56 protein-coding genes and 1 riboswitch are annotated in these 57552 nt (G+C 70.9%); of the genes, 42 read left to right on the top strand and 14 right to left on the bottom strand.

What is annotated here, in order from left to right; genetic code table 11:
* Positions 1 to 10: 10 nt before the first annotated feature.
* The 5 genes from VFL28_02520 to VFL28_02500 all read right to left on the bottom strand — a co-directional run bounded on the left by VFL28_02520 (position 11) and on the right by VFL28_02500 (position 5735).
* Entirely contained in the window at positions 11 to 568 is a 558-nt protein-coding gene (locus VFL28_02520) for a DUF305 domain-containing protein (GenBank protein HET7263516.1), read from the bottom strand.
* Positions 569 to 703: 135 nt separating this feature from the next.
* Complete coding sequence (locus tag VFL28_02515) at positions 704 to 1255, bottom strand: FumA C-terminus/TtdB family hydratase beta subunit (protein HET7263515.1); 552 nt, start codon at positions 1253 to 1255, stop codon at positions 704 to 706.
* A gap of 11 nt (positions 1256 to 1266) precedes the next feature.
* On the bottom strand, positions 1267 to 2109 hold the full coding sequence (locus VFL28_02510; GenBank protein ID HET7263514.1) for a fumarate hydratase: 843 nt from the start codon (positions 2107 to 2109) through the stop codon (positions 1267 to 1269).
* A 5-nt stretch (positions 2110 to 2114) separates the two neighbouring features.
* Entirely contained in the window at positions 2115 to 3332 is a 1218-nt protein-coding gene (locus tag VFL28_02505) for a CoA transferase (protein ID HET7263513.1), read from the bottom strand.
* Positions 3333 to 3404: 72 nt separating this feature from the next.
* A complete protein-coding gene (locus VFL28_02500; protein ID HET7263512.1) occupies positions 3405 to 5735 on the bottom strand; it encodes a DEAD/DEAH box helicase in 2331 nt (776 codons plus the stop codon).
* A 114-nt stretch (positions 5736 to 5849) separates the two neighbouring features.
* On the opposite strand from VFL28_02500, the gene VFL28_02495 reads away from it, so the two are divergent.
* Positions 5850 to 6284 carry a hypothetical protein gene (locus VFL28_02495; protein ID HET7263511.1) on the top strand — a complete coding sequence of 145 codons (435 nt, stop codon included), beginning with the start codon at positions 5850 to 5852 and terminating at the stop codon, positions 6282 to 6284.
* Between the two features lie 41 nt (positions 6285 to 6325).
* A complete protein-coding gene (locus VFL28_02490) occupies positions 6326 to 7387 on the top strand; it encodes a GntG family PLP-dependent aldolase (protein ID HET7263510.1) in 1062 nt (353 codons plus the stop codon).
* Positions 7388 to 7441: 54 nt separating this feature from the next.
* On the opposite strand, the gene VFL28_02485 is transcribed toward VFL28_02490, so the two are convergent.
* Positions 7442 to 8110: a TetR/AcrR family transcriptional regulator gene (locus tag VFL28_02485; GenBank protein ID HET7263509.1), complete on the bottom strand. Its 669-nt coding sequence runs from the start codon at positions 8108 to 8110 to the stop codon at positions 7442 to 7444.
* 115 nt (positions 8111 to 8225) lie between these two features.
* On the opposite strand from VFL28_02485, the gene VFL28_02480 reads away from it, so the two are divergent.
* A complete protein-coding gene (locus VFL28_02480; GenBank protein ID HET7263508.1) occupies positions 8226 to 9233 on the top strand; it encodes a plastocyanin/azurin family copper-binding protein in 1008 nt (335 codons plus the stop codon).
* 79 nt (positions 9234 to 9312) lie between these two features.
* Here VFL28_02480 and VFL28_02475 read toward each other — a convergent pair whose 3' ends face one another.
* Positions 9313 to 9606: a ferredoxin family protein gene (locus tag VFL28_02475; protein HET7263507.1), complete on the bottom strand. Its 294-nt coding sequence runs from the start codon at positions 9604 to 9606 to the stop codon at positions 9313 to 9315.
* Between the two features lie 235 nt (positions 9607 to 9841).
* On the opposite strand from VFL28_02475, the gene thyX reads away from it, so the two are divergent.
* From thyX to VFL28_02370, 21 genes are all read left to right on the top strand, one after another.
* Positions 9842 to 11287 carry an FAD-dependent thymidylate synthase gene (gene thyX, locus VFL28_02470; GenBank protein ID HET7263506.1) on the top strand — a complete coding sequence of 482 codons (1446 nt, stop codon included), beginning with the start codon at positions 9842 to 9844 and terminating at the stop codon, positions 11285 to 11287.
* 107 nt (positions 11288 to 11394) lie between these two features.
* On the top strand, positions 11395 to 12045 hold the full coding sequence (locus tag VFL28_02465) for a CoA pyrophosphatase (GenBank protein ID HET7263505.1): 651 nt from the start codon (positions 11395 to 11397) through the stop codon (positions 12043 to 12045).
* A 6-nt stretch (positions 12046 to 12051) separates the two neighbouring features.
* A complete protein-coding gene (locus tag VFL28_02460) occupies positions 12052 to 12747 on the top strand; it encodes a metallophosphoesterase family protein (GenBank protein HET7263504.1) in 696 nt (231 codons plus the stop codon).
* A 4-nt stretch (positions 12748 to 12751) separates the two neighbouring features.
* Positions 12752 to 13609 (top strand): histidinol-phosphatase HisJ family protein, encoded by an 858-nt coding sequence (locus tag VFL28_02455; GenBank protein HET7263503.1) that lies wholly within the window; start codon positions 12752 to 12754, stop codon positions 13607 to 13609.
* Positions 13606 to 14430 carry a methyltransferase domain-containing protein gene (locus VFL28_02450; GenBank protein HET7263502.1) on the top strand — a complete coding sequence of 275 codons (825 nt, stop codon included), beginning with the start codon at positions 13606 to 13608 and terminating at the stop codon, positions 14428 to 14430. The genes VFL28_02455 and VFL28_02450 overlap by 4 nt, the downstream gene beginning before the upstream one ends.
* A gap of 475 nt (positions 14431 to 14905) precedes the next feature.
* Complete coding sequence (locus tag VFL28_02445; GenBank protein ID HET7263501.1) at positions 14906 to 16042, top strand: cysteine desulfurase family protein; 1137 nt, start codon at positions 14906 to 14908, stop codon at positions 16040 to 16042.
* Positions 16043 to 16148: 106 nt separating this feature from the next.
* Positions 16149 to 16502: an NADH-quinone oxidoreductase subunit A gene (locus tag VFL28_02440; protein HET7263500.1), complete on the top strand. Its 354-nt coding sequence runs from the start codon at positions 16149 to 16151 to the stop codon at positions 16500 to 16502.
* Complete coding sequence (locus VFL28_02435) at positions 16502 to 16984, top strand: NADH-quinone oxidoreductase subunit B family protein (GenBank protein ID HET7263499.1); 483 nt, start codon at positions 16502 to 16504, stop codon at positions 16982 to 16984. Before VFL28_02440 ends, VFL28_02435 begins: the two co-directional genes overlap by 1 nt.
* 7 nt (positions 16985 to 16991) lie before the next feature.
* Positions 16992 to 17558 carry an NADH-quinone oxidoreductase subunit C gene (locus tag VFL28_02430; protein HET7263498.1) on the top strand — a complete coding sequence of 189 codons (567 nt, stop codon included), beginning with the start codon at positions 16992 to 16994 and terminating at the stop codon, positions 17556 to 17558.
* Complete coding sequence (locus tag VFL28_02425; GenBank protein HET7263497.1) at positions 17558 to 18727, top strand: NADH-quinone oxidoreductase subunit D; 1170 nt, start codon at positions 17558 to 17560, stop codon at positions 18725 to 18727. Before VFL28_02430 ends, VFL28_02425 begins: the two co-directional genes overlap by 1 nt.
* The gene (nuoE, locus tag VFL28_02420; GenBank protein ID HET7263496.1) at positions 18727 to 19209 is read left to right on the top strand and encodes an NADH-quinone oxidoreductase subunit NuoE; all 483 of its coding nucleotides are present in this window, start codon (positions 18727 to 18729) and stop codon (positions 19207 to 19209) included. Before VFL28_02425 ends, nuoE begins: the two co-directional genes overlap by 1 nt.
* A complete protein-coding gene (gene nuoF, locus VFL28_02415; protein ID HET7263495.1) occupies positions 19202 to 20542 on the top strand; it encodes an NADH-quinone oxidoreductase subunit NuoF in 1341 nt (446 codons plus the stop codon). Before nuoE ends, nuoF begins: the two co-directional genes overlap by 8 nt.
* Positions 20543 to 20559: 17 nt before the next feature.
* Positions 20560 to 23166: an NADH-quinone oxidoreductase subunit NuoG gene (nuoG, locus tag VFL28_02410; protein ID HET7263494.1), complete on the top strand. Its 2607-nt coding sequence runs from the start codon at positions 20560 to 20562 to the stop codon at positions 23164 to 23166.
* A gap of 5 nt (positions 23167 to 23171) precedes the next feature.
* Positions 23172 to 24161: an NADH-quinone oxidoreductase subunit NuoH gene (gene nuoH, locus VFL28_02405; GenBank protein ID HET7263493.1), complete on the top strand. Its 990-nt coding sequence runs from the start codon at positions 23172 to 23174 to the stop codon at positions 24159 to 24161.
* On the top strand, positions 24158 to 24673 hold the full coding sequence (nuoI, locus tag VFL28_02400) for an NADH-quinone oxidoreductase subunit NuoI (GenBank protein ID HET7263492.1): 516 nt from the start codon (positions 24158 to 24160) through the stop codon (positions 24671 to 24673). The genes nuoH and nuoI overlap by 4 nt, the downstream gene beginning before the upstream one ends.
* Positions 24674 to 24679: 6 nt before the next feature.
* A complete protein-coding gene (locus tag VFL28_02395; protein HET7263491.1) occupies positions 24680 to 25204 on the top strand; it encodes an NADH-quinone oxidoreductase subunit J in 525 nt (174 codons plus the stop codon).
* 2 nt (positions 25205 to 25206) lie between these two features.
* Positions 25207 to 25506 (top strand): NADH-quinone oxidoreductase subunit NuoK, encoded by a 300-nt coding sequence (gene nuoK, locus VFL28_02390; protein HET7263490.1) that lies wholly within the window; start codon positions 25207 to 25209, stop codon positions 25504 to 25506.
* Positions 25503 to 27404 (top strand): NADH-quinone oxidoreductase subunit L, encoded by a 1902-nt coding sequence (gene nuoL, locus VFL28_02385; protein HET7263489.1) that lies wholly within the window; start codon positions 25503 to 25505, stop codon positions 27402 to 27404. Before nuoK ends, nuoL begins: the two co-directional genes overlap by 4 nt.
* Positions 27401 to 28969 (top strand): NADH-quinone oxidoreductase subunit M, encoded by a 1569-nt coding sequence (locus VFL28_02380; protein HET7263488.1) that lies wholly within the window; start codon positions 27401 to 27403, stop codon positions 28967 to 28969. The genes nuoL and VFL28_02380 overlap by 4 nt, the downstream gene beginning before the upstream one ends.
* Positions 28966 to 30405, top strand: coding sequence for an NADH-quinone oxidoreductase subunit N (locus tag VFL28_02375; GenBank protein HET7263487.1), 1440 nt, complete (start codon positions 28966 to 28968; stop codon positions 30403 to 30405). Before VFL28_02380 ends, VFL28_02375 begins: the two co-directional genes overlap by 4 nt.
* Positions 30406 to 30420: 15 nt before the next feature.
* On the top strand, positions 30421 to 32379 hold the full coding sequence (locus VFL28_02370; protein ID HET7263486.1) for a (Fe-S)-binding protein: 1959 nt from the start codon (positions 30421 to 30423) through the stop codon (positions 32377 to 32379).
* 167 nt (positions 32380 to 32546) lie between these two features.
* On the opposite strand, the gene VFL28_02365 is transcribed toward VFL28_02370, so the two are convergent.
* On the bottom strand, positions 32547 to 32789 hold the full coding sequence (locus tag VFL28_02365) for a hypothetical protein (GenBank protein ID HET7263485.1): 243 nt from the start codon (positions 32787 to 32789) through the stop codon (positions 32547 to 32549).
* A gap of 205 nt (positions 32790 to 32994) precedes the next feature.
* Between VFL28_02365 and VFL28_02360 the strand changes: the two genes are divergently transcribed.
* Entirely contained in the window at positions 32995 to 33675 is a 681-nt protein-coding gene (locus VFL28_02360) for a Crp/Fnr family transcriptional regulator (GenBank protein HET7263484.1), read from the top strand.
* Here VFL28_02360 and VFL28_02355 read toward each other — a convergent pair.
* Positions 33672 to 33881, bottom strand: coding sequence for a hypothetical protein (locus VFL28_02355; protein ID HET7263483.1), 210 nt, complete (start codon positions 33879 to 33881; stop codon positions 33672 to 33674). The two genes, VFL28_02360 and VFL28_02355, sit on opposite strands and share 4 nt — an antisense overlap.
* Before the next feature lie 138 nt (positions 33882 to 34019).
* On the opposite strand from VFL28_02355, the gene VFL28_02350 reads away from it, so the two are divergent.
* A complete protein-coding gene (locus tag VFL28_02350) occupies positions 34020 to 34358 on the top strand; it encodes a hypothetical protein (GenBank protein HET7263482.1) in 339 nt (112 codons plus the stop codon).
* On the opposite strand, the gene VFL28_02345 is transcribed toward VFL28_02350, so the two are convergent.
* The 4 genes from VFL28_02345 to VFL28_02330 are packed head-to-tail and all read right to left on the bottom strand — an operon-like array spanning position 34359 to position 38704.
* Positions 34359 to 35936, bottom strand: a complete 1578-nt coding sequence (locus VFL28_02345; GenBank protein HET7263481.1) for a GMC family oxidoreductase — start codon at positions 35934 to 35936, stop codon at positions 34359 to 34361. It abuts the gene before it with no gap.
* A complete protein-coding gene (locus VFL28_02340; protein ID HET7263480.1) occupies positions 35923 to 36507 on the bottom strand; it encodes a hypothetical protein in 585 nt (194 codons plus the stop codon). The genes VFL28_02345 and VFL28_02340 overlap by 14 nt, the downstream gene beginning before the upstream one ends.
* Positions 36507 to 37919: an amidase family protein gene (locus tag VFL28_02335; GenBank protein HET7263479.1), complete on the bottom strand. Its 1413-nt coding sequence runs from the start codon at positions 37917 to 37919 to the stop codon at positions 36507 to 36509. The genes VFL28_02340 and VFL28_02335 overlap by 1 nt, the downstream gene beginning before the upstream one ends.
* Positions 37916 to 38704: a prolipoprotein diacylglyceryl transferase gene (locus VFL28_02330; GenBank protein HET7263478.1), complete on the bottom strand. Its 789-nt coding sequence runs from the start codon at positions 38702 to 38704 to the stop codon at positions 37916 to 37918. Before VFL28_02330 ends, VFL28_02335 begins: the two co-directional genes overlap by 4 nt.
* 114 nt (positions 38705 to 38818) lie before the next feature.
* Positions 38819 to 38930, top strand: a riboswitch (SAM riboswitch).
* A gap of 60 nt (positions 38931 to 38990) precedes the next feature.
* On the opposite strand from VFL28_02330, the gene thrC reads away from it, so the two are divergent.
* The 12 genes from thrC (at position 38991) to rsmA (ending at position 52472) form a co-directional block, all read left to right on the top strand.
* Positions 38991 to 40223 carry a threonine synthase gene (thrC, locus tag VFL28_02325; GenBank protein ID HET7263477.1) on the top strand — a complete coding sequence of 411 codons (1233 nt, stop codon included), beginning with the start codon at positions 38991 to 38993 and terminating at the stop codon, positions 40221 to 40223.
* 19 nt (positions 40224 to 40242) lie between these two features.
* On the top strand, positions 40243 to 40518 hold the full coding sequence (locus tag VFL28_02320) for a MoaD/ThiS family protein (protein HET7263476.1): 276 nt from the start codon (positions 40243 to 40245) through the stop codon (positions 40516 to 40518).
* A 36-nt stretch (positions 40519 to 40554) separates the two neighbouring features.
* Positions 40555 to 42606 (top strand): NAD-dependent DNA ligase LigA, encoded by a 2052-nt coding sequence (gene ligA, locus VFL28_02315; protein ID HET7263475.1) that lies wholly within the window; start codon positions 40555 to 40557, stop codon positions 42604 to 42606.
* Entirely contained in the window at positions 42603 to 43208 is a 606-nt protein-coding gene (locus VFL28_02310) for a GerMN domain-containing protein (protein HET7263474.1), read from the top strand. Before ligA ends, VFL28_02310 begins: the two co-directional genes overlap by 4 nt.
* Before the next feature lie 47 nt (positions 43209 to 43255).
* Positions 43256 to 44599 carry a hypothetical protein gene (locus VFL28_02305; GenBank protein HET7263473.1) on the top strand — a complete coding sequence of 448 codons (1344 nt, stop codon included), beginning with the start codon at positions 43256 to 43258 and terminating at the stop codon, positions 44597 to 44599.
* A 12-nt stretch (positions 44600 to 44611) separates the two neighbouring features.
* The gene (locus tag VFL28_02300) at positions 44612 to 46168 is read left to right on the top strand and encodes a carboxyl transferase domain-containing protein (GenBank protein ID HET7263472.1); all 1557 of its coding nucleotides are present in this window, start codon (positions 44612 to 44614) and stop codon (positions 46166 to 46168) included.
* 89 nt (positions 46169 to 46257) lie between these two features.
* Positions 46258 to 47739 (top strand): biotin carboxylase N-terminal domain-containing protein, encoded by a 1482-nt coding sequence (locus VFL28_02295; protein HET7263471.1) that lies wholly within the window; start codon positions 46258 to 46260, stop codon positions 47737 to 47739.
* On the top strand, positions 47736 to 48293 hold the full coding sequence (locus VFL28_02290) for a biotin/lipoyl-containing protein (GenBank protein HET7263470.1): 558 nt from the start codon (positions 47736 to 47738) through the stop codon (positions 48291 to 48293). Before VFL28_02295 ends, VFL28_02290 begins: the two co-directional genes overlap by 4 nt.
* 7 nt (positions 48294 to 48300) lie before the next feature.
* Positions 48301 to 49896 carry a methylmalonyl-CoA mutase family protein gene (locus VFL28_02285; protein HET7263469.1) on the top strand — a complete coding sequence of 532 codons (1596 nt, stop codon included), beginning with the start codon at positions 48301 to 48303 and terminating at the stop codon, positions 49894 to 49896.
* Entirely contained in the window at positions 49893 to 50309 is a 417-nt protein-coding gene (locus VFL28_02280) for a VOC family protein (protein ID HET7263468.1), read from the top strand. The genes VFL28_02285 and VFL28_02280 overlap by 4 nt, the downstream gene beginning before the upstream one ends.
* Positions 50310 to 50623: 314 nt before the next feature.
* A complete protein-coding gene (locus tag VFL28_02275; GenBank protein ID HET7263467.1) occupies positions 50624 to 51583 on the top strand; it encodes a 3D domain-containing protein in 960 nt (319 codons plus the stop codon).
* Positions 51573 to 52472 carry a 16S rRNA (adenine(1518)-N(6)/adenine(1519)-N(6))-dimethyltransferase RsmA gene (gene rsmA, locus VFL28_02270; GenBank protein ID HET7263466.1) on the top strand — a complete coding sequence of 300 codons (900 nt, stop codon included), beginning with the start codon at positions 51573 to 51575 and terminating at the stop codon, positions 52470 to 52472. Before VFL28_02275 ends, rsmA begins: the two co-directional genes overlap by 11 nt.
* On the opposite strand, the gene VFL28_02265 is transcribed toward rsmA, so the two are convergent.
* Positions 52462 to 53700, bottom strand: coding sequence for an LCP family protein (locus VFL28_02265; protein ID HET7263465.1), 1239 nt, complete (start codon positions 53698 to 53700; stop codon positions 52462 to 52464). The genes rsmA and VFL28_02265 overlap by 11 nt on opposite strands.
* Positions 53701 to 54069: 369 nt before the next feature.
* Between VFL28_02265 and ispE the strand changes: the two genes are divergently transcribed.
* From ispE to VFL28_02245, 4 genes are read left to right on the top strand one after another with little or no spacing between them, the layout of a single operon-like run.
* Positions 54070 to 54936, top strand: a complete 867-nt coding sequence (gene ispE / locus VFL28_02260; protein ID HET7263464.1) for a 4-(cytidine 5'-diphospho)-2-C-methyl-D-erythritol kinase — start codon at positions 54070 to 54072, stop codon at positions 54934 to 54936.
* Between the two features lie 3 nt (positions 54937 to 54939).
* Positions 54940 to 55833, top strand: a complete 894-nt coding sequence (locus tag VFL28_02255; protein ID HET7263463.1) for an NTP transferase domain-containing protein — start codon at positions 54940 to 54942, stop codon at positions 55831 to 55833.
* Positions 55830 to 56702, top strand: a complete 873-nt coding sequence (gene purR / locus VFL28_02250) for a pur operon repressor (GenBank protein HET7263462.1) — start codon at positions 55830 to 55832, stop codon at positions 56700 to 56702. The genes VFL28_02255 and purR overlap by 4 nt, the downstream gene beginning before the upstream one ends.
* 23 nt (positions 56703 to 56725) lie before the next feature.
* Complete coding sequence (locus VFL28_02245; GenBank protein ID HET7263461.1) at positions 56726 to 57508, top strand: GNAT family N-acetyltransferase; 783 nt, start codon at positions 56726 to 56728, stop codon at positions 57506 to 57508.
* The last annotated feature ends 44 nt before the right edge of the window (positions 57509 to 57552 follow it).

Raw genomic sequence — 57552 nt, 5'->3', positions numbered from 1 at the left:
CGCGGCGCCTCTAGCGATACCAAGCGGTCATCCAACTCCGCAGCGTCGCGGCATCCTTGGCGTCCGCGGCCGCCGCGCCTGCGGCGAACGCGCGCAACTCCGGGCGGTCCGCCCGCTGCGCGGCGAGCTTGGACAGCGCGACCGCGCGGTCGAGATGCTGGGTCATGAGCTTGATGTACGTCCGCTCAAGCGCGGCGCCGCGGAGAGACCGCAGCTGCTTGACCGGGGCCGTCGCGACACCCTCGTTCCGCTGTCCCGGCTGCGCGCCCATGTCGCCGAGCAGGGTCACCATCTTCTGGATCTGGCCGTGCTCGCGTTCGGTGAAGTTTTGGTTCCAGTGGAGCAGATCCGGATGGTCCGCGTAGAGCGTCGCGGTCATCGCCATCTCGACCGATTCGTCGTCCACAGGAATCACGGCCTGCAGGTACGATACGTCGAACGCGTGCCCGTGGAGCGCGGACAGGTTCGCGACCGCGGGATCGGCCGGCGCGGCGGACGTCGCGAACGCCGCCGCCGCGGGCACCATCATTGCCGCCAGGACGAGCGCGAGTACGTGTGTGCTGCGCATCGGTCACCTCTCGGTGAAAGTCTGCTCGCGGCCGGCTTGAACACGGCGCGGCCATCGCGATTATACCCACGGCCCTCCGGCGACAGACGGCGGAGCGCGGACGCGAAGGAGTAAGGTCCCGGCGCGCGGAGCCCGCTACCGCCGGTATCTTGCGCGGCCGTCCTCGTATGCGTCGCCGCCGTGGCAATCGTTCGCGACCACGACGGGAAATCGCTCGACGACCAGCCGGTAAATCGCCTCCGGGCCGAGATCGGGAAAGGCCACGATCTCGGCGCTGCGCACGCAGCGCCCGAGGAGCGCGGCGGTCCCCTCGACCGCGGCGAAGTACGCGGCGCCGCAGCGCTTGATCGCCTCCTTGACCGCGGCCGAGCGCCGGCCTTTGCCGATCATCCCGAGGACGCCGTGCTCGAGAAGCGCCGGTGTGTACGGGTCCATGCGCGACGCGGTCGTCGGGCCCGCCGACCCGATGGGCCGGCCCGGCCGCGCGGGCGTGGGGCCGCAGTAGTAGATGATCTCGCCGGCGAGGTCGACCGGCAGCGGCTCGCCCGCCGCGATCATTCGGGCGAGGCGCTCGTGGGCCGCGTCCCGCGCCGTGTAGATCGCGCCCGACAGCAGCACCTCGTCGCCCGCGCGCAACCGCTCGAGCTGGGCCCGCGCCGGCGGGGTCGCGAGGACCGCGGGCGCCACGGAAGGGCGGTTCAGAGCACCACCGTGCCGGCGCGGTGCGAATGGCAATCGAGGTTTACGGCCACCGGCAGGCTTGCGATGTGCGTCGGGTGCTCCTCGACGTGCACGGCGAGCGCGGTCACGCGGCCGCCGAACCCGCCGGGGCCGATGCCGAGGTCGTTGATCCGCCGGAGCAGTTCCGCCTCCAGGCCCGCGGCGCCGGGATCGGGGGAGGGCTCGCCGACGCGGCGGAGCAGGGCGCGCTTGGCGAGGAGCGCCGCCAACTCGAACGTCCCGCCGAGCCCGACGCCGACGATCAGCGGCGGACTGGGATTGGGCCCGGCCTCGGCGACGGTACGCGCCACGAATTCGACGACCGCTTCGCGCCCGTCGGCCGGCGTGAGCATCGTGAGGCGGCTCATGTTGTCGCACCCCGCCCCCTTCGCGAGGAGCGAGAGGGCGATCTGCTCGCCCGGCACGATGCGGGTGTAGACGACGGCCGGCGTGTTGTCGCCGGTGTTTCGACGGTCGAGGGGACCCCGCACGACCGAAGCCCGCAGGTAGCCCTCGCGGTAGCCGCGGCGGACGCCCTCGTCGATCGCGGCCTGGAGATCGCCGCCGGTCACGTGGACGTCCTGTCCCAGATCGAGAAACACGACCGCGGTCCCGGTGTCCTGGCAGATCGGGAACCACTCCTCGCGGGCGACCCGCGCATTTTCCAAGAGCCGCGCAAGCACCGTCCGGCCGATCTCGGATTCTTCCGCGGTCTCCGCGCGCTCGAGCGCGGCGAGCATGTCCGGGCCCATGCGGTGGTTGACCGTGACGCAGAGATCGCGCAGCGCCGCGGTGATCTCCTCGGCGGAAACGGTCCGCATCGGGCTCACACGATCCCGTCCGCGCGAAGCCGTTCGAGCTCCGCCGTGTCCAAGCCGAGCAGGTCGCCGTAGACTTCTCCGTTGTGCGCGCCGAGCGCGGGCCCCGCGTGGCGCAGCGCGCCGGGCGTCGCGGAGAATTTCGGCACGATCCCCGGCATCCGCAGATCGCCCACGTCCGGATCGTGGACGGTGGCGATGTCGCCCCGCGCGGCGTAGTGCGGATCGTTCACAATGCGCGGTACGTCGTACACCGGACCGGCGACCGCGCCGGACTCCTCCAGCCGGGCCAGCGCCTCGGCCTCGCCGTGCCGGCCGAACCACTCCGCGAGGATCGCGTCGAGCTCCTCGTTGTGGTGCACGCGCGACGGGTTGTCGCGGAACCGCGGGTCCTCGACGAGGCCGGGCTGTCCGATCGCGGCGGCGAGACGTTCGAAGATCCGCTGGCTCGTGGCGGAGATCGCGACCCAGCTGCCGTCACCGGTGCGATACAGGTTCCGGGGCGCCGCGTCCGGGAAGTGGTTGCCGGTCCGCCGGGCGATGATGCCGAGCGCGGTGTACTGCGTGATGTGCGGAATCAGAAGCCGGAAGAGCGGTTCGTACAGGCTCACGTCGATAACCTGGCCACCCGCCGCCCCCGCTTCGGATGTGTGGGGGTCGCGTGCGTGGAGCGCGGCCAGGATCGCAAACGCCCCCATGAGGCCCGCCACCTCGTCGGCCAGGGGCATCGGCGGCGCGAGCGGCGGCGAGTCCGGAAACCCGCTGACCGCCACGACGCCGCTCATGGCCTCGGCCACCGTGCCGAAGCCCGGGCGGTGACGGTACGGGCCGGTCTGTCCGAAGCCGGAGACGCGCAGCACGATCAGCTTCGAATTGGCGTCGCGCAGGCGATCCGGCCCGAGGTTCCACCGTTCGAGCGTGCCGGGGCGGAAGTTCTCGACCAGAACGTCGGCGCGCGCGGCGAGCGCGAGAAGGATTTCCTGGCCGCGCGGACGGCTGAGGTCGAGCGTCACGGACTTCTTGTTGCGGCCCATGATCTTCCACCACACGGACTGGCCGCCGACGAAGGGGCCCCACGTCCGCAGCGGATCGCCGCCCCGCGGATGCTCGATCTTGACGACGTCGGCCCCGAAGTCCGCCAGCATCGACGTGACCGTCCCGCCGGACACGATGGTGGAGAGGTCGAGCACACTGAGCCCGGCGAGCGGGCCGCTGGTCTGGCTCATCGTGGAGTGAGATTCCGCGCGCGCGCGCGCGGCTCCCTGCCGCACCGCGGCGCGGGTGTTGCGGGCGAAGAGCTACTCGACCGGCGTGCGGAGGATCGCGTCCCTGGCGGCGCGCGCGGCGCCGGCAAGCGGCGAGTCCGACACGTCTTCGATCTGGATCAAGATCTCTGCCGCCTGCCACGCCAGCCGCTGCAGGTCGCCTTCGAGAATTTCGAACGCGCGCGTCACGTCCCCCCACGCGCGGCCCGCCGCCCACGCGGCGACGACCGCGGCGCGCCAGAGCGCCGCCGGCGCTCCGTGCGCTTCGCCGGCGAATTCGGCCTCGAGCGGATCGAGCGGCAGTCCGGCTTCTTTGCGGTCCTCGTTGAGGCGCGCAACGATCCGGCGCAGCGCGAACAGCGCGGCGCGCGCGGACGGGGGCACCTGGGCCGCGGGGCCGCGGTGGCCGATGTGGAGCGTGCCGGCGCGGTCGTAACGGCGGTAGCCTGTGCGGCCGTAGGCGCCGGGACCGCGGCTGGGTCCCGGGCGGACGGGCGCGGGACGTTCGGTGCCGAGCGCGCCCCCGACCGCGGCCAGAGCGGCCGGATCGTCGGGCAGCGCGGCCGCGCGCAGCGCTTCGGCGAGGACGAGCATGCGGGGGTGCCTGATGCGGGCGGCGACGCGGCCCCACGCAGTCGGCCGCCATTCCGCGTCGAGGTAGCCGCGCGCGCGCAGCAACTCTGCGCGCCGGCGAAACGGCTCGACCTCGCGATTCTCGAGCGCAGCGAGCTCGCGCTCGAGCGTCTGTCGTTCCCGTTCGACCTCTCGCAGATCCGACAGGGTGGCCAGGCACCGCTCCGTCACGCGGCAGCCGGTGCACGGCAGCCCGACCAGCTCTTCACCGAGGCGCGCGGGCTCCGCGGCGGCGTCGGGCCCGTGCCGCGCCCGCCGGAGCCGCCGCAGCAGATCGTCGAACCGCTGCCGGGTGGCGAGCCGGTCCCCGCACGGCCGCTCGGTCAGCGGGTCGCGCGGCAGGGCGGCCAGTTCGCGGCGGATCGCGTCCCGCTCGGGCGCCCGCGTGTAGGCCGCCAACGACCGCCGGACGAGTTCCTCCGCCTGCGGCAGCGTCGTGCGCGACAGCAGGTTGAGGACCTGCGCGTCGCTCGCCGCGAAGGCGGAGCGGATCGGCTCCGGCGCGGCGTCCGACAGCGCCAACCCTTCCTCGGCCTCGTCGCGGACCGGCGCGACGATCACCGTAATGCCGAGAGTATCCCGGCCGCGCCGGCCCGCGCGCCCCGTCATCTGATGAAACTCGGTCGCCGTGAGCGACTCTGGCCCGGCCGGACCGTGGCGGTGGAGCGTCGAGAGCACGACCGTCCGCGCCGGCACGTCGAGCCCCGCCGCGAGCGTGGTGGTCGCGCAGACGAAGCGCACGAGGCCCGCTTCCAGCAGCTCTTCCACGCACATCCGCCACGCCGTGAGATGGCCCGCGTGGTGGGCGGCGACGCCGCTCTGCCGCAGCCCCGACAGCAGGGGATGGCCCATCAGCTGCGGGACGCGCCTGAGCCAATCGTCGATGACGCGCGTGCGCTCGTCCCGGCCGGGCGCGTGGTGCGCGCCCAGCCGGCGCGCGGATTCGTCGCACTCGCGGCGGCTCGGGAAGAACAGGATCGCCGGGGCGAGCCGGTGGCGCAGCAGTTCCTCCGTAATCGCCGGCAACCATTGCGGATGGCGGCGCCGCGTGCGGATCTGCGCCGGGTCGGGCGGGTGGAGCCGGCCGTCGCCGTCGGCGAGGAGGTACTCGAGGGGCACGGGCCGCGTCTCGAGCGTAATCACCTCGGGCCGCGCGCCCCGCACCGTTGCCATCCAGTCCGCCAGTTGCGCGGTGTTCGGGATGGTCGCGGACAGCAGCAGGAGACGTGTCGACCGCGAGGCGAGCAGCAGAATTTCTTCCCACGCCGTGCCTCGTTCCGGATCGGCGAGATAATGCGCCTCGTCGAGTACGACGACGTCGGGGGCGCCGCGGTCCTCGCCGTACAGGGCGTTGCGGAGAATCTCCGTCGTCGCGACGACCACCGGCGCGTGCACGTTCAGGCGGCGCTCGCCGGTCAGCAGTCCGACGCGGTTTTCCCCGTACATCCCTTGGAACCGCCGGAACTTCTGATTGGAGAGCGCTTTGAGCGGCGTCGTGTACCAGACGCGCGGCGTGGCGGCCGGGGCGGGCAGGAGGCCGCCCGAGGCTGGGTCGAGCAGGCGCGCGATTTCCTGTTCGGCGATCCACGTCTTGCCGCTTCCCGTCGGCGCGGAGACCAAGACGTCCCCGCGTCCGAGCGCGTCGAGCGCAGCCTGCTGAAACGGCGCCGGCGCAAAGGGCGATGCCGGCGGCTCGCCGAGTCCGCGGAGAATTTGGGCGATGCCCTTCATAATCAAGCGTTTGGTACAGGAGGCCGATTTTTCCTCGTCGAAGCGCAGGCCTGCACGCAGATCCAGTCCGCGCCTCCGGTTCCGGTGGGGCGCGGTCGACTCCGAGAGGATACGGTGGCCCGACAGACCGGCTTCTCCGCCGACGAAAAGCGGTTCCTCGCGAGCCTGATCCGCCAGGTGTGGCGCGCCTGCCAGGGCTTTGTGGCGGTGGTGGTCGAGCGCGGTCCGGGGGAAGCGGTGTACGTGCTCGACAACCTCGTCGATTGGTCCGGCGCGCAGACCGCCAGGTTGCGGGCCGCCTCGGGAGGCTCCAAAGTCATCGGGCCGGAGACCCGGCACGTCGCCGTGGAGCTGCTCCGCGACGTCCGCGCCTTCTGCAGCGGTATCGGCGACCACCTCGGCAACGTCCACCAGACTCTCGACCCCGACGAGATCGAAGACGAAGCGCTGATGATGATCGAAGGGTTTCTTTCCTGGACGACGCTGATGGCGGGCCAGCTCGGCATTTCCCGCAATCTGCGACCGCAGACGCTCTGGCGCGAGCGCTAACGGTCCTCAGGACCGTCCCAAATTTCGAGGGGGTACCGGTTTTGGCCACGTTCATCGATCTCTCGAGCGACACCGCGACGAAGCCGTCCCAGGGGATGCGCGAATTCATGATGCGCGCGCCGGTCGCCGACGAGCAGAAACTCGAGGATCCCAGCGTCAACGCGCTACAAGAGCGCGTGGCGGCGCTGCTCGGCAAGGAGCAGGCGTGGTATCTGCCGTCCGCCACGATGGCCAACGAGATCGCGGTCAAGGTGCACACGAGGCCGGGCGACGAGGTGATCATCGACCGGACCGCGCACATCGTCAACGCGGAGGCCGGGGGGCCGGCGCTGCTCTCGGGCGTCATGCTCTACACCGTCGGCGGCGAGCGCGGCGTCTTCACCGGAGCCGACGTCGACGGCGCGATCCGCAAGGACGATCCGCACTGTCAACGCACGCGGCTCGTGTCGGTCGAGCAGACGTCCAACGGCGGCGGCGGAACGGTGTGGCCGCTCGCGCGGCTGCGCGAGGTTGCCGACGCGGCGCGCCGGCACAACCTGCGCTCCCATATCGACGGCGCGCGGCTGATGAACGCCGTCGTCGCGTCCGGCGTGTCCGCCCACGAGCAGGCAAAGGGCTACGACTCGGTGACGTTCTGCCTCACGAAAGGCCTCGGCTGTCCTGTCGGCGCGCTGGTGGCGGGCGACCGGGAGTTCTCGAAGGAGGCCCGCCGCTACAAGCATCTCTTCGGCGGCGCGATGCGGCAGGCGGGCATCATCGCCGCGGCCGGACTCTACGCGCTCGATCACAACGTCGAGCGGCTGGCGGAGGATCACGCCAATGCGAAGATCCTCGCCCGCGGACTGGCGGAGATTCCCGGGGTCCGCATCAGCGTCGAGCACACCGAGACCAACCTCGTGTTCTTCGACACGACCGGGCTCGGCATGACCGCGCCGGACGCGGTGAAGCGCCTCGCGGACGCCGGCGTCCGGATGGGCGCGGCGTCGAAGACGCGGGTGCGCGCCGTGACGCACCTTGATGTCTCGCGCGCGGACGTGGAGCGGGCGGTGGAGATCGCGCAGGCGACGCTCGGCAAGGTGAAGGCGGGCACGCCGGGCGACTAGAGCCGAACCGGACTCGTGGAGGAACGTGCGCCGGCGGGAAACCCGCCGGCGGCGTCATTCCCGGGGCGAAGGACTTGGACGCGGATCGCGGTCGGGACTCCGTAGCGCCTGCGCCTTGACCGCGAGGGCCACCATAAGATCGACCGCCTGCCCGGTCCGCAGTCCATGGTCACGCACCAGCGAGCGCCATGTGGTGAACTCGAGCGCGTGACCGAGCGCCGCGAGAAAGAGCGGCTTCCGGTTGTCGTCGACCGGCCAGCCCGCCGAGAGCGCCTTCCGCATTCGCAAGAGCAACCTCGTGTAGGGTACGCCTACGAGCCCGGGGGCCAGCTCCGCGTCGCGGGTGACATTCCCCAGCATCTGTTCGGTCCGGCCGTAAAATACGTAAAGCTTCCCCAGCGCTTTCCGCAGGCGCACCCGCGGGTCCGGCATCGCGCGCCAGCGTTCCGGGTCCGGCGGCGGGTTGCGCGTGAAGAACAAGGATGAACACGCCGCGAAGAGGCCGGGCAACGCGGGAAAGTGCGCCCGCACCGTGAGCCGCTGCACCCCCGCGCGCTTCGCGATGTCGCTGAAGCTGGTCCGAAGCGGCCCGATTTCTTCGTGAAGCGCCACCGTGGCCTCGACGATTCGCCGCCGCGTCGCCTGCTGACGCTCGGCGCGCCGCTTCATTTCGTACTTGCGTTTTCTTGAGGTCCGGCGGCGACCGACCGCCTGTTCAGCCATTGACACGGTCCTCTCGGGTCTGCTAGATTTCACTATACACACTTGACGGACGAAAAGCCATACCGAACGTCGCTCGCATCTGCGAAAAGTCGATACGCCGCGAAGGGGGAACGCCATGACGCGGGGGCTCGCAGTGGTGTTGATCGCCGGTGTTATGTCGCTGGTGGCCGGTCCGGCCCGCACAAGCGCGGCCACCACCTGGGTCGTGCAGGCCGGGGCTTCGGCCAACGACCAAGCCGACCAGGCGCTGCAGTTTCTCCCTAAGCGCATCACGATCAACGAAGGCGATTCGGTCCGGTGGAAACTGACGGCCGCGGAGCACACGATCTACTTTCCCGCCGGGGGCAAGCCGCCGGATCTGATCATTCCCGGTACGGCGAAGGGCGAGTTGGTCTGGAACCCGGGGATCTTTTTCGCCACGCCGAAGCCCGCGTACGACGGTAGCGGCCCGTTCAGCGGCGGCGCGCTGCTCGCGGATCCCAACGCCCCGAAATCCTTCCACGTGACGTTCACCAAGGCGGGGACCTACCGGTACCAGTGCATGTTCCACCCGGGGATGGAAGGTCAGATCGTGGTCCAGCCGGCCGGCAGCAGGTATCCGATGACTCAGGCGGAGTACGATAAAGAGGCCGCCCTGCAGGGACAGACGGCGCTCGCCGCGGCGAAGGCGCTGCGCGCCGTCGGGGCACCGGTCGTCGCCGCGGCCGGCGGGCATCAGACCTACACGCTGAACATGACCGGCTCGACGAAGGACGGCGCCACCTTCTACCGGTTCCCCGTGCAGGCGCTGACGATCAAACGGGGCGACTCGGTGACGTGGGTGATGAAAGACCCGACCGAACTTCACACGGTGTCGTTCGGCGTCGGCAAGCGCTACTTTGACATCGCGACGATGCGGCCGCAGAAGCAGGGACCGCCGACGCTGCTGGTGACGCCCCACGTCATGGCGCCGTCGGGCGGCAGCGTGCATCGCGGCGAAGGGTTTTACAACTCCGGGTTCATGCTGACGGAGGGGCCGGGAGTCCGGAGTTACTCGCTGACGTTCACGAAGGCCGGGACCTTCGAGTACCTTTGCGCGGTCCACGATGATTTCGGGATGAGGGCCAAGGTGATCGTGCGGTAGGGCGGCGCCTTTTTCGAGATGAACGACCGGGCCCGGCGGCTGTGGCCGCCGGGCCCGGTCGTTCAGGCGCCGGAGAAACTCAGGGGTTGCGGCCGTGTTTGGCCGCGAACTCTTCCTTGCTCATCTTGAAATAGTCCGCGTTGATTTCGTTGAAGTTCTTCCATTGATCCGGCACGTCGGCCTCGGCGAAGATCGCCGTTACCGGACACACCGATTCGCACGCTCCGCAGTCGATGCACTCGTCCGGATGGATGTAGAGCATCACCTCGCCCTGGTCCTCGTCCGCCTTCGGATGGATGCAGTCCACCGGGCAGACCTCGACGCACGAACGGTCCTTGACGTTGATGCAGGGCTCGGTGATCGTATAGGTCATCCTGCGTGCCTCCTTCTCTCCTTCGGGACTTCCCGTCGCCGACCCCCATTATACCGCGAGGTTTCCGCAATGTCCTCTACGAATATCCGTGTCTATCACAGCAGCGCCCGCGGCAGGAGGCAGTACCCGCATGAGCCGCCGCCCTTCGGACCTCGACCCGGAGCTTCGCGACGCATCGAAACCCGTCCCCGAACCGCCCGACGGCGAGACGCCGGAGGCGCGGCCGGCCGCCGAGCTGCTCACGCGCACGCATGTCGCCGCGCTCGACGCGATCCTCGGCCAACCGTTCAAAGTCCTCGACGACGGTTTCGTGCGCGTGCTCGATTACATGGGTGATGACGGTGCCATCGTGCAGGCGGCGCGCATTTCCTACGGGGCGGGCACCAAGAAGATCCATGAAGATCGCGGACTCATTCGCTACTTGATGCGTCACAGGCACAGCACACCTTACGAAATGTGCGACATCAAGTTTCACGTGCGCGTGCCGATGGATACGTGGCGGCAGTGGGTGCGGCACCGCACCGCGTGCCTCGCCGCCGCCGCGGAGCTTTTTGTCGAAGCGAATTACGCCCCCCACGCTCGCGGAGCGTTACGCCGTGTGAGCATCGAAGAACTGTATGAAACATCGGTAAGCTCGGCAGCGCGGCGCCGCCGGGTGCACGTGCGGCAGATGAACGAGGACACGGGAGCGCTTCAGCCCGTGCGCGTCGCCGGCGTGTTCAAGAACGGAACCAAACCGGTGTTCCGAATGACGCTATCCGACGGCAAGGCGATCGAATGCACCGCCGACCATCGCTTCAAATTCGCGGGCGGCTGGCAGACCCTCGAGGCGGCAACGGGACTGGGGACGCGCAACGGCCGTGCGGTTTGGACCGACGGCGACTACCACCTGTATGTGAACGGCGCGGTCCCGGCGCGGCAACCGTCCGGAACCTCCGACATCGTCGCGGCTAGACTCGAGCGCGTCGAGCGATTCGAGTACATCGGCGAAAAGGAAACTTACGACGTCGAAGTCGAGGGGCCGTACCATAACTTCATCGCCAACGGCATCGTGACCCACAACTCAGTCAACGAGTACAGCACGCGGTATTCCGTCGCCATCGACGCGACACAGCAGACGCCGCCCGGTCGGTGGCGCGCCCAGTCCGCGGCGAACCGGCAGGGGAGCGGCGGCACGCTGCCGGTCGAGGTCGGCGAGACGCTCTCCGCCGCCGAGCGCGCGCTCCAAGACGAAGCGCGGCGCGTGTACGACGAACGGCTTGCCGCGGGCGTCGCGCGCGAGCAGGCCCGCAAGGATCTTCCGCTCTCCACGTATACCGAGGCGTACTGGAAGATCAATCTGCACAACCTGCTGCACTTCCTCGACCTGCGCATGGACGACCACGCACAGGAAGAGATCCGCTCGTACGCGCGGGTGATCGGCGGGGAGATCGTGGCGAAGTGGGTGCCGGTCGTCTGGGAGGCATTCCTCGACTACCGGCGCCGCGCGATGCACCTGTCCGCGATCGAGGCCGAGTTGATCCGGCTCATCAACCTCGGCGACCGTGCCGGCGCGATCGCCGCCGCGGAGCGGCACGGGCTCCTTACGCGGCGGAAAGACGGCGGTCTCGCCCGGAACCGCGAGCGCGCAGAACTCGAGGGCAAGCTCGCCGCGCTCGGCGTGGCGGTGCCCTGGGCCTGAGCCGCGCTCGACCGCCGGCACGCTCAAACGCGGGCACCCGCAGGCGTGCTTTCTCGGTTCCGGCACCGCGTGGTATCATGACGGCGTCCGGCGTGAAGGAGGCACTGGTGAATTCGAATGAATCACGCGCTCGGCCGGACCAGGCCGCGCTGCTCTCGGACCCCGACGCGCTGTTCACGCATATCCGCACGGTGCTCGATCGTCCCCGCCGGATCGCGCCGCTCGGCGCGGGCCTCCGCCGGGCGGCGGTGCTGTTGCCGCTCGTCGTGACGGAGGGCGGCCCGGCGCTTATCTTTACGCGGCGCACCGATCACGTGGAGCACCACAAGGGCCAGATCTCGTTTCCCGGCGGCGCGCTCGACGCCGGCGAGGATCCGGCCGCCGGTGCGCTGCGCGAGACGCATGAGGAGATCGGCGTCCCGCCGTCGGACGTCACGCTGCTGGGCGGTCTCGACGACGAGGAGGCGGCGATCTCGGGGTTCATGGTCTCGCCGTTCGCCGGCACGCTGCCGTATCCGGCGCGCCTGCGCGTCAGCGCCGATGAAGTCCGCGCGGTGCTCGTCGTGCCGCTGCGCACGCTCCTCGATCCGCACAACGTCCGCACGGAACTCTACCGCCGGCCTCGGGGCGACAGCGTGGTGATGTACTACTATCAGGCGGGCTCCGACGTGATCTGGGGAGCGACCGGCCGGATCGTCGCCCGCTTCCTCGAGGCGGTGTTCGGCGTGCCGCTCGTCAGAGCGGGCGCCGCCCGCTAGGGGACCGTGCGAGTCGCCATCTTCTCCGACGTCCACGGCAACGTCGCCGCGCTGGAGGCGGTGCTCGCCGACATCCGCGCGCGCGGGCCCTTCGACCGAATCCTCAATGGCGGCGATTTCGCGTTCGGCGGACCGCGTCCGCGCGAAGCCGTCGAGCGCCTCATCGAGGGCGGCTACCCGGCTGTGGTCGGGAACACGGACGAGATGGTCGCCGCCTCCCCCGAGGGCGCGGCCGGCGCCGTCGCCGCGTGGGCGCGGACCCGGCTCACGCCGGAGCAGGTGGACTGGCTGCGCGCGCTGCCGCGGTCGCGGCGCGTCGACGCCCCCGGTGGGCCGCCGCTCGTGCTGGTGCACGCGACGCCGTGGTCGACGACCGATTTGATCGAGCCGTCGTCTCCCGCCGCGACCGTCGCCCGCGCGTTCGAACAGGCGGAGGCCCGCACGCTCGTCTACGGACACATCCATCGGGCCTACATCCGTGAAGTCGCGGGCGGCCTGATCGTCAACGCGGGCAGCGTGGGCTTCCCATTCGACGGCATTCCGCGTCCGGCGTGGGCGATTCTGACGCTCGAGCGCGGCGCGTGGCGCGCGGAGATCGTTCGGATCGAGTACGACCGCGAGGCGGTGATTCAGGACTTGCTGACGAGCGACCATCCGGACGCGCAGAGCTTCGTCCGGCGGATCCGGAGCGGGCGGCTGTGACCGTATGACCGCCGCGACGATGCGCGCCGACTACCACCTACACCTCGAGCGCGGACCCTGGACGCTCGAATGGCTCGGGCGGTTCGTCGAGACGGCGAACGCGCGCGGCCTGACGGAGATCGGCTTCAGCGAGCATCCACACCGGTTTCGCGAATGCCGCGCGATGTATCCACCGCGCGATGCCGTGTCCGGCTGGATCGACGAGCAGAATACCGAGTCGCTGGACGACTACCTGCAGCTCATCGAGGCGGCGCGCAAGGCCGGGCTGCCCGTCATGGTCGCGCTCGAGTGGGACTATCTGCCGGGCTACGAGCGGGAGCTCGAGCGACTGATGGATCTCTATCCGTGGGACTACACGATCGGCTCGGTGCACTGGATCCCGCCGGAGGACCGGGGGGGCGTCTGGTGGGGCTTCGACGACCTGTCGAAGACCGAGGAATGGGAGCGTCGCGACGTGCTCGACGCCTACCGGCGATACTTTTCGCTGATCGCCGCGGCCGCCGGCACCGGATTCTTCGACTTCATCGGACACCCGGACGTGATCAAGGTGTGCGGGTACCGTCCGGCCGTCGATATCCTCGACCAGTACGAGGCGGCAGCCGAGGCGTTCGCCCGCGCCGGGGTCTGCGCCGAGATCAACACCGCCGGTCTGCGCAAGCCCGTCGGGGAGCTCTATCCCGCTCCCGCGTTTCTGGCCGCCTGCCGCCGGGCCGGCGTGCCGACCCTCATCAATTCGGACGCGCACACGCCCGAGGACGTCGCGCGAGACTTTGACCGCGGCGCCGCGCTGGCCCGAGGCGCCGGATACGCGGAGGTCGCGACGTTCGCGGGACGGCGCCGCACCATGGTGGCGCTCGCATGACGAATCGGGAGGGCCGGGACGGAGCGGGCCGCGGCGGCCCCGCCGACGCCCGGCGCGTCAACGAGGCGCGCTTCACCGCGACGGCGCAATCTTACGCGCACAGCCGTGTCACAGTGCGCCGCGAGGAGAACGAAGCGCTGCTGCGGCTCGCGGCGCCTGCGTTTGTGGACCGCCTCCTCGACGTCGCCTGCGGCCCCGGGACGCTGCTCCTGACGTTGTCCCCCTTGGTCCGGCACGCGGTGGGTCTCGACCTGACGGCCGCCATGCTGCAGCAGGCCCGGCGGCGCATTCGCGAGGCGTCGTCGTCGTCGCCGGCCGGGATCGTCTCTCTGGTGCGCGGCGCCGCGGAGCGGATGCCGTTCTGCGACGGCGCCTTTTCCCTCGTCGCGAACACGTACGCGCTGCATCACTTCGGTGAGCCTCGCGCCGTGCTCCGGGAAATCGTGAGGGTGACGGAGTCGGGCGGGCGGGTTGTGGTGAGTGACCTCGTCGGCTCGGAGGATGAGCGCGCGCGGGCGCTTCAAAATGAGATCGAGAACCTCCGGGATCCGTCCCACATGGGCATGGAAAGCGCGCGCGGGATCGCGGCGCTGCTCGAGGGCGAAGGACTGACGGTCACGGGCCGCGCGGAGGGATCGCAGAATCGCGAATTAGACGAGTGGCTGCGCCTGGCGCACACGCCGGCCGACCGCGCGGCGGTCGTGCGGACGCGCCTGCTCGAATCGGCGCCGGGCGATCGCGCCGGGATGGCCGTCTCCGTCGAGGGCGAGACCGTCCGGTTTGTGCACCGTTGGGCGATCGTGGCCGCCAGCAAACCCTGACAGCGAAACGTGAGATATCTTGACAATCGACCTGCGGCGGCCCGCCGGCCGTTCCTGGTATACTAGTCACATCGCTCATCTGGGAGCGTGTTTGCCATGGGCCATTTCACCGCACCGCTTTTGCAGCCGCGTCTTGTCGCCGAATTGACCGGGCTATCGCCCGCCTCGCTGCGCCGCTGGGATAGGGCTCTGCTACCCCGGGCGGCCCGCCGTCCGCGCCGGTATTCGTGGGCCGAAGTGGAGATTCTGCAGCGCGCCGTCTACCTGGCATCCGGCCGCGGCGGCACCCCGGCGGCCTTCCAAGGTCTCCGTGTCGTCGAGCCCCGCACGCGGCGCAAGGCCGCGCCCGGCCGCGCCCGGCGTGCGCCGTCGACGCGGCGGAGCCGCGCCCGCCGGGGCGTCGTGGCCATCGGGTTGCCCCGCAGCGCCCGCCGGCGCGAACGCGCGATCCGGCATTAGGCCGGCCTCGATCGCGTTGACCGAGGGGGTGTATCTCGACTACGCGGCGACCACGCCGGTGGACCCGCGCGTCCTCGCGGCGATGCTGCCGTATTTCACCGACCGCCCCGGCAACGCGAGCAGCATGCACGCGTTCGGGCAGGAAGCCCGGGCGGCGGTGGACCGCGCGCGGGTCGAAGTCGCGTCGCTGCTGGGGGCGCGTCCCGGGGAGATCATCTTCACCAGCGGCGCCACCGAGGCGGACAACCTCGCCGTCATCGGCGTCGCGTTCGCGCGCGGCGGCCACGTCGTCACCTCCACCATCGAGCATCACGCAATTCACGAAGCCTGCCACTTCCTTCAGGAGCGCGGCCACGAGATTACGATGGTGCCCGTCGGCGCCGCCGGCATCGTTGACCCGGACGACGTGCGGCGGGCGCTGCGGCCCGACACCTCCCTGATTTCGATCATGGCCGCCAACAACGAGATCGGCACGCTGCAGCCGGTCTCGGAGATCGGCGCGATCGCGCGAGAGCGCGGCGTGTCGTTCCACACCGATGCCACCCAGTGGGCGGGCGCGCTTCCGGCGCGGGTCGACGACCTCCAGGTCGATTTGCTATCGCTGTCGGGCCACAAGCGGTACGGACCGAAAGGCGTCGGGGCGCTGTACGTACGCACGGGAACGCCGCTCGTGCCGCTGCAGCGCGGCGGCGGCCACGAGCGCGGGCGCCGCGGCGGCACGGAGAACGTGCCGGGCATCGTGGGACTTGGGGAGGCGCTCCGGATCGCCGGCCGCGAGATGGACGACGAAACCGAGCGCGTCACCGCGCTGCGCGACCGGCTGATCGCGGGGGCGCTTGCGATTCCCGGCGTCGCGCTGAACGGGGATCCCGGGCGGCGGCTCGCCAATAACGTGAACGTGTCCGTGGACGGCACCGACAGCCAGTCGCTCGTCATCGCCCTGGACCTGCGCGGCGTCGCAGTCAGCGCGGGCTCGGCCTGCTCCTCGGGCACGCTGGAGGCGTCCCACGTGCTGACGGCACTCGGCGTCCCGCCGGCGCGGGCGGCGTCGGCGGTGCGCTTGACCCTGGGACGCCCCACCACGGCCGTGGAGGTCGACATCGCGCTCGACGTGCTGCGCGCGGTCGTCCCTCAACTGCGCCGCGCCGCCTAGGACGGCCGGACTGCGCCACGCGGCGGGCGCGCTTCCCCGCGCCCCGGGCTCGAGCCGCGTGACGCGCCGCGTTGACACACCCTAACGCTTCTGCAATCATAAATTCGTGTCGGGCTACGTCCCCGTTCTCGTGCACTTCACGCTTGCGCTTCTCCTGGCCGGCACGCTGATGGGTCTCCACATGGCGGTCGGCGGCCGGCGCGCGACGCTGCAGAAGGGCCTGCCGTACGAGGCGGGGGTGTGGCCGTCGGGCGGCGCGTGGCGGCGCGTCCCCATCCGCTACTACCTGATCGCGATGCTCTTCATTTTGTTCGACGTCGAGATCGTCTTCGTCTATCCGTGGGCCGTCCTGGTCCGCGAGTTGGGGCCGGCCGGCATCGTGGAGATGTTCACGTTCCTCGGCCTGCTCGCCGTGGGCTATCTCTACGTCCTGAAGCGGGGAGCCCTCGAGTGGGAGTGATCGGTTCCCAGCGGGACGTCGAACGGAACGTCCTGACCACGACCGTGGACCGGCTCCTCAACTGGGCGCGGGCGAGTTCCGTCTGGCCGGTGCAGTTCGGGCTCGCCTGCTGCGCGATCGAGATGATCTCCAGCGCCGCGTCGCGGTTCGACATCGCGCGGTACGGATCGGAGCTGTTCCGTGCCTCGCCCCGCCAGGCCGACCTCATGATCGTGGCAGGCCGCGTGAGTCAGAAGATGGCGCCGGTCGTCCGGCACATCTACGACCAGATGCTCGAGCCCAAGTGGGTCATCGCGATGGGCGATTGCGCGAGCACCGGCGGTCTCTACAACAACTACGCGGTCGTGCAGGGGGTGGACAAAGTCGTGCCCGTGGACGTGTACATCGCCGGATGCCCGCCGCGCCCGGAAGCCCTCCTGCACGGCCTCGGCCTTCTACAAGACCTGATCGCCCGCGGCCGCACCGTCGGACAGCAACGCTGAGTCCGGGATGGATCACGAGGCCGTGAATCAGGAGTCGCTCCTCGACCGGCTGCGTCCCCACGTGCCGTGGGGTCTCGCGACGCCGCGGGAGGAGCGCGGCCGCGCGATCATCGTCGTGACCGTGGGAGCGCTGCTGGACGTCCTGCGCGCCGCGCGGGACCGTCTCGGCCTCGACATGCTCGTCGATCTTACGGCGTGGGACCGCCTGCCCGCGGAGCCCCGTTTCGAGGCGGTATACCTCTTGGGCCGCGCCGGCTCCGCCGACCGCCTGACGGTGAAGGTCCAGACCGGCGGCGACCCGCCGCGCCTGCCGACCGCGACCGGCCTTTACCGCGCCGCCGCGTTTCCCGAGCGGGAGGTCTTCGACATGTTCGGAATCCTCTTCGACGGACATCTCGGCCTGCGCCGCATCCTGATGCCCGACGATTGGGAGGGCCATCCGCTGCGGCGCGACTTCTCGCTCTCCGAGGAGCCGGTGGAGTTCCGCGGCCACACCCCCAAGGTACCGAGTGCGATCATCCCGTACTTTCCGCCCGGCAGCGGGTCGGGATCGGGCGGGGCGCGCGGTTCGTGATGCGCGAGGAGATCCTGACGCTCAACGTCGGGCCGCAGCACCCCGGGACGCACGGGGTATTGCGCGTCGTGGTCGACTTGGAAGGCGAGATCATCCGCCGCGCGCGGCCCGAGATCGGTTACCTCCACACCGGCATCGAGAAAGAGATGGAGGCGCGCACGTACCTCCAGAACGTCACGCTCGTGGACCGGATCGAGTACCTTGCGAGCTACAACGAGGAGATGGCGTTCTATCAGGCGGTCGAGCGCCTGCTCGGCATCGACCCCCCGCCGCGCGCCGGTGCCATCCGAATCCTGATGTGCGAGCTCAACCGCATCGCGAGCCACCTCATGTTCCTCGCCGCGGGCACGCTCGATGTGAACCTGACGAGCGTGTTCATGTACGCGATGACGGACCGGGAGCGGTACCTCGACCTTTCCGAGATGCTGTCCGGCCAGCGCATGATGCCCGGCTACTTCCGGCCCGGCGGCGTCGCGCAGGACCTTCCGGACGGGTTCGGCGCCGCGGCGCGCGCGTTTCTGAACGATCTGCCCGCGCGGATCGACGAGTATGAGCGGCTGCTCAGCGACAACCTGATCTGGCGGGGGCGCCTCGAGGGCGTCGCGCCGCTGTCGCGCGGCGACGCGATCGCGCTCGGCGCCACGGGCCCGGTGCTGCGTGGCTCCGGGGTCGCGCACGACTGCCGGAAGGTCCTGCCGTACGGCGGCTACGACGAGTACGAGTTCGACGTCGCGGTGCGGGAAGAAGGCGACGCGTACGCGCGCTATCTCGTGCGCATGGAGGAGATGCGGCAGAGCCGGCGGATCGCGCTGCAGGCCCTCGACCGGCTGCCGGACGGCCCCGTCCTCGTGGACGACCGCAAGATCTCGCTGCCGCCGCGCGCGGAGCTGGCGCGGAGCATGGAGGCCGTGATCCACCAGTTCAAGCTGGTGAGCGAAGGCATCCATCCTCCGGCGGGCGACAGTTACGTCGCCACCGAGTCGCCCCGGGGGGAGAAAGGCTACTTCATCGTGAGCGACGGCGGCAACCGGCCGGTGCGGGCGCACGTCCGCGCGCCGTCCTTCTACAATCTCCAGGCCCTGCCGGCCATGGTCGAGGGGTATCCGCTGTCCGACCTCGTCGTCGCGATTGCGAGCCTGGACATCGTGCTCGGAGACATCGACCGCTGATGGCCCGAACGCTCTCCGCGGAGACGCTGGAGGTGATCGCGAAGGCGCGCGCGCGCTATCCCCGCGCGCAGTCGGCGCTTCTGCCCGCGCTGCACGCCGCGCAGGCGCAGGTCGGCTACCTGCCGGAGCCGGCTCTCGCGGACGTCGCCGACGCGCTCGGCGTGCCGGTCACGGAAGTCGCCGCGGTCGCGTCCTTCTACTCGATGTTCCACACGGCGCCGGTGGGACGGCACATCGTGCGTGTTTGCACCAACCTGTCCTGTTATCTGAACGGCGCCGACCGCGTCGTGGCGCGCCTGTGCGACCGGCTCGGCATCCGGCCCGGGCAGACGACGCCGGACGGCCGCGTGTCCCTCGAGATCGCGGAGTGCCTGGCCGCCTGCGAGGAGGCGCCGGTGCTGCTCGCCGACGCCGACCGCGTCGCGCGGGTCACGCCCGACGCCGTGGACGATCTGGTGCGGAGACTTCGGACCGATGCCTGAGCCGATCCTGACGAAGCACCTCGGGCCCGAGCGCGCGTCGATCGACGCGTATCTCTCGACGGGCGGCTACCGGGCCGCGGCGCGGGCGCTCAAGGAGCTGACGCCCGATCAAATCATCGGCATGGTCGAACAGGGAGGTCTGCGCGGCCGCGGCGGCGCAGGGTTCCCGGCCGCGCGCAAGTGGAAGCTAACCCCGAAGCGCGAAGGGGAGATGCGGTACCTCGTCGTCAACGCGGACGAGGGGGAGCCGGGCACGTTCAAGGACCGGACCCTGATCGAGGGCGACCCGCACGCGATCCTGGAAGGCAGCCTGATCACGGCGTACGCGAACGGCGTGCACCACGCCTACATTTACCTGCGCGGGGAGTTCTTTCTCGGGTACGAGCGCCTCCGCCGCGCGCTCGCCGAGGCGTACGCGCGCGGCTACTTCGGGTCGAACATCCTCGGCACCGGCTTCGATCTCGAGCTGACGATTCACCGCGGTGCCGGCGCCTATATCTGCGGCGAGGAGACCGCGCTGTTGGAGAGCCTGGAGGGCCGCCGCGCCTTTCCGCGACCGAAGCCGCCGTACTATCCCGCGGTGCGCGGGCTCTACGACCGGCCGACCGTGCTCAACAACGCCGAGACGATGGCCCACGTCCCACACATCATCGCGATGGGCCCGGAGGCGTACAAAGCCGCGGGGCCGCCGATTCTGTACTCCGTGTCCGGACACGTGGTGCGGCCCGGCGTCAAGGAGCTGCCGATCGGGACCTCGCTGCGCGAGATCATCTTCGAGCACGCGGGCGGGCTGCGGCCGGGGCGGACGCTCAAGGCGGTCTACCCGGGCGGCTCGTCGTCGGCGATCCTCCTGCCGGAACACCTCGACACGCCCGCCGACTTCGACTCGCTCGCGAAGATCGGGACGATGCTCGGTTCGAGCGCGATCATCGTGATGGACGACACCACGAGCATCCCCGCGGTCATCGCGCGCGCGGTGGAGTTCTACCGCGACGAGTCGTGCGGCAAGTGCACGCCGTGCCGCGAGGGGACGGTCTGGCTGAGCCAGATCTTCGAGCGGCTCCTCGGCGGACACGGCCGGATGGAGGATCTCGACCTGCTGGACGGCATCAGCCGGAACATGACCGGCACGTGCTTCTGTCTGCTCGGCGAGAGCGTTCCGCCGAGCCTGCGCGCGTCGCTCAAGTATTTCCGAGACGAGTACGTCCGGCTGATCGAGGCCGGCTCGCGCGGCGGCGCGGCGGCGCCGGCTTCAACGACATCGGTGCCCGCGAGTCCGCCGGCAGGCGGTCCCTCGGCACTGTCCGCGCACGGGGCGGGGACACGGTCGTGAGCCCGGAGGAGCGCGGCGTGGAGGTGGAATCCGCCGAGCGGACCGCGGCGCGCCGTCCCGGTCCGACGACCGGCCAGGGTACCGAGGCGACCCGCAGGCCGGAGCCGCCCGCGGCGACGCCGGGTCCCGACGCCGAGTCCGCGGCCGCCGGCGGCAGGTCCACGTCGCCCATGGTCCACCTCACGATCGACGGCCAGCCGGTGGCCGTCCCGAAAGGCACGACGGTCTGGCACGCCGCGCGGCAGCTCGGGATCGAGATCCCCGTCTTCTGCTACCACGACCACATGCCGCCGATCGGCGCCTGCCGGATGTGCTTCGTCGAGGTCGATAAAATGCCGAAGCTCGCCACGTCCTGCACCCTCGAGGCGGGCGAAGACATGGTCGTCCACACGAACACCGAGCGGGTGAAACAGGGGCAACGGGGCATCCTCGAGTTCCTGCTGGTCAACCACCCGCTCGACTGCCCGATCTGCGACAAGGGCGGCGAGTGCCCGCTCCAGGACAATACCGTCAAGTTCGGGCCGGGCGCGAGCCGCTTCGTCGAGACGAAGCGCGCGTTCGGCAAGCACGTGCGCATGGGCCCGGCGCTCGTGCTCGACCGCGAGCGCTGCGTGCTCTGCTGGCGGTGCGTGCGGTTCGGCGAGATCATCGCGGGCGACGACGCGCTGAAGGGCTTCGAGCGCGGCTACCACAGCCAGATCGCGACGCCGGACATGGAGCCGGTGACGAGCAAGTTCATCGGCAACACGATCGCGATCTGTCCCGTCGGCGCCCTCACCAGCGCCACCTACCGGTTCCGGTCGCGCCCCTGGGACAACCGACGCCGGCAGAGCGTCTGCCCGCACTGCGGCTGCGGCTGCGCGACGACGCTGGACATTCGGGACAACGACGTCACGCGGACGCGCGCGCGCGAGCATCCCGACGTCAACGACGTCTGGCTGTGCGACAAGGGGTTCTTCGGGTACGAGTTTACGGCGAGCGGCGACCGCCTGACGGTGCCGCTCGTGCGCGACGGCGGCGCGCTGCGCGAGGCCGGGTGGGACGAGGCGCTCGATCGGATCGCCGCGGCGCTGCGCCGGACGCCGGCCGGTGAGATCGGCGTCATCGGCGGCGCGTCCGGAACGAACGAGGACGCGTACGTGATGACGCGGTTCTTTCGAGGCGTCGTCGGCACGAACTCCATCGACTTCCGCGACGATACCGCGTTTCCGCAGTCCGCCGCCGAGGCGCCCTGGGGGCTGCCGGTGGCGATCGGCGACGTCGAGCGCGCCGACGTGATCGTGCTCCTGGGGTGCGATCTGACCGAGGAGTACCCGATCGTGTGGCTCCGCGTGAAGAAGGCGGTCGACCGGGGCGCGCGCCTCGTGATCGCGAACCCGTGGACGCTGGAGATCGAGCGGTGGGCGCGCCGCGCGCTCACCTACCGGCGGGGCGGTGAGGTCGCCGTGCTGGACGCGCTGGCCGGCCGGAGACCGGTGGACGGCGCCGCGGACCAGTCCGGCGCCGGCGTCGAGGCGCTGCGCGAGGCGGCGTCGCTGCTCGCCGCGGCCGAGCGGCCGTTTGTGCTCGCCGGCCGGACGGCGCTCGAGCAACCCGAGGGCCGGGCCGTCGTGGCGGCGCTCGGCGCGCTGCGCGAGGTGCGGCCCGCGGCGACCGTAGGACTTCTCCGGGGACGCGGCAACGCTGGGGGGGCCCAGGCGGTCGGCGTCCTTCCGGACATGCTGCCCGGCTACCGCCGCCTCGACGATCCGGACGCGCGGCGCGCGGTGGAGGCGGAGTGGGGGCGGCCGCTGCCCGCCGCCGCCGGCCGGACGGTCAGGGAGATGCTGGCCGCCGCGCGCGGCGGCGCCCTCCGCCTGCTGTACGTGGCGGGGGCGGATCCCGCCGTAGCGTACCCCGACGCCCGCGCCTGGCGCACGGCCAGGGAGCGGCTCGACCTGCTCGTCGTGCAAGACGTCTTTCTCACGCAGACGGCGGCATCCGCCGACGTGGTGCTTCCACTGCTGACCTACGCGGAGCGGTCGGGCACAGTCGGCAACCTCGAGGGCCGCGTGCAGCGCCAGGACCAGGCGGTCCTGGGCCCGGGAGAGGCCCGGCCGGAGTCGGCCGTGTGGGTCGCGCTGGCGGCGCGGCTCGGCGATCCCTTTGCGTACTCGTCGTGGGAAGATGTTTCCGCTGAGATCGCGCGGCTCGTGCCGGGCTGGGCGGAGGACGCCCGGATCGCGCCGCCGCCGATTACGCCCAACGCGGTCCAGGGGTCGCTCCCCGCGGGGCCGGCGTCATCCGAGACGGCGGACGGCGCGCTGATGCTGGTGACGGGTACCAGGTTGTTCGACCGCGCGCCGGCGGCGGTGCGGTGTCCCGGTATTCGCGCGCAGGCCGGCGCACCGTTCGTGGCCCTACACCCGAGCGATGCGGAGCGGCTCGGTATCGGCGCCGGCAGCCTTTGCGAGGTGCGCTCGGCCAAGGGCGCCTTGCGGCTCGCGGCCCGGGTGTGGGCCGGGCTCCATCCGGGACACGCCTACGTGCCGTGGGGATTCGACGCGGCGCCGGTCGCGTCGCTGCTCGATGAAGCCGGCCCGGCGCCGGTGGCGGTGCGGGCGCTCGTGGCGGCAGGCCGGTAGGGGCGGTGGCGACGACGGTGCTCGTGGACGCGATCAAGAGCGCCGTGGTGCTCGTCGGCGTCCTGACGGCTTTTGCGTATACCACCCTGCTCGAACGCCGCCTGCTGGCCCGGTTTCAACTCCGCGTCGGGCCGAACCGGGTGGGTCCGTGGGGCCTCCTGCAGCCGCTGGCCGACGGCATCAAACTCATCTTTAAGGAAGATTTTCGTCCGGCCGGGGCGGACGCGGTCGTCTATCTCGCCGCGCCCCTCGTCTCGGTGATCGCAGCGCTGTTCGTGTACGCCGTGATCCCGATCGGGCCGCCGGTCCACCTCCTCGGTCGGGAAGTGACGCTGTACATCGCCGACGTGAACGTCGGCATTCTGCTGGTGCTCGCGGCGAGCAGCGTCGGCGTGTACGGGGTGATCCTCGGCGGCTGGTCGTCGGACAGCAAGTACTCGCGGCTCGGCGGGCTGCGCTCGAGCGCCCAGGTGCTGTCGTACGAGCTCGCGCTCGGCCTCGCGGTGCTCGGCGTGATCATGGCGGCCGGGTCGCTCAGCCTCGTCGACATCGTGGCCGCGCAGGCGCGCGGCTGGTTCATCCTGCGCCAGCCGCTCGCGTTTGTGCTCTTCCTCATCGCGGCGTTCGCCGAAACCAACCGCGCGCCGTTCGACCTGCCGGAGTCGGAGCAAGAGCTGACCGGCGGCTTTCAGACCGAGTACGGCGGCTTCAAGTTCGCGATGTTCTACGTGGGCGAGTACATCGGCGTGATCACGATGAGCGCCCTCGTGACGACGCTCTTCCTCGGCGGATGGCAGGGGCTGTTCCTGCCGCCCGCGCTGTGGTTTCTGCTGAAAGTTTTCGCCGTCGTCTGCTTCTTCATCTGGGTGCGGGCAACGCTGCCGCGCGTGCGCTACGATCAGCTCATGGCGCTGGGGTGGAAGATCCTGATCCCCGCGGGTCTCCTGAACGTCGCGGCCACCGCGTGCGCGATCGTGTGGGGAGGCGCCTTATGACCCCCGCCGCGCCGGGGTCCAACGGCCGGGGCGGCGGGGCCGGACGGCGCCTCCGCCAGGCGTGGGCGATGGTGCGGGGGCTCGGCGTCGTCGGCCGCTACCTCTTCCGCGCGCCGGTGACGACGACGTATCCCGACCGCAAGCCGGACGTGCAGCCGCGGTTCAAGGGCCGGCACTACCTGACGCTCTTCGCCGACGGAATGGAGCGATGCGTCGGGTGCGAGCTGTGCGTGATCGTCTGTCCCAGCCAGTCGATCCTCGTGCGCGCGGCCGAGAACGACCCGCTGACGCCGCACTCCAGGGGCGAGCGCTACGCGACGGATTTCCAGATCAACATGTTGCGCTGCATTTTCTGCGGCTTTTGCGAGGAGGCATGCCCGACCGGCGCGATCGTGCTCGGGCACGAGTACGAGCTGAGCGCCACGAACCGGCGGGACCTGATCTACACCAAAGACCGTTTGACGGAGCAGTATCCGGGCGAGTCCGGACGCGATCCCAACCGGGAGGTGTGACGCGAGGTGGACGTGGTCCTGTTCGGGATCACGGCCGTCTGCGCGCTTGCCGGGGGCGCCGGCGTGATCTTGTCGCGGCGGCCCGTGCACAGCGCGCTCGGCCTGCTGCTGGTGCTGCTGAGCCTGGCGGTCGACTACCTGCTGCTCGGCGCGCAGTTCATCGCGGCGGCCCAGGTCATCATCTACGCCGGGGCGATCGTCGTGCTCTTCGTGTTTATCATCATGTTGCTGTCTCCGGGAGGCTCGGATTCTCCGGCGTCCGGCCTCAAAGGCGGGGCCCTCGCGGGGCCCGTCGCGGCCCCGTTCGTCGCCGCGCTGTGCGCGCTGCTTGCCGCGGGGCTCGTCGCGCTCGTGAGCCGCGCCTCGCCCGTGCCGAAGGCGGCGCTCCCCGCCGCCTTCGGCACGGTCCAGGACGTCGGGCGCTCCCTGTTCGGCCGCTACCTGCTGCCCTTTGAGGCGGCGTCGCTCGTGCTGCTGGCCGGCATGATCGGCGGCGTGGCGCTTGGGCGCCGCCTGGGGCCGCGGACGTGAGCGTGCCGGCGCCGTACTACCTCGCGCTCAGCGCGGTCTTGTTCGCCGCCGGCGCCGCGGGCGTGCTGGTGCGCCGCTCCGCGCTGATTGTGTTCATGTCGATCGAGCTGATGCTGAACGCGGTCAACCTCACGCTGGTCACCTTCGCGCGGCTGCGCGGCTCGGTCGACGGGCAGGTGCTCGTGTTCTTCGTGCTCGTGGTCGCGGCCGCCGAGGTGGTGGTGGGGCTCGCCATCATCGTGGACGTCTTCCGGTCCCGCGAGACCGTCGACGTCGACGCCGAGGCCGCGTTGCGCGGATGAACTCGCTCGCCCTCATTGCCGCGCTGATCCCCGCGCTGCCGCTCGCCGGCTGGGTAGTCCTCGGCCTGTGGGGCGCCCGGTGGCCGGCCCGGGCCGCGGGTTGGTTCGGGTCCGCGACGGTCATCGCATCGTTCGCGGCGGCGATCATGCTGTTCGAGCGCCTCGCGGCGCTGCCGCCGGGCGCGCGGACGGTCCAGGTCGACCTGTACCGGTGGATCGCCGCCGGCCCGCTCACCATTCCGTTCCGCCTGCTCGCCGATCCGCTGTCCGCGGCGATGGCTCGCCTCGTCGCCGGCGTCGGCGCGCTGATCCACGTCTATTCGATCGGGTACATGGCGGGCGACGCCGGGTTTGCGCGCTATTTCGCGTACATGAATCTCTTCATGGCCGCGATGCTGCTGCTCGTGCTGGCCGGCAACCTTGCCGTCATGTTCATCGGGTGGGAAGGCGTCGGTCTCTGCAGCTACTTGCTGATCGCGTTCTGGTTCGAACGGCCCGCGGCGGCCCGCGCCGGCGTCAAGGCGTTTGTCGTCACCCGCCTCGGCGACGTGGGCTTCCTTCTCGGGATCTTCGCCGCGTTCGCCGTCTTCGGCACGCTCGACTTCACCGTGATCACGCGCGAGGCTGCGGCCCGGCTGCCGCTCGGCGGGGGCGCCGCCACCGCGATCGCGCTGCTGCTGTTCCTCGGCGCGGTCGGCAAGTCCGCGCAGCTGCCGCTGTACGTCTGGCTTCCCGACGCGATGGAGGGCCCGACGCCGGTCAGCGCCCTCATCCACGCCGCGACGATGGTGACGGCCGGCGTGTTCATGATCGTGCGGCTGCACGCCCTGTACCTGCGCGCGCCGTTCGCGCTCGACGTCGTGGCCGTCACCGGCGCCGTGACCGCGATCTTCGCCGCGTCCGCGGCGCTCGTGGAGCCCGACCTGAAACGCGTGCTGGCGTACTCGACGATCAGCCAGCTCGGGTACATGTTCCTCGCGGTCGGCGTCGCCGCGTGGGCCGCGGGGATCTTCCACCTCATGACGCACGCCTTCTTCAAAGCGCTGCTCTTCCTGGCCGCCGGCGCGGTGATGCACGCGCTCGGCGGCGAGACCGACATGCGCAGGATGGGCGGCCTTGCCCGCCGGCTGCCGAGGACCGCGGCGGCGTTCGGCGCCGGCGCGCTCGCGCTCGCGGGCATCCCGCCGCTCGCCGGGTTCTTCAGCAAGGAGCAGATCCTCGGCGAGGTGTTCTCGGCCGGACACGTTTGGCTGTGGGGCGTCGGCCTCTTTACGGCGGGGCTCACAGGATTCTATATCACCCGGGCTTACGCGCTCACGTTTGCCGGGCGGCCCGCCGCCGCCCACGACCGAGACGCGGTTCACGAAGCGCCGCCGGTAATGTGGTGGCCGGTCGCGGCGCTGCTTTTTCTCTCCGTCGTCATGGGCGTCGTGCTCGAATACGTCATCCGGCTTGCACCGTGGTTGCGGCCGGCGCTCGAGGCCGGCGCGCGGGGACCGGCGGGCGGTGGGGCGGCGCCGGAATCCGGCGCCGCGCAGAGGATGCTCCTCCTCGCGTCCGTGGCCGTCGCCGCGGCCGGCGTCGTCCTGGGATGGCTCGTCTATGCCCGCGGCGCGATTCGCGGGCGGGCGCCGCTGCTCGGGACGCTCCTCGTCCGTCGCTTCTTCATCGAAGATCTCTACGACGCCGCCGTCGTCGCGCCGTCGAGGGCGCTCGCGCCGTGGGCGGCGGCGTTCGACCGCGGCGTGATCGACCGCGTCGTCCTCGGGATCGCCGCGGCGGTCGGATCGGCCGGCGGCGCCCTCCGCCGGCTGCAGAGCGGCTACCTGCGGCAGTACGCCGCCTTCGTCCTGATCGGGGCGCTGATCATTCTCGCGTATTGGATGTTGCGGCCGTGAGCGGCAGCGTGCTGAGCCTGCTGATCGCGCTCCCGGTAGCGGGCGCGGCCGCGGTGGCCTTCGTCCCTTCGCGCCGGCCGGGGGCGGCACGCGCCGTCGGGCTCGTCGCGTCGATCCTCGCGTTTCTGGCCGCGGCATGGGTTTGGGCCGCGTTCCGCCCGGGCCACGCCGGGCTGCAATTCGAAGAGCGCGTCGCGTGGGTGCCGGCCGCCGGGATCAACTATCACCTCGGGGTGGACGGTCTGTCGGTCAGCCTCACCGCGCTCGTCGCCCTGCTGGTGCCGGTGACTCTCGTCGCCTCCGCGGATCAGGTCCCGGACCGCAGCAATCGGTTCGTGCTCACGCTGCTGCTGCTCGAGGCAGGCCTGCTCGGGACGTTTCTTGCGCAGGACCTCGTATTGTTCTACGTGTTCTGGGAAGCGATGCTGATCCCGATGTACTTCCTGATTGCGCTCTGGGGCGGGCCCGCGCGTCGGAGGGCGGCGATCAAGTTCCTCATCTACACGATGGCGGGCAGCGCGCTGATGCTGCTCGCGATCATCGCCGTCTACCTGCAGGGGGGACGCGTCCTCGGCACGCCGACGTTCGACCTGCCGGCGCTGGCCGCGCGACCGCTCAACTGGCCGCCGGCCACGGAGGCGCTGCTGTTCGGCGCGTTCGCGGTCGCGTTCGCCATCAAGATGCCCGTCTGGCCCCTGCACACGTGGCTGCCCGATGCCTACGCGGAAGCCCCGCCCGTGGTGACGGTGCTGCTCGCGGGGGTGATGGCCAAGGCCGGGGCCTACGGGCTGCTGCGGTTCTGCCTGCCGCTGTTTCCCGACGCCGCGCGCGCGTGGGGGCCGCTGTTCGCGTCGCTCGCGGTCGTGGGGATCTTGTACGGCGCCGCGGTGGCCTGGGCGCAGGGTGATCTGCGGCGGCTCCTGGCCTACGGCAGCCTCAGCCACATGGGGTTCATTCTGCTCGGCATCTTCGCGCTCGACATCCAGTCCGTGCAGGGCAGCGTGCTGCAGATGGTCAACCACGGCGTCAGCACCGGCGCGCTGTTCGTGGTGGCGGGGATGCTGATCGGCCGGACGGGGCAGGGGCGCACGGACGCCTACGGCGGGCTGGCGGCCGCGACGCCGGCGTTGGCGGCCGCGACGCTCATCGTCGTCGCGTCCTCCCTCGCGCTGCCGGGCACCAACGGATTCGTGGGCGAGTTTTTGATTCTGCTTGGCGCGTTCCAGACGCATCCGCTGCAGGCGGTGCCGGCCACGGCGGGGGTGGTGCTCGCCGCCGCCTACCTGCTCGCGTTCGTGGGCCGGATCTTCCACGGACCGCTGCGGCCAGATCTGCGCGGGCTGCCGGATCTCCGGCCGCGTGAATACGCGGTGCTCGCGCCGCTCGTCGCGCTGATCTTTTGGGTCGGCTGGACTCCCGGTCCGTTGCTCGATCGCAGCGAAGCGACGGTGCGGGCGCTTCTCAAACCGCCGGCCGTCGTCGTTCCCGAGCCGGCCCGCGCCTCGGTGGACCACGGCGCGCCGGTGTCCGGGGCGGCGCGGCGGAAGGTGGCGGCGCGGCCGTGACCTGGACCGACCTCTTCGCGGCGTCGCCGGAGGCGATTCTCGTCCTGACCGCCTGCGTGGTACTTCTTCAAGATTCGTGGACCACCGGCAGCGCGCTCGAGGCGGAGCGCCGGGGATCCGCGCCCGCGTGGCTCGCGCTGGCCGGGGTGTGCGCGGCGGCGATTGCGGCGGCGCCCGTGCCGGCGGGTGAAGTCGCGGCGTTCGGCGGCATGTACGTGCGCGACGGGATCACGCGGCTCGCCGACATGATCGCGCTCGGCACGGCCGCGGTCGGCGCCTTGCTCGCCGATGGCTACGTGCGGCGGATGCGGTTGCCGGCCGGCGAGTACTACGCGCTCCTGCTGCTCAGCACGACCGGCGCGATGCTGATGGCCGCCAGCCGCAATCTCATCGTGCTGTTCCTCGGGCTCGAGGTCCTCAGTCTGCCGCTCTACGTGCTCGCCGCGATCGCCAGGCGCAGCCCGCGCTCACAGGAAGCCGGGCTTAAGTACCTGCTTCTCGGCGCGTTTGCGACCGCGTTCTTCGTGTACGGGGTGGCGCTCGTGTACGGGGCGGCCGGCACCCTCGACCTGCGCGCGCTCGCCGCGCAGCCGCCCTCGCCGCTGCTCGGCGGCGGCCTCGCGCTGCTCACAATCGGCCTCGGCTTCGAGGCCGCGCTCGTGCCGTTTCACGGCTGGGCGCCGGACGTGTACGAGGGCGCGCCGCTGCCCGCCGTCGCGTTCATGTCGGTCGCGGCGAAGGTGGGCGCGTTTGGGGGGCTGATCCGCGTCTTCCCACAGGGCTTTCCCCAGGCCGCGCCGGCCTGGGCGCCGGTGCTGCAGGCGCTCGCCATCGCCACGATGGTGCTCGGCAACCTGGCGGCGCTGCCGCAGACCAACCTGAAGCGTCTGCTGGCGTACTCGAGCGTTGCGCAGGCGGGCTATCTGCTGATCGGCGTGGCCGCGGGCGGCCCGGCCGGGACGGGCGCGGTGCTGTTCTACCTCGCGGTGTACGGGGCGATGAATCTTGGGGCGTTCGGCGTCCTGCTGCTGCTAAACCGGCGCGGCGAGGAAGCCGACCGGTTGGAGGACCTGGCCGGTCTGGCCGACCGGGCGCCCTGGGCGGCGTCGACGCTCGCCCTCTGCTTCGTCTCGCTCGCCGGGTTTCCCCCGACCGGCGGGTTCATCGCGAAGCTGTATCTGTTCCGCGCGGCGCTTGGGGCGGGCCAGACCGCGGTCGCGGTCGTGGGCGTGCTGACCAGCGTGGTGTCGGTCTTCTACTACATGCGCGTCGCCTACACCGCCTTTTCGGGCGAAGCGCCGGCGGACGTCGCGGTGCAGCGCAGCGCGTTCGCCGGCGCCGCCCTGGTGCTCGCCGCCGCGGGTGTCCTGCTCTGCGGCATCGTGCCGGCGCGCCTGACGGCGGCGGTACAGCAGGCCGCCGCCCTGCTCAAGTAGAAGCGACAGCGCCGAATGTCCACGGGTGCGCCCGCCGTCGTTCTAGCAGTTCTCATTCTGCTTGCGTGTGCGGTCTTCGCCGGCAAGCTTCGGCGGATCTACCGGCTGATTCGGCGGGGACGCGGTCCCGTGCCGCTGGCGCCGCTGCCCGCGCGGCTGCGCGATCTGGTGGCGCAGGTGGCTCTGCACCGGCGGGTGCTGCGGCGGCCGTGGTTCGGTCTGCTGCACCTGTTCATCTTCTGGGGTTTTCTCGTGCTGCTGACGACGATCGTCCAGGCCGTGGGCGAGGCCGCCTCGCCGGGCTGGACGCTGCCGTGGGTCGGGGGGTTGCCGCTGCTGGTCGCCGTTCAGGATCTCTTCATCGTCTTGGTCTTGGCGGGCGTCGCGATGGCCGTGTGGGCGAGGGTGGGCGCTCGGATCAAGCGCCTGGAGGGGCAGGATCGGCACGGGGCCTACCTCATTCTGGCCCTGATCGCCGGTATCATGATCACGCTGCTCGTGTCGCGCGGCGCGCAGATCGCGCTCGAGCGGCCCGCGTGGGGGCCGAGTGCCTGGCTGTCGAGCCTCCTCGCGCGGCTCTTCGTCGCGGCGCCGCCGGCCGCGGTCCGGGCCGTCTACGAGACCGCGCTGTGGGGTCATCTGCTCATCGTGCTGTATTTCCTGACACTGATCCCGGATGGGAAGCACCTGCACCTAGTGACCCTTGTTCCGAACATCCTGCTGCGGCGGGCGCGTCCGCGGGGCGCGCTCGAGCCGGTCGATATCGAGCATGCCGAGGTCGTCGGCGTCTCATCGCCCGAGCACCTGACCTGGAAGGACCTGCTGGACACGTTCGCCTGCATGGAGTGCGGCCGCTGCACTGAGGTCTGCCCGGCCAACTGCACCGGCAAAGAGCTCGATCCCCGCCGTCTCCATACCGACCTGCGAAAAACGCTGGAGCGGAGAGGCGGACGGGGCGTAGACGCACCGGCCGGCGCGCTCGTCGGCGGCGTGTTCTCGGACGACTTTCTCTGGCAGTGTCTCACCTGCGGGGCGTGCGTCGAAGAGTGTCCGGCCACTAACGACCACATCGACAAGATCGTCGGGATGCGCCGGCACCTCGTGATGGAGCAGGCGCGGGCGCCCAAGACGATCGAGGAAGCGATGCGCAGCCTCGAGATCCGGGGCACGCCGTTCCGCGGCGCGGCCATCACGCGCACGGCGTGGGCGGACGGGCTGGACCTTCCGATCCTGAGCGGCGACGGCCCTTGCCCGGAGTGGCTGCTGTGGGTCGGCTGCGCCTCCGCGTTCAACGAGCGAAATCACGGCGCTCTGCGGGCGCTCGCGGACCTGCTGCGACGGGGCGGGGTCGACTTCGCGATCCTCGGCGACGCCGAGCAGTGTACGGGAGATCCGGCGCGGCGGATGGGGAACGAATATCTGTTTCAGACCCTCGCCCAGAAGAACATCGACACCCTCCGCCGGCACGGTGTGTCCAAGATCCTCACCGTTTGTCCGCACTGTTACAACACGCTGAAGAACGAGTACCCACAGTTCGGCGGGGCGTACGAGGTATACCACTCGACGCAGCTGCTGGCGCGCCTCGTCGCCGAGGGACGTCTCCGGCCGGCGGCCGCGGTCGAGGGCACGCTTACCTACCACGATCCGTGCTATCTCGGCCGGCACAACAACGAGTACGAAGCGCCGCGAGAGGTCCTCGGAGCGCTGCCGGGAGCGCGCTTCGTCGAGATGGCGCAGTGCCGCGAGAAGGGCTTTTGCTGCGGGGCCGGCGGGGGTCTCTACTGGGTGGACGAGCGGGTGGGACAGCGCGTTAACCATGTGCGCGGCGGCCACGTCGCCGAGACCGGGGCGGACGTCGTCGCGACGGCGTGTCCATTCTGCATGATGATGCTCGAGGAAGCGAAGGCGGCCAAGGAAGCTTCCTGGCGTCCGATGGATATCGCGGAGCTCGTGCGGAAGAGCATCGCGGAGTGACGAGATCCCGAACGAGTCCCCCGCGCCGAGAGAAACGAAGAGATCCTCCGCCCGCGTCACCGGTGTCGAAGGACCGCCGTGCCGATGGATATTGCCGAAGAAAGCGGGCGGCCCTCCCGGGGCTGGGGGTATGTCTCTGCGGGAGGACCGCCGCGCCTCAGGGTAGCTCAGCCGAGCCGGCTGTCCTTCTCGACGATCGGCGCGTTGGCAAACCGGCTGTCCTTCTCGACGATCGGCGCGCTGGCAAACCGGCTGTCCTTCTCGACGACGGGCGCGCTGGCAAGCCGGCTGTCCTTCTCGACGACGGGCGCGCTGGCGAGCCGGCCATCGTGCTCGACGAACAACCCGGCTCCCGCGATGAGCAGGCTTCCCCCGACGAACAATCCGAGCGCCTTCCGAAGCATCTTCATTAGCGTGTCCTCCTCCCGGTTTGGGCGGTGCGTTTTGATCTGACGTGGCCATCCTACCCGCGGAAGAGGCGCGCTGCGATGAACTCGTTCACGCCGGCGCTGTGAACCGCGCCACAACCTCAACGGAGCCGCCGGCGATGCGAGGCACCCGCGCGCGGGTCGGGCCCGGCAGGACCGGTGCGCGGAAGGTCGAACAGCCGCGGCGATGTCGCGGCGCGACCTCCTGAGCCACAGCCCGCTGTTCAGCCAGCTGACGCCCGCCGAGCTGGAGAAGGTCGCTGCGCTCCTGCGGCCCCGTCGTTACCGGGCCGGTGAGCCGGTGTTCCGCGAGGGGGATCCCGGCACGGCCCTCTATGTTGTCGAGACCGGTGAGGTCAAGATTCTCCTCGGCGGGTCGGACGGCAAAGAGGTGGTGCTGTCGCTGCTCGGGCCGGGCGAGTTCTTTGGGGAGCTCGCGCTGCTCGACGGAGAGCCGCGTTCCGCGGACGCGGTCGCGACCGTGCCGACCGAGATGCTGGTGCTTGCGCGGGAGGACTTTCTGCGGTTTCTTCGCGAGGTGCCGACGGTGTCGGTGAACATGCTCGCGGCGTTGAGCCGGCGCTTCCGGCGGACCGACCGCCTCGTCCACGACGCGGCGTTCTCCGACGTACGGACGCGCGTGACGCGTCTTCTCATCGAGCTGGCCGAGACGCGCGGCAAGCCTGGCCCCGGCGGGGTAACGATCGGCGCGCGCCTCACCCAGGGCGATCTCGCCAGCATGGTGGGCGCGACCCGCGAAAGCATCAACAAGTGCCTGCGCTCGTACGCCGCCCAGGGACTGCTCCGTCACGAACGCGGCCGCCTCGTCCTGCTCAACGTCGAGCGCCTGCGCGCGCAGATCGTCTAGCAGCCTTCCATCTGCTCTGTGTCGTCCGGTCTCCGCCCGCCGGCGAATACGAGCGCGCGGAGTATTCCGGCCGCCCGTCCCCCGGCCGGCCGGAGCGTGGGCGGCGCGGCCGCCAGCTGCGACGTCAGCCGTTCCTGCTCCGCTGCCTTCACAGCGTCTGCGCGGTGTCCGTCGATGATCTTTTCCACACTGTACCGGTCGATCATCTCCGTGCCTCCCCGTCCGCCGTCGCCTCCACGGATATCACGAACCGGGTCCCCGGTCAGTGACCCAGGTCATAGCCGCCCGCGTCCGCCCGTCGTACGCTTCCTGGCGGCGGTACTCGACACGCGGGAGGGATAGCGATGTGGCCACAATTATTTGGCCCCGGTTGGGAACTGGGACTGCTCGTGGCGGGCGGTATGTTCGCGGGCTCGGCCGCGATCGTTTGGTACGCGATGCGCAGCGCGCATCCGGCGGGAGCGGACGCGGTGGCGGACCTGTGGTCCGCCTACGAGCAGGGCGCGATCACGTCATGGGAGGCGGCGCGGCTGTTCCGGATCCTTGCCGCGCAGCAGGAGGTCGTCGAGCCCGCCGGCCGGGCGTCCGATGAGCCGCTGCGCACCGAGGAGGGTCTGCGGGCCACCGACTCGCTTGCGTTGCTGCGCGTAGAAGCGCGCCACATCGATCTCCGGGGGGTCTGATCAAAACATGCGGGCCAGGCGGTCGGCGGTCCGGATCGCGAGCGCGGCGATCGTGAGGGTGGGGTTGACGGCGGCGGGACCGACGAACATGCTGCTGCCGGCGACGAACAGGTTGGGGCACCCGTGGAGCGCGCCGAACGAGTCCACGGCGCTGTCGCGGCGATCGAGGCCCATCCGGCACGTGCCCATGTGGTGGCCGCCCGAATAATAAGTCTCGATCCCGCGCAGCTGCGCGCCGGCGGCCCCCGTGGCTTTGGCAAACCGGTCGAACAGCTCCCGCGCGTAGGCGTATGTCGCTTCGTCGAAGCCGCTCAGGTCGTAGTGGACGTGCGCGTACGGGTCGCCGAACCGGTCGCGGGCGGAGGACGAGAGCGTGACGGTCCGCCGCGTTTCCGGCGCGGCCTCGCTGTGCAGGGTAACGTCGCGCAGCGCCGTGACCGGCGCGAACCGGTCGAGGATCTCGTCGCCGCTGCCGGCGCCGGCCGCGGCGTCGGCGGACCACGGCACGACGTTCGCCGAAAACTCGACCTTCACGGCGCCGTGCCGGCCGCGGGACGGCGGTGTGAGGAACTGATGACTCTGTCCGGTCCACCGGCCGAGGCGGCCCGGCATCATCCGGTCCGCGTAGCGCAGGCTGCCGCTCCACAAGTGGTGGAACGTCAGCCGGCGCCCGACTACGCCGCTGAGCGGCACGCCGTCGGGGTACCGGTCGCGGCTCGACAGCAGCAGGAGGCGCGCGTTCTCGATCGCCCCTCCGGCGAGGACGATGACGGGCCCGCGGTGTTCGCGATCGCCGTCCCCGCCGTTGGCGCGGTAGATCAGCGATGCCGCGCGGCGTCCGCCGTCCGCGGTGGCGATCCGCCGCACGGACGTCTCGCGGTGAACCGTGCAGCGCCCGGTCGCGACCGCGCGGGCGAGATGGTAGTTCGGAGAATAGCGCACGCCGATCGGGCACACGTCGCAGGCGCCGAAGTTCTGGCAGCCCGGCCGGTCGCCGTACGCCAGCCGCGTGGCGGCCTGCGGCGTTGTGTGCAGGACGATGCCGGCGGCCGCCAGCCGCGCGGCGAGCTTCCGGTCTTCGTAGCTCAGTTCGAACGGCGGCAAAGGATACGGCCGCGAACGCTTCGGCGCAAACGGGTTATCGGCGTCGGTCCCGGACACGCCGAGCAGCGCTTCGGCGCGGCTGTAATACGGCTCGAGGTCGTCGTATCCGATCGGCCAGTCGTCTCCAAAGCCGTACAGCGTTTTCGTACGGAAGTCCTCCGGAATCATCCGCAGCGCGATCCCGGCCCAATGCGTGGCGGTGCCGCCCACCACCATGTGGCGCTCCCGGTCGACGTCGCCGCCGTAGGTGCCGGAGGCGGTCAGGCCCTGCAGGTCGGAAGGCAGGCGGTACGCGGGGTTGTCGTACCGGTGGAGGAAGCGGTCCTCGAACTGCGGCGTGTGCGGATACGGATACGCGGGGCCGCGTTCGAAGATCTCGACACGCCGCCCCTGCGCCGTGAGCAGGTAGGCGATCAAGGCGCCGGCGATCCCGGATCCGACGATTGTGAGGGAAGGGCGGTCAGCGGGGGGCACGGCGGTAGCGGTCGAGGCCGCGCGGCGTCCCCGGCCAGCCTTCGTACCCAGATAGCACCCACGCGTCGGTGTCCGCGAAGAGCGCCAGGGCTTCGTCGAGGACGAAGCGGTCGTAGGCGGCCCAGGCGCGTCCTCCGGCCGCCATCCAGGCGAGGTCGAGCGCCGAGCGCGGGGCGCGGGCGCGTGAGGCGGGGCGCAGCAGCCGTTCGCGATCGGACGTGCCGCACGCTGCGAACGGGCAGCGCGCCGCGCGCCGGGCGTCGCGATCGAGGCGCGACGCGAAGCGCTCGTACAGCGCCCGGTACCCCGGCAGATGCTCCGCGCGCCACCGGAAGTATTCCGCGTAATGCGACGGCTCGATCGCCCGGCCGATCACCGTCCGCGCGGCGGCCACGAGTGTGGAGGCGGTGCCCTCCCCGAGCGGCCCGGGCGCGCTCGCATCGAGCGAGGGCGTCCAGCCGGGACCTCGCGATTCGTCGAGCCAGCGCCACATGCCGGCCGCCGCCACGGCGCACACGCCCGCCGCGGCGCCGAGCAGGGTGCGGCGGGAGACGCGGCGCCGCGCCCGCATTACGCCACGGGAGGCCGGCGGCCGGCCCACGGCCGGCGCGCCTCGTACGCCGCGGCCGCGCGCAGGACGGACGCGTCCGCGAACCGCGGACCGATGATCTGCAGTCCTACCGGCAGGCCCGAGGCCGTCCATCCGGCCGGGACGGTGATCGCCGGATAGCCGATCATGTTGATCGGGAACGTAAACGCCAGCCAGCCGAGCGGGCCGACGGGGTTGCCGCCGATCTCCCCGTACGTGTGCCGTCCCAGCGGCAGCGGCGGAGCGGCGAGCGTGGGCGTCAGCAGCAGTTCGTGGGTCTGGAAGAACTCGCGGAACGCGTCGTTGAGCGTCCGCCGGACGTTCGCGGCCTGGATGAACTCGACCGCGCTCGACCGCTGGCCCAACTCGACGTACCGGACGAGGCCCGGGTCCATCCGCGTACGCCATTCCGGAAGATAGCCGACGAGCCGCGCGGCGACGGATGCCGGAAACAGCGCGCCGAACGCCTCCGACGGGTCGGAGAAGCGGGGCGACGCACTCTCGATGCGGACTCCCGCGTCCTCGAACTCCCGCACGGCCGATTCGGTGATGCGCCGGACCTCCGGGTCGACGGCGGCGTAGCCCCAATCCGGCGTCCACCCGGCACGGACGTTCGCCAGGCCGCCGTCGGCGGCGCCGGCCCAGTCCGTGCCGTCGTCCGGGAGCGACATCAGGTCGCGCGGATCGGGTCCGGCGATCACGGACATCATCACGGCCGCGTCGCGCACGGTGCGCGTCATCGGTCCGGCGTGCGACAGCGTTTCGAGACCGCCGTAGACCGGCGCCATCGGCACGCGGCCGAGCGTCGGCTTGAATCCTACGATGCCGCAGCAGCTGGCCGGGATGCGGATCGAGCCGCCCGCGTCGGTGCCGATCGTGAGGGGCCCCACGCCGGCCGCCACCGCCGCCGCGCCGCCGCCCGTCGAGCCGCCCGGCGTGTGGTCGAGGCTCCAGGGGTTGCGCGTCGCCCCGAAGACCGGGTTGTCGGTGGTACTCTTGTAGCCGAACTCTGGTGAGTTCGTCATGCCGACGATCACCGCGCCCGCCGCCCGCAGGCGTTCGACCGACGGCGCGTCTTCAGGCGCGATGAAGCGCTCGAAGATGCGCGAGCCCCACGTCGTGCGCACGCCCTTCACCATGACAAGGTCCTTGATCGTGATGGGGACGCCGGCGAGCGGGCCGAGCGTCTCGCCGCGCGCGAGCCGCGCCTCGACGTCCCGGGCCGCGGCGCGGGCCTGGTCTTCGGTGACGGTCACGAGCGCGTTGATAGACGGGTTGACCGTCGCGATCCGGTCGAGCACCACCTCGACCACTTCGGTGGGAGAGACATGCTTGGCGCGGATGGCGGCGGCGAGCTCCGTCGCCGGCGTGAAGCACAGATCGGTCGCGTTCATCGGCGCACCTCGTGGTGAGGACGGGATGCGGACATGATTCTCTTCGCTCCGGACGGGGAGCATGCCCGATGCCGGCCGGCCCACAAGAACCGGAGCGCCCATCCGAGCAGGACGAGCGCCGCGATCTGCCCGAGCGTCAGGAACAGCGGGGTTCGGTCTTCCGGTCTGAGGAGATCGAGCAGAAAGCGTAGCACCGACGAGGCCGCGATCGCGAACCACCACGCGGCGCCGTCGAACGGCCGCCGCCGCGCGACGGCAAGCGCGCCGCCGAGAATCACGAGGGTTCCCGCGATTTCGTAGAGCGGCAGGGGATGGCGCGGCCCGCCGGGCACCCCGGGCACCGCGACGCCCCACGGCAGCGACGTCGGGGCGCCGAAGAGTTCGCCGTTCATGAAATTGCCCCACCGGACCAGGACGACCGCGACCAGCACCGCAGGCGCCATCGCGTCGAGCAGCCGCCATACCGGCACGCGGTGGCGCGGGCACCACCACGCGAGAAAGACGAGGCCGGCGGCGATCGAGCCGTGGGACGCCAAGCCGGCGTAGGGCGGGAGGACGGCCGCGAGCGGCCGTCCGGCGAACTCCCCGAGGTGCGTGACGACGTAGCCGGCGCGGGCGCCGACCACGAGCGTCGCGAGGAACGGCACGGCAAGGGTGTCGACGACGGCGCGGTCGATGCCGAACCGCGCGGCGAAGTGCGCGGTGATCGGGATGGAGAGAAACAACGCGAGGCCCATCATGACGCCGTACCACCGGACCGTCAGCGGGCCGAGTTCGAAGAACACGGGGTGCATCGCCGCCAGTATAACATCGGCTTGACACGGCGCGGCGCCGGCAGGCGATTCCGATTGACACCCCGGGGTGTGTATGCTAACGTAAGCGACACAACTGAATAGCAACTCTTATCCAGAGTGGTCGAGGGACGGGCCCGATGACACCCGGCAGCCTACCAGGTTTTCCCGCCTGGCGTGGTGCTAAATCCCGCGGAGATCCAATTCCGGTAGATAAGAGGGAGAGATCCCCCTCGGAGTTGGAGGGGGATTTTTGTTTGAGCCAGATTGGAGGGGAGAAATGGGAGTGACCGAGCTGGCATGTCGCGAGTGTGGCCGGAAGTACGCGCTCGATCCGATCTTCGTCTGTGACGCCTGCTTCGGTCCGCTCGAAGCACAGTACGATCACGGCGGGCTGAGCGGCGAGGCGCTGCGGACGCGGATTCTGTCCGGTCCGGCGTCGATCTGGCGGTACCAGGACTTCCTTCCGGTCCAACGTGTGCCGGCTTGGGACCTCGCTCCCGGAAACACCCCGCTCGTCCACGCCGAGCGGCTCGGCCGGGCCCTCGGGCTTCGCAACCTGTACCTGAAGAACGACACGCGCAACCCGACGTGGTCGTTCAAGGATCGCGTCGTCGCCTGCGCGATGGCGGCGGTGCGCACCTTCGATTTCACCGTGGTGTCCTGCGCGAGCACCGGTAACTTGGCGAACGCGGTCGCCGCGCACGCGGCCAAGGCCGGACTGCGGGCCGTGGTCTTCATTCCGACCGGCCTCGAGCATGGGAAAGTGGTGACGACGTCCGTCTATCGCCCGACGCTGGTCGAGGTTGACGGGACGTACGACGACGTCAACCGGCTCTGCCTCGAGATCGGGGAAGAGCACCGCTGGGCGATCGCCAACGTCAACATGCGGCCGTACTACTCGGAAGGCGCCAAGACACTCGCATTCGAGGTGGCCGAGCAGCTCGGCTGGCGGGCGCCGGACCGCGTCGTCGTGCCTATCGGCTCGGGCAACATGTTCGTGAAGATCCAGAAAGGCTTCGAGGAATTTCAGCGGCTCGACGTGATCCCGCAGCACACGGTGCGGATGACCGCGGCGCAGTCTGAGGGTTGCGGACCGGTCGCGACCGCGTACCAGGCGGAGACGGACACCGTGGTGCCGGTGATCCCGAACACGCTCGCTAAGTCGCTCGCGATCGGCAATCCTGCCGACGGACCGTACGTGCTCGACATCGCGCGCCGGACCGGCGGCGCGGTCGCCGCCGTCTCGGACGAGGAAACCGTCGAGGCGATCCGGCTGCTCGCCGAGACCGAGGGTTTGTTCACGGAACCGGCCGGCGGTGTCACGGTCGGCGTGCTGCGGAAGCTCGCACTCGCCGGCGCGATCGACCCGGATGAGACCGTGGTCGCGTACATCAGCGGCATCGGGCTGAAGGCGTTCGAGGCCGTCGAGTCTCGGCTCGCGGCGGCGGTGCGGATCAAGCCGACGCTGGCGTCGTTCGAGGAGCGGGTGCTGCAGGCGGTGCCCGCGTAATCGGGGAGGGAGCACTCTCATGGCGGTACGCGTACGCATTCCGACGCCGCTGCGCCAGCTGACGAACGGCGCGCGGCTGATCGAGGTCGGCGCCGCCGACCTGGGGCAGGCGATCGACGAGCTCGACCGGCAGTTTCCGGGGATTCGGGCGCGGCTGATCGACGACAAGGGCGAAGTGCTCCGGTTCGTCAACATCTTCGTGAACGAGCGCGATATCCGGTTCCTCGGCGGGCTGCGCACGCCGCTCACCGACGGCGCGGAGGTGTCCATCGTTCCGGCGATGGCCGGTGGATAGCGCATAGGTCACCGGGACGGTGAAAACGGCAGACCTGTGACCACAAAGTCCCGTCAAGAGCGGACGCGCGCCCGCGGGGCAGCGCCGGACGTCAGGAACCGGGTCGAGACGCTCCGCGAGCAGATCCGGCACCATAGCCGTCAGTATTTCGAGCGGGACACCCCCGAGATCTCGGATGAGGCGTACGACGCGCTCGTCCAAGAACTCCGTGATCTCGAAGCGGCTCATCCCGACCTCGTCACCCCGGACTCGCCGACCCAGCGGGTCGGGGCCCCGCCGTCGCCGACGTTCCAAGCGGTCAGGCATCCCTACCCCATGTTGAGCCTCGCCAACGCGTTCGACGAGGACGACGTGCGGGCGTGGCACCGCCGCGTCGTCGCGGCGCTCGGCGACGGACGGATAGCCTTTGTGTGCGAGCTGAAGATGGACGGCGCGGCCGTCTCGTTGGTGTACGAGCGCGGCACGTTTGTGCGCGGCGCCACCAGAGGCGACGGCGTCCGGGGCGAGGACATTACTCCAAACCTCGCGACCGTGGTGCCCCAGCACCTCCGACACGCCGAGGCTCCGCCGCCCGCCTTCGCCGAGTTTCGGGGCGAAGTCTATCTGCCGGCGCGCGCGCTCGAAGCCGTGAACGAGGACCGCGCCCGCGCGGGCCAGCCGCTGTTCGCGAACGCGCGCAACGCCGCGGCCGGCTCGCTGCGCCAACTCGACCCGACGATCACCGCGTCGCGCCAGTTGGGGTTGTTCGTGTACCAGGTGGGCGCCGTCCCGGACGCGCGATTTCGAACACACATGGAAGCGCTCGGCTGGGCCAAGGGCCTCGGGATGCCGGTCAGCGATCACGTCCGGCGGGTCGAGTCGCTCGAGGACGTCCTGCGATACATCGCGGAGTGGCAGGTGAAGCGCGCGGCATTGGAGTTCGGAACGGACGGCATGGTTGTCAAGGTCGACTCGCTCGACCAGCAGGCCGAACTCGGCGCGACCAGCCAGGCGCCGCGCTGGGCGATTGCCTACAAGTTCCCCGCCGAAGAAGCCGAGACGCGGGTGGCCGACGTCTTCGTGAGCGTCGGACGGACCGGAGCGCTCACGCCTGTCGCGGACCTCGATCCGGTGCGGGTGTCCGGGGTGGTCGTGCGGCGCGCGGGTCTGCACAACGAGGACGAGATGCGGCGCAAGGACGTGCGCATCGGCGACCGGGTGATCGTGCGCCGCGCCGGTGAGGTGATCCCCGAGATCGTCCGCGTGCTGACCGAAAAGCGGACCGGCGAAGAGCGGCTGTTCGAGATGCCGGCGGTGTGCCCGATCTGCGGCTCGCCGGTCGAACGGCGGCCCGGCGAGGCGGTCGCGCGGTGCACCGGCGGGGCGATCTGCCCGGCGCAGGTTCTGAACCGTTTGATCCACTTCGGTTCCCGCGGCGGCGTGAACATCGACGGCGTGGGGCCTCGTCTCCTCCAGCAACTGCTCGATCGCGGCCTGATCGAGGATCCCGCGGACCTCTACCGTCTGACCAAAGACCAGATCCTGACGCTCGAGCGGATGGCGGACAAGTCGGCCGAGAACGTGATCGCCGCGATCGACGGCGGCCGCCGCCCACCGCTCGACCGCCTGATCTACGCGCTTGGGATCCGGCACGTCGGTGAACACGTCGCGAAACTGCTTGCGGCGCGATTCCGGACGCTCGAAGCGCTGGCGGCCGCGTCCAAGGAGGAGATCGCCGCCGTGCCGGGGATCGGGCCGACGATCGCGGAGAGCGTCGCGGACTTCTTCGCCCGGGAGCAGTCGCAGGCGCTCGTCCGCAAGTTGCGGCAGGTCGGCGTCGAGCCGGCGCCGCCCGAAGCAGCGATCGCGGGCCCGCTCGCGGGCAAGAGCTTCGTTTTCACCGGGGCGCTCGCCGCGATGTCCCGCCGGGACGCCGTGGCGCGCGTGGCTGCCCTCGGCGGTATCGTTGTGGAGAGCGTGAGCAAGAACACCGACTACTTGGTCGCCGGTGAAGAGCCCGGCACCAAGCTCGCGCGCGCCGGGAAGGCGGGCGTGCGCGTGCTCGACGAGGCGGCATTTCTCGCGCTGCTCGACGAGGCTCCCTCGTGAGCCGGCAGTACCCTCGCCGCGGCAGGAGCCGTGGCGTCCGCCGCCGGGGACGCCCGGTGCTCGGCTGGCTCGTTGTCGTCGCCCTGCTGATCGCGGCCGCGGTCCTGGTGGGGCGCGCCGTGCGCGTGCCGGTGCCGGGGCGCCACCCCGCGGCCGGCCCGCCGCAGACGGAGGTGCAGGTGTTCTTCGTCCGGACGGCGCCGGGCGGCCGTTCGCAGACGCTCGCCGCCGCGCGCCGGCGGGTGCCCCGGGGGCCGGACACGGCGCTGGCCGCAGAAGCGGTGCGGGCGCTGCTGGACGGACCGTCGCGCGCCGAGCGGTCGCACGGCCTGACGAGTGAGATCCCCCCCGGCACGGCGCTGCGAGCGCTCACGCTCAGCGGCCGGGTCGCGACGGTCGACCTCGGCGTCGCGTTTGCGCAGGGCGGCGGCTCCAGCAGCATGCTGGCGCGTGTCTGGCAGGTCGTCTATACCGCGACGCAGTTTCCGGACGTCTCCTCGGTGCGGCTGTTGATCGGCGGGCGGCGGGTGGCGACGCTCGGCGGGGAGGGCCTGATGATCGGCGCGCCCCTGCGCCGCCCCGCCGCGGTGCCCACGTTCTGAGAGAAGACGGGAGGGACCGCTTCGGGGGTGGGAGAATAGGCGGGCAAATGCCGCGCCAAATCTTCGCCGACGAGATCGAGCGGTTTCTCCAGGGGCTTGACGGCGTGTCGTCCGCCCGTGTGCTCACCGGTCCCGGCGGCGATGTCTCGTACGTTTACGTCACGACCGAGAGCGCCCTGGACAGCCGGGGTCTGCGCCACGGCGTCGTGGCCGCCCTCCAGTCGCGGTTCGGCATCCCGGTCGACGAGTGGCGCGTGCGCGTGACGCAGCTCCGGGCCGGCGTTCAGCCTGCGGAGATTCCGCGCTTCCGCGTCATGCGCGTCGAGGAAACCGCGACCGCGGCCGATCTTGCGGTGACGGTCAAGCTGCAGTGGACGCGCGGCTCGGACGTGCGGTCGGCGACCGGCCAGTCGAGGGGCCGCGGCGGCGGCGGCAATCGCCCGCGCGCGCTCGCGGCCGCGACGCTCGCCGCCGTGCGGGAGGCGCTGGACGTGTCCCACGCCGACCTGGCGCTGGAGCGCGTCGGGACGGTGACGTTTCTCGACCGCCCGGTCGTGCTGGTGGCGCTGTCCATGGGGCTGCAGGCCCGCGGCGCGCCCTCGGCCCCTGAGGCGCAGACGTTTGTCGGCACGGCGTTCGAGGACACGGCGCCACCGGCGGCGGACGAAACGGCCGAGCCCGCCATTACGGCTACGCTCGACGCCGTGACGCGCTGGCTGCTCCACGCCGTCTCAGCGCCGGAGCCGGTCCAGTCGATGCACCGGCGCGAGCGGCTCGAAGCCATCCGACACTTCTTGTTGGATTCCGCTCCGGCCGATCCGCCGGCGGCCGACGTGCCCGTCCCCGCGAATGCGCAGCCGGCACCGGGCCGGCCGGCGGAACCGATCCCGCTCCGGCCCGAATACGAAGAGGCCGCTGCGGCGGAGGCGGGGGGGGCGACGGGACACGGCGGCATCTCGCGGATCGCGCCCGTCCGCCCGCTGGCCCGGCATCTGGAGCCTTTGCGCGACGGCCACAATCGCGTGGATACACCCGGCGGCGGCCGCAGCGGTTCGCAAATCCCTCCGCGCGAGACGGCGCGGCCGGGGGCCGCGATGCAAGCACCGCGGACACGGGAGGAACCGGCGATGACCCTGCAGCACGATACGCCCGACGTTTCAGTTCGCGCGACGCGCGGCTCCGGGTTGGAGGACGGATTCTACCGGTCGCTTATCGCCGACCGGACGCCGGTGCACCTGCGCTGCCGCGACGGCTACGAAGTGCCGCGGGCGATCGTGCGTGACGCCGGCACCTACGCGCTCCTGGTGGAGACGCCGGACGGCCTGGAGCTGTTCTTCAAGCACGCCATCATCTCGATTCGCGTCCTGTCCAAGGCGGCCGCGCAGGCCTAGGGGAGTCGCGGGGTGTCGGAGCCGGACGGCCGGCGCCTCGAGGAACTGCGCGCGCGCCGCGTCCGCACCGAGGCGGGGGGCGGGGCTGAGCGCGTCGCGCGGCAGCACAACGCCGGCAAGCTCACGGCCCGCGAGCGCGTCGCAGAGTTTCTCGATCCGGGCACCTTTGTCGAGCTGGACCGCTTCGTCTCCCACCGCACCACGGAGTTCGGCATGGACAAGGTGGACGCGCCGGGCGACGGCGTTGTCACCGGCTACGGCGCCGCCAACGGCCGTCTCGTCTACGTCTTCTCCCAGGACTTCACGGTGCTCGGCGGGTCGCTCGGTGAAGCCCACGCGGCGAAGATCTGCAAGATCATGGACCTCGCGGTGCGCAACGGCGCGCCGGTGATCGGGCTCAACGACTCGGGCGGCGCGCGCATCCAGGAAGGCGTGGCGAGCCTCGGCGGTTACGCCGAAATCTTCCTCCGCAACACGCTGGCGAGCGGCGTCGTGCCGCAGATCTCCGCGATCATGGGGCCGTGCGCGGGCGGCGCCGTCTACTCTCCGGCGATCACGGACTTCACGATCATGGTGCGTGGGACGAGCTACATGTTCGTCACGGGGCCGCAGGTGGTGAAGACGGTCACCCGCGAGGACGTCACGCTGGAGGACCTCGGCGGCGCGGAGGTGCACGCCGCGCGCAGCGGCGTCGCGCACTTCGTCGCGGACTCCGACGAAGACGCGCTCGGGCTGGCCCGCCGGCTACTCACGTTCCTGCCACAGAACAATCTGGACGAGGTCCCCCGCGCCGAAGCCGGCGACGACCCCCTCCGCATGGACCCGGCGCTCGACACGATCGTGCCGGCGGACCCGAACCGGCCGTACGACATGCGGGACGTGATCACGCGCATCGTCGACCGGGGCGATTTCCTCGAAGTGCACGCCCTGTACGCGTCCAACATCGTGGTGGGGTTCGCGCGGCTGGGCGGGCGGTCCGTCGGCGTGGTCGCGCAGCAGCCGGCCGTACTGGCCGGGGCCCTGGACATCAACAGCTCGGTGAAGGGCGCGCGCTTCGTCCGGTTCTGCGACGCGTTCAACATCCCGCTCGTCACTTTCGTGGACGTCCCGGGGTTCCTGCCCGGCACCGCCCAGGAGCACGGCGGCATCATCAAGCACGGGGCGAAGCTGCTCTACGCGTACTGCGAGGCGACGGTGCCGAAGATCGCCGTGATCACCCGGAAGGCGTACGGCGGCGCCTATGACGTGATGTCGAGCAAGCACATCCGGGGCGACCTCAACCTCGCGTGGCCGACCGCGGAGATCGCCGTGATGGGGCCGGAGGGGGCCATCGACATCATCTTTCGCCGCGAGATCGAAACGGCCGACGACCGGCAGGCAATGCGGGCGCGCCTCGCCGCGGAGTACCGTGCGAAGTTCGCGACGCCGTACATCGCCGCCTCGCGCGGCTACATCGACGACGTGATCGAGCCGCGGGAGACGCGGCCGCGCCTAATCTCGGCGCTCGAGATGCTGGCCGGGAAGCGCGACCGGAACCCGCCGCGGAAACACGGCAATATCCCGTTGTGATCGGACAGGTCTCTCAGCCCCCACGATCGCGCGCCGCTGCGTCGGTCGGCCCGGCATGACTCGCCGCCGCCGTCCGCGAAGGCGTGCGGGTGGACAGGCGTCCCATCCGCAAACTGCTCGTCGCGAATCGTGGAGAGATCGCACTCCGCGTAATTCGCGCGTGCCGCGCCGCCGGTGTCGTCCCCGTCGCCGTCTACAGCGACGCGGACCGCGCGGCGCCGCATGTGTCGGCCGCCGACGAAGCCTGCCGCATCGGACCGGCGCCGGCGGCGGAGTCGTACCTGTCGGTCGGCGCGATCATGGATGCGGCGCGCGCGTCGGGCGCGGACGCGGTGCACCCCGGGTACGGTTTTCTTGCCGAAAATCCCGCCCTCGCGGAGGCCTGCGCCGAGGCGGGGGTGGTGTTCGTCGGGCCGCCCGCCGCGACGCTAGCCCGCTGCGGGGACAAGGCCGAGACCCGGCGGGCGGCCCGGGCCGCCGGCGTCCCGATCCTCCCCGGTACCGATCCCCTCGACGACGCCGGGCTCGCCAGGGAAGCGGGCGGCATCGGGTTTCCCGTTCTCCTCAAAGCCGCGGCCGGGGGCGGCGGGAAGGGCATTCACCTTGTCCGCGCGGCCGGGGACCTGGCGGCCGCGGTCCGGCTGGCGCGCGGGGAGGCCCGCGGCGCGTTCGGCGACGACCGCCTCTACGTCGAGAAGTGGCTGGAGCACGCGCGGCACGTCGAGGTGCAGATCATCGCCGACGTGGCGGGATCGCTCGTTCACCTCGGCGAGCGCGACTGCTCGATCCAGCGGCGCCATCAGAAGGTGATCGAAGAATCGCCGTCCCCGGCCCTCGACGCGCCGCTCCGGGAGGCGATGGGCCGCGCGGCGGTCACGGCTGCCCGCGCCGTCGGCTATGTGAACGCCGGCACGGTCGAGTTCGTCGTGGGCGGCCGGGGGTTCTATTTCCTGGAGATCAACGCGCGGCTCCAGGTCGAGCATCCGGTCACAGAGATGGTGACCGGATACGACCTCGCGCGCCTCCAGTTGGCGCTCGCGGGCGGGGCGGCGCTCCCATTCGAACAGCGGGACGTCGCCGCGCGCGGCCACGCCGTCGAGGCGCGAATCTCCGCGGAGGACCCGGACGCAGGCTTCGTGCCGTGGGTAGGCCGCGTCGGGCAGGTCCTGCTGCCCGGCGGCCCCTGGGTCCGCGTCGACGGCGCGCTGGCGCCGGGGATGGAGGTCACGCGATTCTACGATCCGATCCTCGCGAAGGTGATCGCGTGGGGCGAGACGCGGGCGGACGCGATCGCGCGCCTCGCGCAGGCGTTGCGGGAGACCGTCATCACCGGTGTGCCGACGACCGTGCCGTTCTTGCGCTGGGCGCTCGCCCATCCCGCCGTCCGCGGCGGGAGCTACACGATGCGCTTCGTCGAGACGGAGTGGGAGCGCCGCGACCGGACGCCGCCCGAGGGTATCGTGGAGGCCGCGGCCGTCCTCGCGGATCGCGCGGGTCGGACGGTCCCACCGCCGGTGTCGGCCGACGGGGGCGCCTGGGCGCAGGCCGCCCGGCGCGACGGACTGACGTGAAGACGTATTACCTCCGGATCGTCGGCGAGGCGTTCGAGGCGGCGATCGACGATGCGCCGGGCGGCCTGCGCGTGACGGTTACCCGAGCCGGGGGGGCCTCCGGGCCGGCACGCCGCGCCGACCTTGCCGAGATCGTTCCCGGATACTACTCGCTGCTGCTCGACGGCCGATCTCACACGATCATCGCGGCGAACTGGCGCGGCGGCGCCCCCGGGCCGCGCGACGGCGCAACGGGAGACGGCGTCCGGGAAGTCCACCTGCTGCTCGACGGCGTCGCGGTCGCCGCGGAGACAGGCCGCTCGTCCCGCACGCGGGGCGGCGCGCATGTCGCGGTCGGGTCCGTGGGCCTGGTCCGCGCGCCGATGCCCGGGTTGGTCGTGGCCATTCACGCGCAGCCCGGCGCCGAAGTCGCGGCGGGACAACCCCTCGTTATAATGGAGGCGATGAAGATGCAGATGGAAATCCGGGCGCCGCACGCCGGGGTCGTCCGCGAGGTCCACGTCGCCCCAGGCCGGGATGTCGCGGGCAACGACCTGCTGGTGACGGTCGAGTAGGGCGGCCGTGCCGGAGGAGCGCGGCGACTCCCGCCGGACGGCCTCGGGCATCCCGGTCGCGCGCGTCTACACAGCCGCCGCCGCCGGTGTCGACCCGGGGCGCGACCTCGGCGAGCCCGGCGAGTACCCGTTCACGCGCGGCATCTATTCCACGATGTACCGGGGCCGGCTGTGGACGATGCGCCAGTATGCCGGCTATGCCACCGCGGAAGAGTCCAACCGCCGCTTCCGGTACCTCCTCGAGCAGGGTCAAACCGGGCTGTCGATCGCGTTCGATCTGCCGACGCAGATGGGCTACGATTCCGACCATCCGCTGGCGGAGGCGGAGGTCGGCAAGGTAGGCGTCGCGATTGACTCGCTCGCCGACATGGAGGCGCTGCTGGCGGGCATCCCGCTCGACCGCGTGAGTACCTCGATGACGATCAACGCGACCGCGGCGATCCTGCTCTGCATGTATCAGGCCGTCGCGGAGCGGCAGGGCGTGCCGGCCGACCGCATCGACGGCACGACGCAGAACGACATCCTCAAGGAGTACATCGCCCGGGGGACCTACATCTATCCGCCGGTGCCGTCGATGCGGCTCGTGACGGATACGTTCGCGTACTGCGCGGAGCGGTTGCCGCGGTGGAATCCGATCAGCATCAGCGGCTACCACATTCGCGAAGCGGGCGCAACCGCCGTGCAGGAGGTCGCGTTCACCGTCGGTAATGCGATCGCGTACCTGCGCGCCGCGCAGGCCGCCGGGATGGATGTCGACCGCATCGCCCCGCGCCTCGCGTTCTTCTTCGACGCGCAGATGGACTTCTTCGAAGAGATCGCCAAGTTCCGCGCGGCGCGGCGGTTGTGGGCGCGGACGATCCGGCACCGGTTCGGCGCCCTCGACCCTCGGTCGTGGATGCTTCGGTTTCATACGCAGACGGCGGGCGTCGCGCTCACGGCGCAGCAGCCCGACAACAACGTCGTCCGCGTGGCCATTCAGGCGCTGGCCGCGGTCCTCGGCGGCACGCAGTCACTGCACACCAACGCGCGGGACGAAGCGCTCGCGCTTCCGACCGATGAGGCGGCCCTGCTCGCGCTGCGGACGCAGCAGATCATCGCGCACGAGACCGGCGCCGGCGCCACGGTGGACCCGTTCGGCGGCTCGTACTACGTGGAGGCCCTCACGGCCGAAATCGAGCGCCGCGCCGAGGGCTACCTTGCCAGGATCGAGCAGCTGGGCGGAATGCTGCCGGCGATCGAGCAGGGCTTCGTGCAGCGGGAGATCGGGGAGGCGGCCTATGGTGAGCAGCGCGACGTCGAGGCCGGACGCCGGATCATTGTCGGCGTGAACCGGTTCCAGACCGAGCACGAGCGCATTCCGCCGCTCCTGCACGTCGATCCGTCCGTCGTCGAGGGGCAGCGCGCCCGGCTGCGGCGCGTGCGGGCCGAGCGGGACGGCGCCCGCGTGCAGACCGTGCTCGCCGCGCTGGCCCGGACGGCGCGCGGCCGCGACAACCTGCTGCCCGTGATTTTCGAGTGCGTGCGCGCCTACGCCACCGTCGGTGAGATTTGCGCGACGCTCCGCGAGTGTTTCGGGACCTATCAGCCGTCGGCCGTCGTATGACCCCGGTCCCCCGCCTCGAGCATCTCGCCATCATCGTACGGGATCTCGACGCCCAGACGGCGGTTCCACTTGCCGCCCTGGGCCTCCTCGAGCGGAGCCGTACCTCGGTCGCCGGCGAAGACGGGGCCGTCGCTTTCATTCAGCTTGGGCAGGCGGAGATCGAGCTGCTGGAGCCGCTGTCGGGGCAGGGACCGCTTCGGCGATTCCTCAACGCCCGGGGCGAGGGGATGCATCACTTGGCCCTGCGGGTTCCCGATGTCGGGGCGGCCATCGCCCGTGCGACGGCGGCCGGCTTGCGCATGGCCGGTCCGGCTCTGCGGGACGGGGCCCACGGTACTCGGGTGGCCTTTGTTCACCCCGCCTCGCTTCACGGGCTGCTCGTGGAGTTTGTTGAGTTTCCGTCTGAGTGTTAAGATTTCGCCGTAAATCTTTCGTATTGTACGGTTTGCATTGATTCCAGTCTATATGTTATAGTCCCGCCGTAGACTGGAGTCTATAGATTTCGGTTCCAGCGCACCCTCCCCACATCGCAGCAGGACTCGACGCCTGGCCCGAGGGCAAGGATTAGAACTTATCCATTTTTCATGAACGAGACCGCGGGCGCGTAGGCGCTCGCGGCTGGGGCGCGAGTCCGTGGAGAGGGGGAGACATGCAGCCACACTTGCTGACGCTGCCGACGCGGTCCCCCCGCGGCGGTAGTGTCCGCCACGCCGTCCTGGCGGGTTTGGTGGTTAGCCTTCTGTACCCACTGCATCTAGCCGTCGACACGTGGGGCCTACCGTTCGGACGCACGGTCCACGTCACCGCCGACGGGCACGAAGTGACGTTTCGGTCTTATGCGAGAACCGTCGGAGACGCCGTGGTATCGGCGCAGACCCCGATGGGGCCGGGCGACCGGACGGTGCCGGCCGCCGGCACGTTGCTCTACCCGGGTATCGATATCAAAGTCGTCCGGGCCGTGCCGCTTACGCTGAAGCTTGGAGACGAGCAATCGTCCGTGCGAGTCGCGGCCGGGAGGGTGGACGAAGCCCTGCAGGCCCTGAGCGTGACGTTGGGTCCGCTCGACCGAGTGTACCCGGGCCTGGCGGAGGCGGTATACCCCGGCATGCAGATCACGGTTGAACGCCGCGCATGGCGAACCTGGGTTGAGCAACGCCCCGTCCCGTACACCTCAACGACCGTCGCGGATCCGCAACTCTACAGGGGCGACCGCACGCTCCGCACGCCCGGCCGTCCGGGGATCGATCAGCGGATCGTGGAAGCGCTGTATGCGAACGACCGGCCCGCCGCGATGGTCCCCCATCAGTGGACCGTCCTCAAGTCCCCGGTGACCGAGGTCGTCGCGGTCGGGACGCGGGCGATGATCGCGTCTCGCGGCGACTTCGCCGGACACGAATACATGATGATGGAGGCGACGGCGTACTACGCCGGACCGAACAACTACGGCGGCGCGATCGGACCGCGAACCGCGATCGGCCTGCTCGCGCAGCGCGGGGTCGTGGCGGTCGATCCGTCCGTCATCCCGCTCGGGAGCCGCCTCTTCGTCGACGGCTACGGCTACGCGATCGCCGGCGACACCGGCGGTGCGATCCAGGGCATGCGCATCGACCTCTGCTTCAACAGCTACGACGAGGCGATGAGCTTCGGCCGCCGCACCGTCAAGGTCTACATCATCGATCGCCACTAGGCGGCCGCCGGACGAAACCGGCGGCGGGGGCGCGGCCGCGGCGACGCCCGCCGGAACACGCGCGCTGCTGCGGCAATTCGGCATCCGTCCGGCGAAGCGCTGGGGACAGCATTTCCTGGTCAGCGCCCGGGCGCTCGAGGCAATCGTCCGCGCCGCCGAGCTGACCCGCGCCGATTCGGTACTGGAGATCGGCCCGGGCCTCGGCACCCTCACCGAGGCGCTCGCGGCCCGTGCCGGCACCGTCACCGCGATCGAGGTAGACCGCCGTCTCGCCGCGGTATTGCGGACGCGGCTCGCCGGCCTGCCCGACGTCCGAATCTTCGAGGGCGACGCACTTCGCGCGGACCTTTCCGCGCTCTTCGCCGGCCCGGGCGTCCGTAAGGCGGTGGCCAATCTTCCCTACAACATCGCGGCGCCGCTGCTCCTCCGTCTTCTGGAACCCGCGCTCGCGCTCGCCCGTCTTGTCGTTACCGTGCAGCGCGAGGTCGCCGAGCGCATCGTCGCTCCCGCGGGAAGCCCGGCCTACGGCCGGCTGTCGGTGGCGGTGCAGTACCGCGCCGCCGCCCGCATCGTCGCCCGGATACCGGCGGGTGCGTTTCTGCCCGCGCCCGACGTCGAGTCCGCGGTGCTCGTGATGGCGCCGCGCGCCTCATCGCCGGTAGCGGCCGGCGACGAGGCGTTCCTGTTCCGCGTGGTGGCGGCGGGTTTCGGGCACCGGCGCAAGACGCTGGCGAACGCCCTCGCGCGCGGCCTCGACCTCACCCCGTCCGCGGTCGAGGCGGCGTGCCGCTCGGCCGGGGTGGATCCGCGCGCGCGCGCCGAAACGCTCGACCTGGAAGCGTTCGCGGCGCTGGCACGAGCCCTGGCCGAACGTCCGGCTACGGGGTGAGGGCCGGCGTGACGCGGCCGTCGTAATCGCGGCCGAGGATCAGCGTGACCCCGGGACCACCGGCGGCGCCGCGGGCCTGCGCCGCGCGGGCGGCGGGGGTGCCCGGTGCGCTTCCTCGTCCGGCGGCCGGCGCGGGACCGTCGTCGGCGGTCACCCGGTCAATTTGCGTTGCCGCGGCGATCACCGCCGCGGCCGCCGGATCGGCGCCGTGACGGATCACCATGCTCGCCGCTGTCTCCGGGGCGGAGCGCACCGACAAGATTTGCACGCCGAGCGCGTTGAGCCGGGCCAGCGCATCGCCGGCCGCCCCGCGGCCCGCGCCCGAGACGACGACCTCGACGGTCGTCTGCGCCAGATCGGCGGCATCGATCCCGTAGAACATTCGCGCGATCACCGCGCGGTCGTCGGCGGCGTTCGGCAGCCAGTCGGAGACGCCGAAGCGCCCCGGCAGTGTCTCCCGATCGAGGGCGTTCTTGGGCAGCCGCGCAGCGAACCATCCGAGCGCGATCAACTGCTCGGGCGCCAAGTTCGTATCGATATCTTCGCGGAAGACGCGCAGGATCCGGCCGGCGTGGAACACGGTCTGCGGACGGCGCAGCTCCGTAATCAGGGCGTCGAGGACCTGCTGCTGCCGTGCGATCCGGCCGATGTCGCCGAGCGCGTCGTGCCGGAACCGCGCGTATTCGATCGCGGCCTTCCCGCCGAGCCGGCGATTGCCTTTCTTGAGGTGGATGTGGAGGCCGGCCCATTTGTCGTCGTAGTTGAGGTCCTTGTCGATCCGAACGGTCACGCCGCCCACGGCATCGATCAGGTGGACGTATCCGCGCTCGCGGAGCGTGACGTAATAAGGGAACGCGGCACCGCTGAAATCCTCGACGGTGAGGCGCGCGAGCGCTTCCTTGCCGTAGGCGTACGCGGCGTTGATTTTGTCCGTGCCGTGGCCGGGGATCGCCGCGCGGGTGTCTCTCGGGATGCTGAGCGCCTCAATCCGCCGGCGCTCCGGATCGAAGCTCACCGCGATCAACGTGTCCGTGCGGCTGATCGGATAGACGATCTTGGGGTTCTGGTCGCTCACGGTGCGGTCGAGTCCCATGACGAGGACGTTCGTGCGCCCGATCAGGCGAAACGGCCAGGCGAACGTCCGGCCGGGCGTTTGTGCGCGCAGGGCCGCGACGATAATGACGGCCGCGAGCGTAACGGCGAAGGCGGCGAGCAGGCCGCGGAGCACGGCTGAGACGGCGCGGGGCCAAACGGCCCGTCCCGGCGGAGGGGACGGCGACTGAGACGGCTGCGGTTGAAGCGGCTGCGACATGGTTACCATACTACGGGCGGACGGCCCGTCGTTTCAAGGGCGGCGACCGGGCCGCCCGGTTTTCCCGGCAGGAACGTCAACGTTCGGGGAAGGAACGGTTATGAGAGGGGCGAAAGTAGGCCACACGACTGACTGTCCCTGTAGGGGTAACGGATGCGAGGGGCACGCACAGCACCGATGGCCACGAACGTTCAGTTCGTGGAGCAACCCGCGGAGCCGCCATGTGGCGGGCCGCGGGTTGTGTGTTAATGGACGTCTTGAGGTGATGCGAAGGAGGCTGCCGCGGTGAAGGAACTGCACCTCAACGCGTACGCCAAGATCAACCTGACGCTCGACGTCCTCGGCGACCGGCCGGACGGATATCACGACATCGAGACTGTGCTGCACACAGTGGAACTGCACGATTCAATTACGCTGCGCGAAAACGGCGAAGGGATCGCCGTGCGCTGCGAGAGCCCGGACGTGCCGGCGGATACTCGCAACATCGTCCACAAGGCGGCGGCGCTGTTGAAAGAGACGTTCCACGTGCCGCGCGGCGTCGAAGTCGAGCTGACGAAGTGCATTCCGATCGCGTCCGGACTCGGCGGCGGATCGAGCGACGCCGCGGTGACGTTGCTCGGCCTTGCGCAGATGTGGAAACTCCGCCTCGGCGAGCGGCAGCTCATGGACCTCGCCTCGCAGATCGGCTCGGACGTGCCGTTCTTCCTCGCCGGCGGCGCGGCCCTCGCGACAGGGCGCGGCGAGCGGATCAGGCTCCTCCGGCCGCTGCCGACGACCTGGGTTGTGCTGGTCCGTCCACCGCTGCAGGTTTCCACCGAATGGGCGTACGGCGAGGTCAACCACGAAATGCCGCGGCGCCGGCCCGATACCCGCGCGGTCGTGCGTGCGCTCGACGCGGAGGATCCGGCTGAGGTGGGGCGGCTGCTCTGCAACGTTTTCGCGGAGGTCGTCGAGAACCATCACCCGGTCGTTCGGACGCTGCGCGAGCGGATGGCGTCCCAGCACCCGCTGGGCGTATCCATGTCCGGCACCGGCCCCGTGCTGTTTGCGCTCGCGGCGAAGGAGTCGGACGCGCGGACCCTCGGCGAAGCGCTCGCCGCAGAGGACGGCTGCGAAGTCTTCGTGACGCGGACCTTCGCCGAAGAGCGGTAGAGGTTGCGGGCTGACGCGGGCCGGCCGGACGGGCCGGCGCACACCGGCGTCGAAAGCCGCGCCGCCGTTGACGCGGTTGTGCTCGCGGGGGGCCCCGCGGATCCTACCCTGACGCGCGACGCGCTCCCGAAGGCGTTCGCCGTCATCGGTGAGTCCACCATGGTTGAGCGCGTCCTCGCGGCACTGCGGGGCGTTCCGCAGATTCGCCGCGTGGCCGTGGTCGGTCCCGATCCAATGCCGCCGGCGGTTGCTGCGGTCGCGACGCTCGCGGTCCCCGCGGCCGGCGGAATCTTGGACAACTTGGCCGCGGGGCTCTGCGCGCTCGAACACAACTCGCCGCCCGGCGCCGCGTCGCCGGGCGATGTCGCGGCGGTGCTGGTCGCCGCGGCGGACGTACCGCTGCTGACGGCGGAGGCGGTCGCGGCGTTTCTGCGAGAGGCGCAGCGGGCGTCCGTGGACGCCGCGTACGCGATCGTCCCCCGCGAAGACGTGGCCCGCGCAGCCCCGGGCGTGCGGAAGACCTTCGTGCGCGTCGCGGACGGCGAGTTTACCGGCGGCAGTCTCGTCCTGCTACGTCCCGGCGCGTTCGCGCGCGCGCGGCCGGTGATCGAGCGCGCGGTGCTCGCGCGCAAGCGTCCGTGGGAACTCGCGCGGCTGTTGGGGATCGGCACGCTGCTCGGGCTCGCGACCGGGCGGCTCCGGATCGCGGCGCTTGAGCGCCGGGCGGAGACGGTGGCGGGTCTGCGGGCGCGCGCGATCGTCTGCCGCGATGCCGGTGTCGCCCTCGACGTTGATACGCCGGAGATGCTGGCTTTTGTACGCCGGCGCCTGGCCGTCGCGGGGACGGGCGGGCCGCGGGCGCGCGCGGTCGGCGGCAGCGGGCAGGGGACCTCGTGAGACGGCTTCGCCGCGGCGACCGCATGGTGCTGATCGCGCAGCGCCTATTCCAGGAGCCGCACAAGATCTTTCCGCTGAGCGCGTTCACGGAGGCGCTCGGCGCCGCGAAGTCGACGATCAGCGAAGATCTCTCCGCGTTGCGCACCCTCTGCGAGGAATTTGAGTTGGGCCGGATCGAGACGCTCGCGGGCGCCGCCGGCGGAGTGCGGTACGCGCCGTTGTGCACGCCGGCCCAGATCGCGGCAATGGCGGAGGATCTCGCCTCACGCCTGCGCCAGCCGTCCCGCATTCTGCCGGGCGGCTTCTTGTACATGACCGACCTGCTTTCGATGCCCTCCGTGGCCTCTCGGCTCGGCGACGTGTTCGCGACGTTCTTCGCGGACCGCCGGCCCGACGTCGTACTGGCGATGGAGGTCAAGGGCATTGCGCTCGCGCTCATGACCGCGCGCGCGTTCAACGTCCCGCTGGTCACGATCCGGCGGGGCGGCCGCGCGGTAGAGGGCGCCGAAGGCGCGTCGGTCACGGTGAACTACGTCTCTGGATCGTCCCGGACCGTTCAGCAGATGACGCTGCCCCTGCGGGCCGTGCCGCCCGGGGCGCGCGCTCTGTTCATCGACGACTTCCTGCGCGGCGGCGGCACGGCCCGCGGCGTTCACGATCTGATGCGCGAAAGCCGCGCCGAGGTCGTCGGAATCGGCGTGCTCATCGAGACAGGCGAGCCCCGCGAGAAGCTCGTTGATGAGTACGTCGCGCTGCTCACGTTCGACGGCGTGGACGAAGCGTCGGGGACGGTGCGCATCGTTCCGAGCCGCCGTACGCTCCGCCGCATCTCCGCCGCCGCGGACGGGTCCGATCGGTCCCGCCGCTGAACGGGAACGCCGCGCCCGGCCCGATGGACGACCTGATCGAAGAGGCGCTCGTCGCCGCCGCGGCGGCCTACGTGCGGCAGGGGGGCGGCGAGGTCCGCGAGGGGCCGTCCTTTACCTGGGTTTCGACCGCGACGCGGGTGCCCTTTTACAGCGGCGTGATCCGCACGCGCCTCGCCGAGCACGACGCGGACCGGACCATCGAGGCCGTAACGGCCGAATTTGAGGCGCGCGGCCGGCTGATGGGGTGGTGGATCATGCCGCCGAGCCGACCCGCCGATCTCGCGGCGCGCCTGGCCGCCCACGGCTTCGCGGAGTGGGGTTCCGATCTCGGCATGGCCGGGGATCTCGCGGGGATCCCCGAGACCGTGCCGCTCCCTCCCGACGTTACGATCGAACGGGTGCGGACCCTAGACGGGCTCGAAGACTGGCTGCGGGCGTTCGGCGCCGGCTTCGGCGTGCCGGAACGCGGCATGGTCCGCTACCGCCGCCTTCCCCTCGGCGCGCCGCCTGAGCAGTCCCGATTCCGCTACTTCCTCGCGCGCGCAGGCGGGATTCCCGTCGCGACGGCGTTGTGGTTTCCGGCCGAGCGGGCCGCCGTCCTCGACGAGATCGCCACCGTCCCGGCGATGCGTCGCCGCGGGATCGGGACCGCGGTCACCCATGCCGCGCTGCTGGACGCCCGACTCGCGGGCTACCGCACGGCCGTGTTGGTCGCGTCGCAGGCCGGCACGTCCGTATACCGGCGCCTAGGCTTCGAAAGCCACGGCCGGCGCCACATCTTCCTGCGCGGAGATCCGTACCGCTAGGCGCACCGAGCCGGAGTCCCCCTCCGCGTATGCGCCTTGACAAC

This window comes from bacterium, assembly GCA_035691305.1.
In the GTDB taxonomy this organism is placed as follows: domain Bacteria; phylum Sysuimicrobiota; class Sysuimicrobiia; order Sysuimicrobiales; family Segetimicrobiaceae; genus DASSJF01.
Note: the sequence above shows the minus strand (reverse complement) of the source record. Positions and strands in the feature narration are given on the sequence as shown.

Bases quoted from the DNA above. Each gene is read 5' to 3' on its own strand.
- VFL28_02520 (HET7263516.1), bottom strand. From the start codon at position 568: ATGCGCAGCACACACGTACTCGCGCTCGTCCTGGCGGCAATGATGGTG.
- VFL28_02510 (HET7263514.1), bottom strand. From the start codon at position 2,109: ATGCGGACCGTTTCCGCCGAGGAGATCACCGCGGCGCTGCGCGATCTC.
- VFL28_02505 (HET7263513.1), bottom strand. From the start codon at position 3,332: ATGAGCCAGACCAGCGGCCCGCTCGCCGGGCTCAGTGTGCTCGACCTC.
- VFL28_02500 (HET7263512.1), bottom strand. From the start codon at position 5,735: ATGAAGGGCATCGCCCAAATTCTCCGCGGACTCGGCGAGCCGCCGGCA.
- VFL28_02485 (HET7263509.1), bottom strand. From the start codon at position 8,110: ATGGCTGAACAGGCGGTCGGTCGCCGCCGGACCTCAAGAAAACGCAAG.
- VFL28_02480 (HET7263508.1), top strand. From the start codon at position 8,226: ATGACGCGGGGGCTCGCAGTGGTGTTGATCGCCGGTGTTATGTCGCTG.
- VFL28_02475 (HET7263507.1), bottom strand. From the start codon at position 9,606: ATGACCTATACGATCACCGAGCCCTGCATCAACGTCAAGGACCGTTCG.
- VFL28_02455 (HET7263503.1), top strand. From the start codon at position 12,752: ATGACCGCCGCGACGATGCGCGCCGACTACCACCTACACCTCGAGCGC.
- VFL28_02450 (HET7263502.1), top strand. From the start codon at position 13,606: ATGACGAATCGGGAGGGCCGGGACGGAGCGGGCCGCGGCGGCCCCGCC.
- VFL28_02430 (HET7263498.1), top strand. From the start codon at position 16,992: ATGGATCACGAGGCCGTGAATCAGGAGTCGCTCCTCGACCGGCTGCGT.
- VFL28_02425 (HET7263497.1), top strand. From the start codon at position 17,558: ATGCGCGAGGAGATCCTGACGCTCAACGTCGGGCCGCAGCACCCCGGG.
- nuoE (HET7263496.1), top strand. From the start codon at position 18,727: ATGGCCCGAACGCTCTCCGCGGAGACGCTGGAGGTGATCGCGAAGGCG.
- nuoF (HET7263495.1), top strand. From the start codon at position 19,202: ATGCCTGAGCCGATCCTGACGAAGCACCTCGGGCCCGAGCGCGCGTCG.
- nuoI (HET7263492.1), top strand. From the start codon at position 24,158: ATGACCCCCGCCGCGCCGGGGTCCAACGGCCGGGGCGGCGGGGCCGGA.
- nuoL (HET7263489.1), top strand. From the start codon at position 25,503: ATGAACTCGCTCGCCCTCATTGCCGCGCTGATCCCCGCGCTGCCGCTC.
- VFL28_02370 (HET7263486.1), top strand. From the start codon at position 30,421: ATGTCCACGGGTGCGCCCGCCGTCGTTCTAGCAGTTCTCATTCTGCTT.
- VFL28_02365 (HET7263485.1), bottom strand. From the start codon at position 32,789: ATGAAGATGCTTCGGAAGGCGCTCGGATTGTTCGTCGGGGGAAGCCTG.
- VFL28_02360 (HET7263484.1), top strand. From the start codon at position 32,995: ATGTCGCGGCGCGACCTCCTGAGCCACAGCCCGCTGTTCAGCCAGCTG.
- VFL28_02355 (HET7263483.1), bottom strand. From the start codon at position 33,881: ATGATCGACCGGTACAGTGTGGAAAAGATCATCGACGGACACCGCGCA.
- VFL28_02350 (HET7263482.1), top strand. From the start codon at position 34,020: ATGTGGCCACAATTATTTGGCCCCGGTTGGGAACTGGGACTGCTCGTG.
- VFL28_02340 (HET7263480.1), bottom strand. From the start codon at position 36,507: ATGCGGGCGCGGCGCCGCGTCTCCCGCCGCACCCTGCTCGGCGCCGCG.
- VFL28_02335 (HET7263479.1), bottom strand. From the start codon at position 37,919: ATGAACGCGACCGATCTGTGCTTCACGCCGGCGACGGAGCTCGCCGCC.
- thrC (HET7263477.1), top strand. From the start codon at position 38,991: ATGGGAGTGACCGAGCTGGCATGTCGCGAGTGTGGCCGGAAGTACGCG.
- VFL28_02320 (HET7263476.1), top strand. From the start codon at position 40,243: ATGGCGGTACGCGTACGCATTCCGACGCCGCTGCGCCAGCTGACGAAC.
- VFL28_02305 (HET7263473.1), top strand. From the start codon at position 43,256: ATGCCGCGCCAAATCTTCGCCGACGAGATCGAGCGGTTTCTCCAGGGG.
- VFL28_02280 (HET7263468.1), top strand. From the start codon at position 49,893: ATGACCCCGGTCCCCCGCCTCGAGCATCTCGCCATCATCGTACGGGAT.
- VFL28_02245 (HET7263461.1), top strand. From the start codon at position 56,726: ATGGACGACCTGATCGAAGAGGCGCTCGTCGCCGCCGCGGCGGCCTAC.